The organism is Rhodanobacter sp. Root179, from assembly GCF_001428465.1.
Lineage (GTDB): Bacteria > Pseudomonadota > Gammaproteobacteria > Xanthomonadales > Rhodanobacteraceae > Rhodanobacter.
Map to the genome: position 1 here is coordinate 1 of NZ_LMHR01000080.1, position 56588 is coordinate 56588.

The 56588-nt window shown below is 67.0% G+C and carries 49 protein-coding genes (1 of these 49 running past the window's edge); 25 read left to right on the plus strand and 24 right to left on the minus strand.

The window, feature by feature from the left end; all coding sequences use genetic code 11:
- Nucleotides 1-174: 174 nt before the first annotated feature.
- Both ASD82_RS10600 and proC read right to left on the minus strand, forming a co-directional pair.
- Complete coding sequence (locus ASD82_RS10600; protein ID WP_056717807.1) at nt 175-750, minus strand: YggT family protein; 576 nt, start codon at nt 748-750, stop codon at nt 175-177.
- The gene (proC, locus tag ASD82_RS10605; RefSeq protein WP_056717808.1) at nt 747-1571 is read right to left on the minus strand and encodes a pyrroline-5-carboxylate reductase; all 825 of its coding nucleotides are present in this window, start codon (nt 1569-1571) and stop codon (nt 747-749) included. The genes ASD82_RS10600 and proC overlap by 4 nt, the downstream gene beginning before the upstream one ends.
- Nucleotides 1572-1953: 382 nt before the next feature.
- Here proC and ASD82_RS10610 point away from each other — a divergent pair, with 382 nt between their 5' ends.
- Nucleotides 1954-2991 carry a type IV pilus twitching motility protein PilT gene (locus ASD82_RS10610; protein WP_056717809.1) on the plus strand — a complete coding sequence of 346 codons (1038 nt, stop codon included), beginning with the start codon at nt 1954-1956 and terminating at the stop codon, nt 2989-2991.
- Between the two features lie 118 nt (nt 2992-3109).
- A complete protein-coding gene (locus tag ASD82_RS10615) occupies nt 3110-4279 on the plus strand; it encodes a PilT/PilU family type 4a pilus ATPase (protein ID WP_056717810.1) in 1170 nt (389 codons plus the stop codon).
- A gap of 82 nt (nt 4280-4361) precedes the next feature.
- Here the strand turns inward: ASD82_RS10615 and ASD82_RS10620 are convergent, their stop codons facing one another.
- The 7 genes from ASD82_RS10620 to gshB form a co-directional block, all read right to left on the minus strand.
- Nucleotides 4362-4730, minus strand: a complete 369-nt coding sequence (locus tag ASD82_RS10620) for a BON domain-containing protein (protein WP_056717811.1) — start codon at nt 4728-4730, stop codon at nt 4362-4364.
- Nucleotides 4731-4967: 237 nt separating this feature from the next.
- Nucleotides 4968-6749 (minus strand): hypothetical protein, encoded by a 1782-nt coding sequence (locus ASD82_RS10625; protein ID WP_056717812.1) that lies wholly within the window; start codon nt 6747-6749, stop codon nt 4968-4970.
- An 84-nt stretch (nt 6750-6833) separates the two neighbouring features.
- Nucleotides 6834-7760, minus strand: coding sequence for an aspartate carbamoyltransferase catalytic subunit (locus tag ASD82_RS10630; protein WP_056717813.1), 927 nt, complete (start codon nt 7758-7760; stop codon nt 6834-6836).
- A gap of 28 nt (nt 7761-7788) precedes the next feature.
- A complete protein-coding gene (gene ruvX, locus ASD82_RS10635; protein ID WP_056717814.1) occupies nt 7789-8238 on the minus strand; it encodes a Holliday junction resolvase RuvX in 450 nt (149 codons plus the stop codon).
- Nucleotides 8235-8804, minus strand: a complete 570-nt coding sequence (locus ASD82_RS10640) for a YqgE/AlgH family protein (protein WP_056717815.1) — start codon at nt 8802-8804, stop codon at nt 8235-8237. The genes ruvX and ASD82_RS10640 overlap by 4 nt, the downstream gene beginning before the upstream one ends.
- Before the next feature lie 53 nt (nt 8805-8857).
- Complete coding sequence (locus ASD82_RS10645; protein ID WP_056717816.1) at nt 8858-9727, minus strand: energy transducer TonB; 870 nt, start codon at nt 9725-9727, stop codon at nt 8858-8860.
- Complete coding sequence (gene gshB / locus ASD82_RS10650; RefSeq protein WP_056717817.1) at nt 9724-10701, minus strand: glutathione synthase; 978 nt, start codon at nt 10699-10701, stop codon at nt 9724-9726. Before gshB ends, ASD82_RS10645 begins: the two co-directional genes overlap by 4 nt.
- 355 nt (nt 10702-11056) lie before the next feature.
- Between gshB and ASD82_RS10655 the strand changes: the two genes are divergently transcribed.
- From ASD82_RS10655 to ASD82_RS10685, 7 genes are all read left to right on the plus strand, one after another.
- The gene (locus ASD82_RS10655) at nt 11057-11467 is read left to right on the plus strand and encodes a response regulator (RefSeq protein WP_274378300.1); all 411 of its coding nucleotides are present in this window, start codon (nt 11057-11059) and stop codon (nt 11465-11467) included.
- 22 nt (nt 11468-11489) lie between these two features.
- On the plus strand, nt 11490-11861 hold the full coding sequence (locus ASD82_RS10660) for a response regulator (protein ID WP_056717818.1): 372 nt from the start codon (nt 11490-11492) through the stop codon (nt 11859-11861).
- Complete coding sequence (locus ASD82_RS10665; RefSeq protein ID WP_056717819.1) at nt 11858-12397, plus strand: chemotaxis protein CheW; 540 nt, start codon at nt 11858-11860, stop codon at nt 12395-12397. Before ASD82_RS10660 ends, ASD82_RS10665 begins: the two co-directional genes overlap by 4 nt.
- 127 nt (nt 12398-12524) lie before the next feature.
- Complete coding sequence (locus tag ASD82_RS10670) at nt 12525-14555, plus strand: methyl-accepting chemotaxis protein (protein ID WP_056717820.1); 2031 nt, start codon at nt 12525-12527, stop codon at nt 14553-14555.
- Nucleotides 14556-14658: 103 nt separating this feature from the next.
- The gene (locus ASD82_RS10675; RefSeq protein ID WP_056717821.1) at nt 14659-20790 is read left to right on the plus strand and encodes an Hpt domain-containing protein; all 6132 of its coding nucleotides are present in this window, start codon (nt 14659-14661) and stop codon (nt 20788-20790) included.
- On the plus strand, nt 20783-22537 hold the full coding sequence (locus ASD82_RS10680; RefSeq protein WP_056717822.1) for a chemotaxis protein CheB: 1755 nt from the start codon (nt 20783-20785) through the stop codon (nt 22535-22537). The genes ASD82_RS10675 and ASD82_RS10680 overlap by 8 nt, the downstream gene beginning before the upstream one ends.
- Nucleotides 22534-23058, plus strand: coding sequence for a chemotaxis protein CheW (locus ASD82_RS10685; RefSeq protein WP_056717823.1), 525 nt, complete (start codon nt 22534-22536; stop codon nt 23056-23058). Before ASD82_RS10680 ends, ASD82_RS10685 begins: the two co-directional genes overlap by 4 nt.
- 62 nt (nt 23059-23120) lie before the next feature.
- Here ASD82_RS10685 and ASD82_RS10690 read toward each other — a convergent pair whose 3' ends face one another.
- Both ASD82_RS10690 and ASD82_RS10695 read right to left on the minus strand, forming a co-directional pair.
- On the minus strand, nt 23121-23855 hold the full coding sequence (locus tag ASD82_RS10690; RefSeq protein ID WP_056717824.1) for a 16S rRNA (uracil(1498)-N(3))-methyltransferase: 735 nt from the start codon (nt 23853-23855) through the stop codon (nt 23121-23123).
- 72 nt (nt 23856-23927) lie between these two features.
- Nucleotides 23928-25331: an adenosylmethionine--8-amino-7-oxononanoate transaminase gene (locus tag ASD82_RS10695; RefSeq protein WP_056717825.1), complete on the minus strand. Its 1404-nt coding sequence runs from the start codon at nt 25329-25331 to the stop codon at nt 23928-23930.
- A gap of 67 nt (nt 25332-25398) precedes the next feature.
- On the opposite strand from ASD82_RS10695, the gene ASD82_RS10700 reads away from it, so the two are divergent.
- The 5 genes from ASD82_RS10700 (at nt 25399) to mazG (ending at nt 29264) form a co-directional block, all read left to right on the plus strand.
- Nucleotides 25399-26184, plus strand: coding sequence for a type II secretion system protein N (locus ASD82_RS10700; RefSeq protein ID WP_056717826.1), 786 nt, complete (start codon nt 25399-25401; stop codon nt 26182-26184).
- A 15-nt stretch (nt 26185-26199) separates the two neighbouring features.
- Complete coding sequence (locus ASD82_RS10705; protein WP_056717827.1) at nt 26200-26976, plus strand: inositol monophosphatase family protein; 777 nt, start codon at nt 26200-26202, stop codon at nt 26974-26976.
- A 23-nt stretch (nt 26977-26999) separates the two neighbouring features.
- Nucleotides 27000-27557, plus strand: a complete 558-nt coding sequence (nudE, locus tag ASD82_RS10710) for an ADP compounds hydrolase NudE (RefSeq protein WP_056717828.1) — start codon at nt 27000-27002, stop codon at nt 27555-27557.
- The gene (cysQ, locus tag ASD82_RS10715; RefSeq protein WP_056717829.1) at nt 27554-28375 is read left to right on the plus strand and encodes a 3'(2'),5'-bisphosphate nucleotidase CysQ; all 822 of its coding nucleotides are present in this window, start codon (nt 27554-27556) and stop codon (nt 28373-28375) included. Before nudE ends, cysQ begins: the two co-directional genes overlap by 4 nt.
- Before the next feature lie 85 nt (nt 28376-28460).
- Nucleotides 28461-29264 carry a nucleoside triphosphate pyrophosphohydrolase gene (mazG, locus tag ASD82_RS10720; RefSeq protein WP_082585311.1) on the plus strand — a complete coding sequence of 268 codons (804 nt, stop codon included), beginning with the start codon at nt 28461-28463 and terminating at the stop codon, nt 29262-29264.
- Nucleotides 29265-29317: 53 nt separating this feature from the next.
- Here the strand turns inward: mazG and ASD82_RS10725 are convergent, their stop codons facing one another.
- On the minus strand, nt 29318-29821 hold the full coding sequence (locus ASD82_RS10725) for a hypothetical protein (protein ID WP_056717830.1): 504 nt from the start codon (nt 29819-29821) through the stop codon (nt 29318-29320).
- Between the two features lie 150 nt (nt 29822-29971).
- Between ASD82_RS10725 and ASD82_RS10730 the strand changes: the two genes are divergently transcribed.
- Nucleotides 29972-30757, plus strand: coding sequence for a DUF4097 family beta strand repeat-containing protein (locus ASD82_RS10730; protein ID WP_056717831.1), 786 nt, complete (start codon nt 29972-29974; stop codon nt 30755-30757).
- Nucleotides 30758-30766: 9 nt separating this feature from the next.
- Here the strand turns inward: ASD82_RS10730 and ASD82_RS10735 are convergent, their stop codons facing one another.
- The 3 genes from ASD82_RS10735 to ASD82_RS10745 all read right to left on the minus strand — a co-directional run bounded on the left by ASD82_RS10735 (nt 30767) and on the right by ASD82_RS10745 (nt 35207).
- Nucleotides 30767-31906, minus strand: coding sequence for an SLC13 family permease (locus tag ASD82_RS10735; protein WP_056717832.1), 1140 nt, complete (start codon nt 31904-31906; stop codon nt 30767-30769).
- Between the two features lie 128 nt (nt 31907-32034).
- Entirely contained in the window at nt 32035-34512 is a 2478-nt protein-coding gene (locus ASD82_RS10740; RefSeq protein ID WP_056717833.1) for an FtsX-like permease family protein, read from the minus strand.
- Nucleotides 34509-35207: an ATP-binding cassette domain-containing protein gene (locus tag ASD82_RS10745; RefSeq protein WP_056717834.1), complete on the minus strand. Its 699-nt coding sequence runs from the start codon at nt 35205-35207 to the stop codon at nt 34509-34511. Before ASD82_RS10745 ends, ASD82_RS10740 begins: the two co-directional genes overlap by 4 nt.
- Between ASD82_RS10745 and ASD82_RS10750 the strand changes: the two genes are divergently transcribed.
- From ASD82_RS10750 to ASD82_RS10760, 3 genes are all read left to right on the plus strand, one after another.
- A complete protein-coding gene (locus ASD82_RS10750) occupies nt 35206-35853 on the plus strand; it encodes an arylesterase (RefSeq protein WP_056717835.1) in 648 nt (215 codons plus the stop codon). The two genes, ASD82_RS10745 and ASD82_RS10750, sit on opposite strands and share 2 nt — an antisense overlap.
- An 84-nt stretch (nt 35854-35937) precedes the next feature.
- Nucleotides 35938-36669, plus strand: coding sequence for a response regulator transcription factor (locus tag ASD82_RS10755; RefSeq protein WP_056717836.1), 732 nt, complete (start codon nt 35938-35940; stop codon nt 36667-36669).
- 112 nt (nt 36670-36781) lie between these two features.
- Nucleotides 36782-37735, plus strand: coding sequence for a HAMP domain-containing sensor histidine kinase (locus tag ASD82_RS10760; protein WP_235577719.1), 954 nt, complete (start codon nt 36782-36784; stop codon nt 37733-37735).
- Between the two features lie 67 nt (nt 37736-37802).
- Here ASD82_RS10760 and ASD82_RS18195 read toward each other — a convergent pair whose 3' ends face one another.
- Nucleotides 37803-39158, minus strand: coding sequence for a 3-oxoacid CoA-transferase (locus ASD82_RS18195; RefSeq protein ID WP_056717838.1), 1356 nt, complete (start codon nt 39156-39158; stop codon nt 37803-37805).
- A gap of 234 nt (nt 39159-39392) precedes the next feature.
- Here ASD82_RS18195 and ASD82_RS10770 point away from each other — a divergent pair, with 234 nt between their 5' ends.
- The 3 genes from ASD82_RS10770 (at nt 39393) to ASD82_RS10780 (ending at nt 42436) form a co-directional block, all read left to right on the plus strand.
- Nucleotides 39393-39761 (plus strand): BlaI/MecI/CopY family transcriptional regulator, encoded by a 369-nt coding sequence (locus ASD82_RS10770; RefSeq protein ID WP_056717839.1) that lies wholly within the window; start codon nt 39393-39395, stop codon nt 39759-39761.
- Entirely contained in the window at nt 39751-41340 is a 1590-nt protein-coding gene (locus ASD82_RS10775; protein ID WP_056717840.1) for a M56 family metallopeptidase, read from the plus strand. The genes ASD82_RS10770 and ASD82_RS10775 overlap by 11 nt, the downstream gene beginning before the upstream one ends.
- A 94-nt stretch (nt 41341-41434) precedes the next feature.
- Entirely contained in the window at nt 41435-42436 is a 1002-nt protein-coding gene (locus ASD82_RS10780) for an isoaspartyl peptidase/L-asparaginase (protein ID WP_056717841.1), read from the plus strand.
- A gap of 12 nt (nt 42437-42448) precedes the next feature.
- Here ASD82_RS10780 and ASD82_RS10785 read toward each other — a convergent pair whose 3' ends face one another.
- The 6 genes from ASD82_RS10785 to ASD82_RS10810 form a co-directional block, all read right to left on the minus strand.
- A complete protein-coding gene (locus ASD82_RS10785; protein WP_056717842.1) occupies nt 42449-42907 on the minus strand; it encodes a hypothetical protein in 459 nt (152 codons plus the stop codon).
- Complete coding sequence (locus ASD82_RS10790) at nt 42904-44070, minus strand: sialidase family protein (protein WP_056717843.1); 1167 nt, start codon at nt 44068-44070, stop codon at nt 42904-42906. Before ASD82_RS10790 ends, ASD82_RS10785 begins: the two co-directional genes overlap by 4 nt.
- 151 nt (nt 44071-44221) lie before the next feature.
- On the minus strand, nt 44222-46435 hold the full coding sequence (locus ASD82_RS10795; protein WP_235580689.1) for a TonB-dependent receptor: 2214 nt from the start codon (nt 46433-46435) through the stop codon (nt 44222-44224).
- Between the two features lie 240 nt (nt 46436-46675).
- The gene (locus ASD82_RS10800) at nt 46676-47260 is read right to left on the minus strand and encodes a response regulator transcription factor (protein WP_056717845.1); all 585 of its coding nucleotides are present in this window, start codon (nt 47258-47260) and stop codon (nt 46676-46678) included.
- A gap of 69 nt (nt 47261-47329) precedes the next feature.
- Nucleotides 47330-48604 (minus strand): ATP-binding protein, encoded by a 1275-nt coding sequence (locus ASD82_RS10805; protein WP_056717846.1) that lies wholly within the window; start codon nt 48602-48604, stop codon nt 47330-47332.
- A gap of 69 nt (nt 48605-48673) precedes the next feature.
- Nucleotides 48674-50224 (minus strand): oligopeptide:H+ symporter, encoded by a 1551-nt coding sequence (locus tag ASD82_RS10810; protein WP_056717847.1) that lies wholly within the window; start codon nt 50222-50224, stop codon nt 48674-48676.
- Nucleotides 50225-50523: 299 nt separating this feature from the next.
- Between ASD82_RS10810 and ASD82_RS10815 the strand changes: the two genes are divergently transcribed.
- The 4 genes from ASD82_RS10815 to ASD82_RS10830 all read left to right on the plus strand — a co-directional run bounded on the left by ASD82_RS10815 (nt 50524) and on the right by ASD82_RS10830 (nt 52986).
- The gene (locus ASD82_RS10815) at nt 50524-50898 is read left to right on the plus strand and encodes a diacylglycerol kinase (RefSeq protein WP_056717848.1); all 375 of its coding nucleotides are present in this window, start codon (nt 50524-50526) and stop codon (nt 50896-50898) included.
- 83 nt (nt 50899-50981) lie between these two features.
- The gene (locus ASD82_RS10820) at nt 50982-51599 is read left to right on the plus strand and encodes a LemA family protein (protein WP_056717849.1); all 618 of its coding nucleotides are present in this window, start codon (nt 50982-50984) and stop codon (nt 51597-51599) included.
- Nucleotides 51599-52483: a TPM domain-containing protein gene (locus tag ASD82_RS10825; RefSeq protein ID WP_056717850.1), complete on the plus strand. Its 885-nt coding sequence runs from the start codon at nt 51599-51601 to the stop codon at nt 52481-52483. The genes ASD82_RS10820 and ASD82_RS10825 overlap by 1 nt, the downstream gene beginning before the upstream one ends.
- On the plus strand, nt 52483-52986 hold the full coding sequence (locus ASD82_RS10830) for a TPM domain-containing protein (RefSeq protein ID WP_056717851.1): 504 nt from the start codon (nt 52483-52485) through the stop codon (nt 52984-52986). Before ASD82_RS10825 ends, ASD82_RS10830 begins: the two co-directional genes overlap by 1 nt.
- Nucleotides 52987-53122: 136 nt before the next feature.
- Here the strand turns inward: ASD82_RS10830 and ASD82_RS10835 are convergent, their stop codons facing one another.
- Complete coding sequence (locus ASD82_RS10835; protein ID WP_056717852.1) at nt 53123-55981, minus strand: TonB-dependent receptor; 2859 nt, start codon at nt 55979-55981, stop codon at nt 53123-53125.
- A 545-nt stretch (nt 55982-56526) separates the two neighbouring features.
- Nucleotides 56527-56588: the final stretch of a S9 family peptidase gene (locus ASD82_RS10840; protein WP_235577721.1), read on the minus strand. Its footprint extends 2104 nt past the window's final position; only the last 62 of its 2166 coding nucleotides appear in the window; the start codon falls outside the window, past its right edge — the gene reads right to left on this strand; its stop codon occupies nt 56527-56529.

A 56588-nucleotide genomic window follows, 5' to 3' on the forward strand; every position in this document is an offset into this window, starting at 1 on the left:
CTCTTGGCCACGCAAGAGAAAAGTGACTCGGTCGCCGAAGGCGATCGACCGCTCTGCACTTGAAGCTTTTGCTTCTAGGCACATCGAAACAAGAGGCAGAAAGTGACTCTCCCTCCGGGGGAGGGCGAAAGCCCTTGCTTCAAGAGACCAGAGCCGCCGCGTACAAGAGAAATCTCAGGCGCCCAGTGCCAACCGCACCCCCAGATCCAGCAGCGGTGCGGCGATCAGCAGGCGCGCCAGCAGCAACACGATCATCACCACCATCGGCGCGAAGTCGATCTGCCCGGCGACCAGCCTGCCGCGCAGCGGGCGCAGCAGCGGGGCCACCAGGGCGCCGGCCAGCTTGAGCAGGGGATGGCGCTGGTCCACCGAGAACATGCTCAGCAGGGACCAGCCGAAGATCAGCACCAGATAGAACAGCAGGGCGAAGTCGAGCAGTTCGGCCAGTGCCAGCACGATCAGGCCCAGCGGATTCGGCATCACCCCGAGCAGGGCGAACAGCAGCACGCGCTTGAGCAGCATCGCCAGCCAGGCCAGCAGCAGGGCGGCCAGGTTGATCCGGCGCCAGTTCGGCAGCACGCGGCGGATCGGCGCCAGCACCGGGTTGGTGTAGCGGTAGATGAACTGGCTCAGCGGGTTGTGGAAGTCGGCGCGGCAGGCCTCGGCGGCCACGCGCAGCAGCAGCAGGGTGACGGCCGCCTCGAAGACCAGCTCGATCAGCATGGAGAGGGCGTTCAGCAGGTAGCTCACGACAGCTTGTCCAGTTCGTTGGCCAGTTCCGCGCCGCGACGGGTGGCGGCGTGGACGGCGTGGGCCACGATGTGCGGCAGCCCGTCGGCGGCAAGACTTTCCAGCGCGGCCTGGGTGGTGCCGTTGGGCGAGGTGACGCGCTGGCGCAGCAGCGCGGGGTCTTCGCCGCCTTCGACCAGCATGCGGCCGGCGCCGAGGCAGGTCTGCGCGGCCAGCGCGCGAGCGGTGTCGCGGGGCAGGCCCTGGGCCACGGCGGCTGCTTCCAGCGCCTCGACCAGGGCGAAGAAGTAGGCCGGGCCGGAACCGGACAAGGCGGTGACCGTATCCATCAGCGCCTCGTCGTCGATCCAGCGGGTGATCCCGGCGGCGTCCAGGATGTGCTGGGCCTGGGCCTTCTGCGCCGGGCTGACCCGGCTGTTGGCGCACAGGCCGGTGGCGCCGGCGCCGATCAGGGCCGGCGTGTTGGGCATGCAGCGCACTATCGGCAGGCCGCTGCCGAACCAGCGTTCCAGCTGGTCCAGCCGCACGCCGGCGGCGATCGAGATCAGCAGCGGGCGATTACGTTGCAGGGTGTCGCGCAGTTCGGCGTGGATCGCCGGCATGATCTGCGGCTTGACCGCCAGCACGATGACCTCGGCTTCCGCCGCGGCAAGCCGGTTCTCGGCATAGCAGGCGATGCCGAATTCGCGGCCCAGCGCCTGGCGCGCTTCGGCCAGCGGCTCGGCCACGCTCACCGTGGCCGGCGCCACGCCGGTCTTCAGCAGGCCGCCGATCAGGCTGCGCGCCATGTTGCCGCCGCCGATGAAGGCAAGTCGTGTCATGCAGGGTTCCTCGGATGGGTCAGGTGGATCGTCCAGACCGCGTACCTTACCGGAGCCGTCGCACTGCGGGCCGATTCCGTGGTGGGTGCGTCCGGCGACGGTCGCCATCGATCCGCCGGCGAAGGTCGGATCGCGGTTTTACGACAGACCGCGCAAACCGGGTCGACACTTTGCGCGCTGGCGGCTGGAAAGACTGGCCGCACAGCCGCTTGCGCGAGTAGTATCGACCCGGCTGCAAGGGGATTGGAACGGCTCGTCCGGGCTGCGAGGTGGCGCCAGGCAACATGCGTTGCGGCGCACCACGCCTGCGGACGATCGACGGTCCCGATTGCAGCGCCCGAATTCATGCCATCCAGACGCTCGGTTTAGGGGAAACGACTTCATGGACATTGCCGAACTGCTTGCCTTCTCGGTAAAGAACAAGGCCTCGGACTTGCATCTGTCCGCCGGGCTGCCGCCGATGATCCGCGTTGATGGCGATGTCCGCCGCATCAACATCCCTGCGCTGGAACACAAGCAGGTGCACTCGCTGATCTACGACATCATGTCGGACAAGCAGCGGCGCGACTACGAAGAGTTCTACGAGACCGACTTCTCGTTCGAGATTCCCGGGCTGGCCCGTTTCCGCGTCAACGCGTTCAACCAGAATCGCGGCGCTGGCGCGGTGTTCCGTACCATTCCGTCCGAAGTGCTGACCCTGGAAGACCTGGGTTGTCCCCGGGTGTTCAAGGAACTGATCGAACAGCCGCAGGGCCTGATCCTGGTGACCGGCCCGACCGGCTCGGGCAAGTCGACCACGCTGGCGGCGATGGTCGACCACATCAACAAGAACGAATACGGTCACATGCTCTCGGTCGAGGACCCGATCGAGTTCGTGCATACCTCGCAGAAGTGCCTGATCAACCAGCGCGAAGTGCATCGCGACACGCACGGCTTCAACGAGGCGTTGCGCTCGGCGTTGCGCGAGGATCCGGACTACATCCTGGTCGGCGAGTTGCGCGACCTGGAAACCATCCGCCTGGCGCTGACCGCCGCGGAAACCGGCCACCTGGTGTTCGCCACCGTGCACACCAGCTCGGCGGCGAAGACCATTGACCGCATCATCGACGTGTTCCCCGCCGGCGAGAAGCCGATGGTGCGCTCGATGCTGTCCGAGTCGCTGCGCGCGGTCATCTCGCAGTCGCTGCTGAAGAAGGTCGGCGGGGGCCGCATCGCGGCGCACGAGATCATGGTCGGCATCCCGGCGATCCGCAACCTGATCCGCGAGGACAAGGTCGCGCAGATGTATTCGTCGATCCAGACCGGCCAGCAGTTCGGCATGCAGACGCTTGACCAGTGCCTGCAGGACCTGGTCAAGCGTGGCCTGGTGACCCGTCAGGAGGCCTCGATGTACGCCAAGAACAAGGACAGCTTCAAGTGAAGCGGGGATTTGGGATTCGGAAATCGGGATTGGCACGAGCCAACGCCCGGCCCGATTCCCGGCGTCGGCTTTTCTGACGAATCCCGAATCCCGAATCTCGAATCCCTGAGGTAGAGCCATGAGCGATTTTGATTTCACCTCCTTCCTGAAGCTGATGGTGCACAAGAAGGCGTCCGACCTGTTCATCACCGCGGGCGTGGCGCCGTCGATGAAGGTGCAGGGCCGCATCGTGCCGATCACGCAGAGCCCGCTCAGCGTGCAGCAGTCGCGTGACATGGTGCTCAACGTGATGACGCCGGGCCAGCGCGAGGAGTTCGAGAAGACCCACGAATGCCAGTTCGCGATCTCCGCCCAGGGCGTGGGTCGGTTCCGCGTCTCGTGCTTCTACCAGCGCAACTGCGTCGGCATGGTGCTGCGCCGTATCGAGTCGAAGATTCCGTCGATCGAGGAGCTGACCCTGCCGCCGGTACTCAAGCAGCTGGCGATGACCAAGCGCGGCATCATCGTCTTCGTGGGCGCCACCGGCTCGGGCAAATCGACCTCGCTGGCGGCGATGATCGGCTACCGCAACCAGAATTCGACCGGCCACATCATCACCATCGAGGACCCGATCGAATACGTGCACAAGCACGAGGGCTGCATCATCACCCAGCGCGAAGTCGGCATCGACACCGACACCTGGGACAACGCCCTGAAGAACACCCTGCGCCAGGCGCCGGACGTGATCATGATCGGCGAGGTGCGCACCCGCGAGGGCATGGACCACGCGATTGCCTTCGCCGAAACCGGCCACTTGGTGCTGTGCACCCTGCACGCGAACAACGCGAACCAGGCCATGGATCGCATCCTGCACTTCTTTCCGGAAGACCGTCGCCAGCAGCTGCTGATGGACCTTTCGCTGAACCTGAAGGGCATCGTGGCGCAGATGCTGATCCCCACCCCGGACGGCAAGGCACGCCGCGTGGCGGTGGAAGTGCTGCTGGGCACGCCGCTGGTGCAGGACTACATCCGCCAGGGCGAGATCCACAAGCTGAAGGAAGTGATGAAGGAATCCACCCTCTTGGGCATGAAGACGTTCGACCAGGCCCTGGTCGAGCTCTATCACGCCGGCGAGATCAGCTACGAGGACGCGTTGCGTTACGCCGACAGCTCCAACGAGGTGCGCCTGCGCATCAAGCTGGCGCAGGGCGGCGATGCGCATACCCTGTCGCAGGGTCTGGACGGCGTGGAACTGGAAGAGACGCGCGACGGGAACAATCTTGGTGGTGCGAATTTCCTCAATCGCTGAGGCGCCTGCCGGATGAAGAAAAAGGCGCCCTGGGGCGCCTTTTTCGTTTCAGCAAGGTGGCATCGCCACCGTCATGCCGTGATCATTTTTCGGCCACGCCGACGGTGAGGCCGCTGGTGTCGACACTCTTGACGCCCTTGACGCTCCGGGCCACGCGCTCGGCGCTGTCTTTCTCCGCGGCGCTGGAAACGGTACCGCTGAGGGTCACCACGCCATCGTTGGTCGACACCGAGATGTCGGTGGCGGAAACGCCCTTGGTGGTGCCGAACTCGGACTTCACCTTGGTGGTGATCCAGGCATCGGCGGCCTTGTCGGGAACGGTCTGGTTGTCCGACGCCTTCTGCATCTGGCCGGCGTTGTCCTGGGCCATCACCTGGCCGAACGGAATGGCCGCGAAGCCGAACATCATGGCGGTGGCATAAAGGCTGGTGCGGATCTTGGAATTGCGCATATCGATCTCCCTGACTGGCGGTGAGGGCCTGCCGGTGGCAGGCGGGATGCCATGCAGCGGCTTCCTTGGGACATGGCACCAGCCGGAGGGTGAAATGCATGTCGCCGCGACACGCCCCGTTCAGTCCCCGATCACGGATGCGAACGGGATGTCATCGGCATGTTCGACATCTGTTCGTTGCGGGCACAAAAAAGCCGGGACGCGACGGCGCCCCGGCTTCTGGTCCAGACGATCGGGTTACTTCAGCACGGTCTGGCTGGTGATCACCATGCCGCTCTTGTCGACGTGCATCTCGGCATCGATGCTGTCGACCCGTTCGGCCTGGGCCTTCATCGCGGCGAACTGCGCCCTGGAACGGGCCAGTTCGTCGGCGGCGCTGGTGGCGTCGCTGCCGTCGTCGATCGACGGCTCGTCACTCTTGCCCAGCGTCGCGGTGGCAGCAGCCAGCGCGTCCAGTTTCTGTTCCATCAATTGCAGCCAGCTGACGTACATGGCGCCGCTGATGTGCATCCGCGTCATCTGGCCGGCGTCGCCGCCGGGTTCCTTGAGCGTGTCGGCCAGGTGGCTGTCTTCGCCGGCACCGACGCCGAGCGCGAGCGCCTTTTCACTCATCGCCACCCATGCAGGCTGGCCCAGCATGCTGACCATGTCCTTGGGCAGCGCCTGCGGCGTGCCGTCGTGGCCCAGCTTCAGCTGGGACAGCGCGGGCACCATCATCTGGCCCATCGCCAGCAGTCCTTCGGGATTGCTGGTGCCGAGCACCAGGCGCCCGGTGAACGAAGGCATCGCGGAATCCTTGCCGGCGCTCAGCGAATCCAGCGCGAGGCGCACTCCCAACATGTCGCCGAACGGCGGAATCGCCGCCTTCTGCATGGCCGGGCCCAGCTTGGCGAAGCTGTCGTTGAGGTCGGTCAGCGAGGCACAGGTGAACGGCTTGGCGGCGACCGCGTCAGCCTGCGCCATCCAGAAGCCGCGCATGCTGGCGATCGGCAGCGCGATGCTGAGGTCGAACGGCGCGCTGCCGGCCTTGCCCAGCCCGGGCAAGGCCACCTTCAGGCCGGCGAAGGCCTGGCTGATGTCGTCCGCCAGGGCGATGTCGACGCGGGCGTCCTGGTGCTTCGCATCAAGCTGCGTGTAGCCGAAGCTGATGGTGGGCACGCGGGCGGCGATGCGCGCCGCGTCCGCACTGCAGCTGGGCGAGGTCTGCAATTGGGTGGCCACCGGCTCGCCGGTCTTGGCCGACACCGCCTGGGCGCGGGCCTTCTGGATCGCATTCACCAGCGGGTCCTTGCCGCTCACCGCCAGCGGCAGCGCGCGGGTGAGGTCGAACTGGCCGACCAGCCACTTCTGGTAACCCTTGGCCTTGGCCAGGGTGGCCAGGCGACCGTCGTCCTGCAGGCTCTTCTGCGGACGGTCCAGTCCCAGTGCCTGGCGCAACAGCGCCGGCGAAGCATCGCCGGGCAGCAGCGCAGCGACCGCCTGCTTGCCGACGGTGGCCAGGATCATCTGCGTGCCCGAGGCGGCGGAAGTGAAGCGGCGATAGGACTGCTTGTCGAGGCTGGTCACTTCCAGCTTCTTGCCGTAAGCGGTTTCCAGCCGGCCGACGAAGGCGTCGAACGCGGCGGGGTCACTCAGGTCGAAGCGGGCGACCGGGGCCAGGCCCAGGCCATAGAACGCGGAATAGCCCTTGAGATTGATGCCTGCGCCTTCGGCGAAGGTTTCGATGGTCTTGCCCTTGAACTCGGCGTGCAGCGCGCGCAGCAGGCGCGCACCCTCCGGGTCCTTCGCGGCCAGCCGGTCGGCGGCGGCATCCAGTTGTGCCAGCTGGGATGGCAGTTGCGCATCGGCTTGCGCGAGCAGGGCGCCACGGGTGCTGTCGTCCATGGTGTCGAGATTGGCCATCACGTACGGCGTGTCCGCCGGAACGTAAGCCAGTGGTGCATCCTTGTCCTTGTGCCCGCAGGCCGCCAGCATGATGCCGGCGAAGCCCAGCGCGATGTATCGCGTCGTCGATCGCATGATGATCCCCAGTGTGGTGAATGCTGCGCGGGACATTATGCCCGCTTGCCCGGGGCCGTGCTGCGGTGCCGTAATCGCTGCGCTTCAGCGTGCCAGCACTTCGTTCAGCACGGCCATGCGCACGAACACGCCATTGCCCACCTGTTCCAGGATGCGCGACTGCGCGCCGTCGGCGACGTCGGAGGCGATTTCGATGCCGCGGTTGATCGGTCCCGGGTGCATCACCAGGCAGCCGGGGGCGGCCCGCGCCAGGCGCCGCCGGTCCAGGCCGTAGTGGGCGAAGTAGGCGGCCTCGTCGGGCAGCTCGATGCTGGCCATGCGCTCTTTTTGCAGGCGCAGCATGATCACCGCGTCGGCGCCTTCGATGGCCTCGTCGAAATCCTCATGGCGCGAGCCTTTGGGCACCTCGTTGGCATCAGGCATCAGCTCGGCGGGTCCGCACAGGCGGATCTCCTTCACGCCGAGCGCGTTCAAGGCGCTGATGTCCGAGCGCGCCACGCGCGAGTGCTTGATGTCGCCGCAGATCACGACGCGCAGGTTCTCCAGGTCTGGCCGATGCTGGCGGATGGTCAGTGCGTCCAGCAGGCCCTGGGTGGGATGGGCCCGGTTGCCGTCACCCGCATTGATCACCGACACCCCGCTCATGGCGTGGCGAACCAGCTCGTCCGGCGTGCCGGACTGCTTGTGCCGCACGATGATGGCGTCCAGGTGCATCGCTTCCAGCGTATGCAGCGTGTCGAACAGTTCCTCGCCCTTGCTGGTCGAGGACAGCCCGATGTCGAAGTTGATCACGTCGGCGCCCAGCCGCCTCGCCGCCAGCTCGAACGAGGTGCGGGTGCGCGTGGAGGGTTCGAAGAACAGGTTCAGCACTGTGCGTCCGGCCAGCACGTCGAGCTTGCGGGTGCCGTGGGCGCAGGCGTCGCGCAGGGCCTCGGCGCGGTCGAGCAGGCGCTCGATGGTCTCGCGCGGCAGGTTTTCCAGGGTGGTGAGGTGGCGCAGGCGAGGACTCATGGCGGGCGGTCTGGAGGTGGGAGGGGTTCTAGTGATCGGCGTCTGGCGCGCTGCTCGTCGTGGCCATGCCGAGCCAGCGCTCCAGCACGACCGCGGCGGCTTCGGCGTCGATGGCTGCCGCGTCGCGGCGTCGCTTCAGGCCCAGCGCGCGGGCGCCGGCAAAACGCTGGGCGGCTTCCTGCGAGCTGTGTCGCTCGTCGACCAGCACCACGGGCAGCCCGTAGCGCTCCTGCAATTGCGCGGCGAAACGGCGGGCACGACGGCTGGCCGGCTGCTCGGCACCATCCAGGGTCAGCGGCAGGCCGACCACGAGAGTGTCCGGTTGCCATTCGCGGCGCAGCGTATCGAGCCGGTTCCAGTCCGGTGTGTCGTCATGCACGGCCAGCGTGGCCAGTGCGCGGGCGCTGGCGGTGAAGCTGTTGCCGATCGCCACGCCGGTGATCTTGCTGCCGACATCGAAGCCGAACGCGCAACTCATGCGTGGCCCGCGTAACCGGACAACTGGCGCGGATCGACGCCGACCAGTCCGGCCGCGGCGCTCCAGCGCTCTTCCAGCGGCGTGTCGAACACCACCCGGTCGCTGGCTTCGGCGGTCAGCCAGGCATTGGCCATCAGTTCCTGTTCCAGCTGGCCGGCGTCCCAACCCGCGTAGCCGAGCACCATGATCGCCTGGCGCGGGCCTTCACCGGCGGCCATGGCGACGAGGATGTCGCGCGAGGTGGTGACCGACCAGTGGTCGTTGATGCGGTAGCTGGAATCCCAGGGGCCGGGCTCGCGATGCAGCACGAAGCCGCGCTCCTGTTGCACCGGGCCACCGATCAGGACCGGTGCGTCGGCCAGTTCGCTGTCCGCGCACTCCAGCTTCATCTGGGCCAGCACGTCGCCGAAGCTGTACTCGGAAAGCTGGTTGACCAGCAGGCCGACCGCGCCATCCTCGTCGTGCTGGCACAGCAGGGCGACGCCGCGCGAGAACGGCGGATCGGCCAGGTTGGGCATGGCGATCAGGAAGTGCCCGGTGAGTGTCGATGGCTGCACGGCGGTCATGTGCGCATTGTAAGCGCAGTGCGGGTCGTTCGCCGAACCGCGAGCCGCGAGGTTCAGCGAGTCTGCAGCACGTTGTTCGGCTGGAAGCGCCAGGTGCGGGTGATGTTGAGCTGGTCGATGCGTTCGGCGCTTTTCGGGGCCGGCGGGAACGGGGCCGCCAGGCGCACGATGCGCTCGGCGGCGGCATCGAGCACTTTCTGGCCGGAGCTCTGGATGACTTCGATGGTCTTGATGCTGCCATCGAGGTTGAGCACCACGGTGAGCAGCACGTCGCCGTGCAAGCCCTGGCGGCGCGCCTCTTCGGGGTAGTTGAGGTTGCCCACCCGCTCCACCCGGTCGGACCAGCCCCGCATGTAGGCGGCGTAGGCGTATTCGCGGGTACTGGCGGTGAGGTACTTCACCTTGGGCCGCTTGGCGTAGTCGACCTTCTTCTTGCGCAGTTCGGCGGCCAGTTGCGCGATGGCCTCGCGGCGCTTCAGTTCTTCCGCCGTCGGGGTCAGCTGCTGGGGGTCCACCTGATCCCGGGCGGTGTCGCTGGTCACCTGGAAGTCGCTGGCGCTGCTGGTGGTGACCATGCGGGTCGGGGTGGCCTCGCGTGGCTGCGGCGTGGTGGCGTCGACGGGTTGCGCCGCAATCCCGGGGTCGGGCTTGGGGATGGCGCCGGAAAACGGCGCCGACGGGCGCGCGGCACGATCGCTCTGGCCGCCGCCGGTGTTGTTGGCCTGGGCCAGGAAGTCCGCCTTGTCCGGCGCCTGCCGGTTGGCCACGTTGACCAGGGTGACGTCCAGCGTGGGCAGGCTGGGCGAGGGCTTCACGAAGTGGAAGGTGATGCCCAGCAGCAACACGCCATGCAGAAGCAGCGAAAACAGGAAAGTGGCGCCAATCGGATCGGGCGGGGAGTTGACGCTTGCAGTGTGGCTCACGCGGCGCGGTTTCCGGAAACGTGCTGCTCGATGACGTCGAACAGCTGACCGGCAATGTTAAGCCCGAACTGGGCGTCGAGTTCACGTACACAGGTCGGGGATGTGATGTTGATCTCGGTCAGGTAATCGCCGATCACGTCGAGGCCGACGAACAGCAGGCCGCGCCGGCGCAGTTCGGGCGCCACCTGTTCGACGATCCAGCGGTCGCGATCGGACAGCGGAACCCCTTCGCCGCGCCCGCCGGCAGCGAGGTTGCCGCGGAACTCGTTGCCCTGGGGGATTCGCGCCAGGGCGTAGGGGACCGGTTCGCCATCGATCACCAGGATGCGCTTGTCGCCCGCGGTGATTTCCGGGATGTACTTCTGGGCGATCGCGAACTGGCGCCCTTCGCCGTGGGCGTCACCACCCAGCAGCGTCTCCAGCATCGAGTTGAGGTTGCTGTCGCCCGCCCGCGCCCGGAAGATGCCGCGGCCACCCATGCCATCCAGCGGCTTCAGCACCACTTCGCCGTGCTCGGCGGCGAATCGGCGCAGTTCGCCGGCATCGCGCGCCACCAGGGTCGGCGCGATGCATTGCCCGAATTGCAGGGCAAACAGCTTTTCATTGCAGTCGCGCAGCGAGCGCGGGTCGTTGACCACGGCCACGCCGCCGTGCTGGGCGACTTCCAGCACCATGGTGTCGTAGATGAACTGCGCATCGACCGGCGGGTCCTTGCGCATCAGCACCACGTCGAGCTGGCGCAGGTCACGCCATTGCGGCGTGCCCAGGGTATGCCAGTGGCCCGGATCATCACGGACCTCGAGCGTGGCCATGCGCCCCCACGGATCGCCGTTGCGCAGCGCCAGGTCGCCCTGTTCGAGGTAGTGCAGCGAATGGCCGCGGCGCTGCGCTTCCAGCAGCATCGCGAAGCTGCTGTCCTTTGCCACCTTGATTGCGCCGATGGGGTCCATCAGCACGCCGATCGCGAGGCTCATCGTGATTCTCCGGAATGGGCCGCCACGCGGAGGGGAGCGGGACAGCAGGCCGCTATATTAAGATGGAAGACCGCGGAGGCCATCACGTCACGACGCGGACGGCAGCGGTCGAGGCTGTCGTCGGTGGCCAGATGGTGCCACTATGGGTCACCTTGTGCAGTCCTCAGACAACACGGGTGATTATTGCTTGACAGTCTCGGCGGGCAGGCAGTAAACAGCAAAGCCATCGGAATCACCGTCCCAGAGCGGTTGCCGATGGCTCGTCAAGAATAAACTTTGCATGCGCACCGTCCGGCATGGACGTTGCATGTCGTGGTGCCTATCCTGAGCTCGGGGCGGGCCGCAGGGGGAGTGAGTGAATTTGAACGTGAGTGCTAACGATTTGGCTGGTCTCAAGGTCATGGTGATCGATGACTCGAAGACCATCCGCCGCACGGCCGAGACCCTTCTGAAGAAAGAGGGCTGCGACGTGCTGACTGCGGTCGACGGGTTCGAGGCTCTGGCCAAGATCTCCGACCAGAAGCCGGCGATCATCTTCGTCGACATCATGATGCCGCGGCTGGACGGCTATCAGACCTGCGCGCTGATCAAGAACAACCCCCAGTTCCGCGCCACGCCGGTGATCATGCTGTCCTCCAAGGACGGCCTCTTCGACAAGGCTCGTGGCCGCATCGTGGGTGCCGAACAGTATCTGACCAAGCCGTTCACGCGTGACGAGCTGCTTGGTGCCATCCATCGCCATGTCAGCACGGTATCGAGCCACTGACTGCAGATTCTGAGGGGGACCTGTGGCCAATATTCTCATCATCGACGACTCGCCGACCGACGTGCGCGTGTTCACCACCCTGCTTGAACGTGCGGGACACCAGGTGGCGGCGGTGAATACCGCCGAAGAGGGCATCGAGCGCGTGCGCAGCGATCTGCCCGACCTCGTCATCATGGACGTCATCATGCCCGGCATGAACGGCTTCCAGGCAACGCGCACGCTTACCCGCGATCCGAAGACCCAGAACGTCCCGATCGTGATGATCACCACCAAGTCGATGGAAACCGATCGCGTGTGGGGATTGCGCCAGGGTGCGCGGGCCTTCATCACCAAGCCGGTGAACGAAAAAGAACTGCTGGCCTGCATCAACGAATTGTTGCCGAGCGAGAAATGAACCAGTCCGTCAACCGCACCCCTTTCGAGATCCTTGCCCAGTACGAGCGGCTGTCGCTGGCTCACGCGTCGGACACGCAGGAAAAGTTCGAGGCGCCCGGACTGTGGCGCGGCATCGGTTTCCGGGTGGGTTCGCGCCTGCTGGTCAGCGGCATCGACGAGATCAACGAGCTGCTGGCCGTGCCCGTGCTCACCGCCGTGCCGGGCACCCAGCCCTGGCTGCTCGGCGTGGCCAATGTGCGCGGCAACCTGGTGCCGGTGATCGACTTCGGCCGATTCCTGTTCGGCGAGCGCACGCAGCACACCGACCGGACCCGCTTGCTGGTGGTGCGTCAGGGTGGCGGCAACGTGGCCCTGCTGGTGGACGAGGTGTTCGGCCAGCGTACGGTCGACGAGGAACAGCGGCGTGATGCCGGGCGCGAAGATGATCCGCGACTGGTGCGTTTCGCCGAAAGCCGGGTGGGCGAGCAACAGATGGCCATTTTCAGCATGAACCGGCTGGTGCGAGCGCCGGATTTCCGCCAGGCCGCCGCCTGAGCACACGCAGGCGGAAGTGGCATGGAGGGCCGGCGCCGGAACGGGCCGGAAACTTGGGACAATATTCCCTGGCCGGTATCCGCTGTGCGGGGCCGGCAATGCAGACAGTTAGACGGATGAGGTGAACATGAGCACTACAGGGGGCGTCAGCAGGGAACGCGGTTACACCGCACTCATTGTCCTGCTGCTGATTGCGATCGGTTTCGCGGCACTGGATTTCTTCCTGCTCAACCAGAAGAACAGTGAAGATCGCCAGGCGATCGCGCTGACCACGCAGATCCAGGTGCTGTCACAGCAGACGGCGAAGTTCGCGCTGGAATCGGCCGATGGCAACACCGACTCCTTCAAGGAGCTCGAGTCCACCCGCAACGCGATTGATTCCGCGGTGCAGCGGCTGAACAAGGGTGATCCCAAGGGCGGCATGCAGCCGTATGCGGACAACAACGTCACCCCCGCGGGTCGTGCCGTCAATGCGCTGGATGCTTCCTGGAGACAGCTCGACGCCGACATCGGCAAGATCCTGTCGAACAAGGCCGTGGTGCTCGACTCCGGGCAGCGCGCCGCCACGCTTTCGCAGCAGATGCCCCTGCTCAACTCGAGCATGGAACAGGTGGTCAACATCCTGCAGCAGCGCAACGGCAGCTCCGAGCAGATGCTGGGCACCTCCCGCCAGATGCTGTCGGCTGACCGAATCATCCGCCGCGTGCAGGAAGTGCTGCAGGGTGGCGACAGCGCCCAGTCCGCTGCCGACGGCCTGTTCCGCGACGCGCAGTTGTACGGCAACGTGCTCAAGGGCCTGATCGAAGGCAACCCCGACAGCGGCGTGAAGCCGATCAACGACTCCAACGCCCGCAAGATCCTGACCGACATGGACGCCAGCTGGAACCAGCTGGCCGACCCGGTTTCCAAGCTGGTCGCCGCCGCCGGCAACATCGCCGACGTGAAGCGCGCCGGCAACCAGGCTTCGCTGGATTCGCAGACCGTGCTGCTGCGTGCAAACGACCTGTCCGAGCAGATCGGCAAGCTGCCGCTGCGCCGGCTGTTCCCGAACGTGTGGTGGGGCCTGCTCGGCGCGATCGCCGCGGTGGCCTTCGCCCTGTTGCTGGTCATCACCCTGGTGCGCGACCAGCGCAAGCGGTTCGCGCAGAGTACCGAGCTGAACCAGCGCAACCAGGAGGCGATCATGCGCCTGCTGGACGAGATGGGCTCGCTGGCGGAAGGCGACCTGACCGTGAAGACCACGGTGTCCGAAGACATCACCGGCGCCATCGCCGACTCGGTGAACTACGCCATCGACGAGCTGCGTTCACTGGTGACCACGATCAACGAGACCTCCGAGCAGGTCTCCTCGTCGGCGCAGGAAACCCAGACCACCGCCCGCCATCTGGCCAACGCGGCGGAACAGCAGGCACAGCAGATCAGCTCGGCCACCTCGGCCATCAACCAGATCGTGACCTCGATGGACACGGTGTCCAGGGATTCGGCCGAATCGGCCGACGTGGCGGAACGATCGGTGAAGATCGCCTCGCACGGCGCCGAAGTGGTGCGCGAGACGATCTCCGGCATGGACTCGATCCGCGACCAGATCCAGGAGACCTCCAAGCGCATCAAGCGGCTGGGCGAATCCTCGCAGGAGATCGGCTCGATCGTCGAACTGATCAACGACATCGCCGAGCAGACCAACATCCTGGCGTTGAACGCGGCGATCCAGGCGGCCTCGGCCGGTGAGGCGGGCCGCGGTTTCGCGGTCGTGGCGGACGAAGTGCAGCGACTGGCCGAACGCTCGACCAGCGCCACCAAGCGTATCGAAACGCTGGTGCAGACGATTCAGTCCGATACCAACGAGGCGGTGAACTCGATGGAACAGACCACCGCCGAGGTGGTCGCCGGTGCACGCCTGGCGGAGGATGCCGGTAGCGCACTGGGTGACATCGAACGCGTTTCGCACGATCTGTCCGCGCTGATTCAGAACATCTCGACCGCAGCACGCGAGCAGTCCGCGGCGGCGACGGATGTCTCCGTCTCGATGAACGCGATTCAGGAAATTACTTCGCAGACCTCGCAAGGTGCCAGCCAGACGGCCGACTCGATCGGTACGCTGGCACAGCTGGCGAGCGATCTGCGGCGTTCGGTGGCTCACTTCAAGCTGCCGGGTTGACATCGGCCGTGCCGCTTTCCGGCGCGATTGAGAAAAGCACAAGACAGGGGGCAGTCTCGATGGTTGCAGGATGCTGGCGTTGTGCAACCATTGAGAGAGGCGCATGAGACTTCAAGACCACATCGATTTCACGACGCTGCAATGGGTCAAGCCGGAGCTCGACGACACCTTGTCGATCGCCCGCGAGGCACTGGAGTCCTACGTCGACAATCCGGGCAAGCGCGATTTCATGCGCACCTGTGCCGACCATCTGCATCAGGTGCAGGGCACCTTGCAGATGGTCGAGCTGTACGGCGCGGCCATGGTCACCGCAGAGATGGAGGCCCTCGCCATCGCCCTGCTGGAGGACCACGTCGCCCAGCGCGAGGAAGCGTATGCCGCGCTGATGCGCGGCCTGATGCAGTTGCCCGACTACCTCGAGCGGCTTTCCAGTGGGCACCGCGACGTGCCGGTGGTGCTGCTGCCGCTGCTCAACGACCTGCGCGCCAGCCGTGGCCAGGAAGCATTGCCCGAATCGGCGATGTTCCACCCCAATCTCGACGCTTTCCTGCCCGAGCAGGCCCCGGCGGCGATGAGCGAGGCCTATGCCGAGGCGCATCGCGCCGAGCTGGTCGACCTGCGCCTGCGCTTCCAGCAGCAACTGCTCGGCTGGTTTCGCGGCCAGAACGCAGCGGTGCAGCTGGTCAACATGCGCAAGACCCTGCTGGCGATCACTGCCCGCTGCTATCACGTGCACGGGCGACGCCTCTGGTGGATCGCCGCCGGTGTTCTCGAGGGCCTCGAACAGGGTGCATTGAAGGGTTTCGCGGGCGAAGTACGCCAGTTGATCGGCAAGGTCGACCGCAACATCCGCCTGCTGATCGAGCAGGGCGAACACAGCCTGCGCGGTGGCGAGGCGGACGATGTCGCCTGCAAACTGCTGTACATCGTGGCCCAGGCCAAGCAGCGCAGCCCGCAGATGGAGCTGCTGCGCAGCACCTATGGTCTGGACGCCCTGTTGCCGGATGCCGGCGAACTCGAGCACGCGCGCGGCTCGATGGCGGGACACAATCGTGCCCTGCTCGATTCCGTTTCCCGTGCGTTGAAGGACGACCTGCTGCGCGTCAAGGAAGCGCTGGACCTGTTCCTGCGCCAGCAGAATGGCGACCCCGCCCAGCTGGCCGTGCAGGGCGAGGTGCTCGAGCGCGTCGGCGATACCCTGGGCATGCTGGCGCTGGCCGTGCCGCGCCGCGTGGTCACCGAACAGCGTCGGGTGCTCGACGAGATTGCCAACCGGCTGCGCGCCGCCGACGAAGAGACCCTGCTCGATGTCGCCGGGGCCCTGCTTTACGTCGAGGCCTCGCTGGACGATCACATCGAAAGCCTCGGTTCCGACAGCGAACCGGGCGCTGGCGATGCCATGCACGCGCTGCCACGCAGCGAGGCACTCGGCGTTGTCACCACGCTGATGCAGGAAGCCATCGCCAACACCGGTCGGGTCAAGGACGCGATCGTCGCGTTCGTCGAATCCGGCTGGGAGCACGATCGACTCGCCGGCGCACCGCTGCAGATGGATGAAGTGGCGGGCGCCATGCGCATGCTGTCTTCGCCCCGTCCGGCGGAACTTGCGCAGGGCGTGGGTCGCTTCGTCGACTACGAACTGCTGCAGGATCGGCGTGTGCCCAGCGGCACCCAGATGGATCATCTGGCCGATGCCCTGGCTGCCCTGGAGTATTACCTCGAGGCGGCCCGCGAGCATCGTGGCGGGCTGGAACACATCCTCGACGTGGCCGAGCACAGCCTCGGCCTGCTGGGTTACTGGCCGGTACCCGCCCAGCGCGAAGTCAGCACCGCCCCTGTCGCAGTGGACGCCATGGCGCCGGCTGCGGGTCTCGCTGGCGTCGATGCGGAACATCCGGAACTGTCCGAATCGGTCAGCCTGCTGCCGGGCGTGGACCTCACCGGCCTGTTCGTCGGCGACAGCGGTGCTGCCGCGGCCCCGGCGCACGATCTCGACGGTCTGCGCCTGGCCCAGACCGAGGCGCCGGCACCGAACATGCTGGTGGGCGGTGACGCCCATGACGAGGATGGCGACTGGGTCGAGGTCGAGGAGGAAGTGGTCGAGCAGGTGCCGGTGCGCGATGCGCTGGCCGACAACACCCACTTCAACATCGACGCCGAAGGCATCGATGACGATATCCGCGACATCTTCCTGGAAGAGATGCAGGAGGAGATCGACAACCTGCTCGGCGCCGAGAAGACCTGGCTGGCTGATCCTGCGCAGACGTCTTCGCTGGTCAGCATTCGTCGTTCGTTCCACACCCTGAAGGGTTCCGGTCGCCTGGTCGGCGCCGGCGTGCTGGGCGAGTTCGCCTGGAAAGTCGAGGACATGCTCAACCGCGTGCTCGACAACAGCATCCAGCCCGATGCCAACGTGCAGGCGCTGGTGCGGCATGCCATCGCCGCGCTGCCCGGATTGCTCGCCGCCCTCAAGGGCGAAGGTCAGCCGAGCGCTCCGCTCAGCGCGATCATGCACACCGCCGAGCAACTGGCGGCGGGCAACCCGGCGCGCCTGGAAGACCATGTGTCGACGGCTACCGAAACGGTCCGTCGCACCGTTCGTCGGCGGGTGCCGCGTCTCGACTCGACCGCGGCTTCGGTGCCGACGGCGGGCCTGGCCGGCATGGCTGGCGCGCTTGTCGAAGACGAGCCTGCGGGCCCGGATCACGCCATCGCGATGCCGGTGATGCCTCCGGTCGATCCGGTGCTGCTGGAAATCCTGCGCAGCGAGGTGGCCCAGTATCTGCAGACCATTCGTGGCGCGATCCAGCGTTGCGAGGGTGAACTGCCGGTCAGCGAGGAACTGTTGCGCGCCGTGCACACGCTGCACGGTGCGATTGCGATGGTCGACATCCCCTTGCTGACGCAGTTGCTGTCGCCGCTGGAGTCGCTGTTCAAGCGCCTGCGTGCCGCCAATCTGCCGCTGACCGCCGAGGGCGTCCGCCTGCTTGGGCAGTCCGTCGAAGTGGTCGACCACGTCATGGGCCAGTTCGATGCCGCCGAGCCGCAACTGCCGAACGCGGACGTGCTCACCGCGCAGATCGTCCACATGCGCGACGATTATCCCGAGTCGCGCGTGGCGCACGTCGTGTTCGAGCCACAGATCGACGAGCTCGAGCCGGTGCAGCCGGCAACCCCGACCGATCATGCGTTTGTGGATCATGCGGGTGTCGACGAGGCGATCATGGCCGCTTCCCTGGAAGCCGGCATGGCCGAGGCCGCCGCTGCACAGGCGGCCGCGGAAGCCGAGGCCCAGTCGGCGGGGAATGATGCGCAGGACGTCCATCCGGATGATGCGCATCACGCCGAGGTGACCGCCGAGCTGGCGGCCGCGCTCGACGCGTTTGCCCCCGAGGAGGTGGCTGCCGAGCGCGCCGCAGCAGAACAGGCTGCCGCCGAGAAGCTGGCTGCCGAGCAGGCTGCCGCGGAACGCGCTGCCGCCGAGAGGCTAGCTGCCGAGCAGGCTACCGCGGAACGCGCTGCCGCCGAGAAGCTGGCTGCCGAGCAGGCTGCCGCGGAACGCGCTGCCGCCGAGAGGCTGGCTGCCGAGCAGGCTGCCGCGGAACGCGCTGCCGCCGAGAAGCTGGCCGCCGAGCAGGCTGCCGCGGAACGTGCTGCCGCCGAGAAGCAGGCCGCCGAGCAGGCTGCCGCAGAACGCGCTGCCGCCGAGAAGCTGGCCGCCGAGCAGGCTGCCGCTGAACGCGCTGCTGTCGAGAAGCTGGCTGCCGAACAGGCTGCCGCGAAGCGGTCCGAATCTGAGGCCGTGGCGAAGGTCGATGCCGCACCGGCGCCGGAAACCGCTCACGCCCTGGCAAGCCTCGGCCACATCGATGCCGACCTGCTGGAAGTCTTCATCGACGAGGCCCGCGAGATTCTGGACCACGCCGATGGCGTACTGGCCCAGTGGCATGCCGATTCGGCCGACCTGTCGCACGTGGCCGAACTGCAGCGCGACCTGCATACCCTCAAGGGTGGCGCGCGCATTGCGGGTCTGATGGCGGTGGGCGATCTCAGCCACGCCATCGAGACCCTGCTCGAGAAGCCGATCCGCGACACGGCCAAGACCGGACCGCTGATTTCCGCGCTGGAAGCGAGCTTTGACCAGTTGCACTCGATGGTGCAACAGGTTTCGCAGGGTCAGGTGTCCGACTATCCGCAGGGCATGATCGACCATCTGCTGGCGCTGGCCGGTGAAACCACGTTCGCCGACGATGCCTCGCTGACCGCTGCGGTCATGGCGACTCCGGCCGTCGCAGCCGTAGCGCCTGCACCGCGTCAGGTCGCCGCCGACTCCGACCTGCCCGAGCTGATGCCCGAGGCCGAGGAAGAGGTGCGGTCGTCGCAGGAACAGATCCGCGTCCGCGCCGACCTGCTCGACAGCCTGGTCAACCATGCCGGCGAAGTGGCGATCTACCGTTCGCGACTGGAACAGCAGGTTGCCGGTTACCGCTTCAACCTGGTCGAGCTGGAACAGACGGTGGCCCGTCTGCGCAGCCAGCTGCGCATGCTGGAAATCGAAACCGAGGCGCAGATCATCGCGCGCTTCCAGCGCGAGCATCGCGAAGCGGGCCTCACCGTGTTCGATCCGCTCGAGCTCGACCGCTACTCGCAGCTGCAGCAGTATTCGCGTGCGCTGGCCGAGTCGGTATCCGACCTGGTGTCCATCCAGAACATGCTGGACGAACTGACGCGTCAGGCCGAGACCCTGCTGATCCAGCAGTCGCGGGTCAGTACCGAACTGCAGGACGGTTTGCTGCGCACCCGCATGCTGCCGTTCGACACGATGGTGCCGAACCTGCGTCGCACCCTGCGTCAGGCGGCGCAGGAAGAGCACAAGCAGGCCCAGCTGTACGTGGACGGTGCCCACGGCGAAATGGACCGCAACCTGCTGGACCGCATCAAGGCCCCGTTCGAGCACATGCTGCGCAACGCGATCGCCCACGGCATCGAGAGCCCGGCGGATCGCCGCAAGGCCGGCAAGCCGGTCGAAGGTTCGGTGCACATCACGGTGGCCCGCGAGGCGACCGAGGTGGTGGTGCGGGTCAGCGACGACGGTCGCGGCCTGAACCGCGAAGCCATCCGCAAGCGCGGCATCGAGCGCGGCCTGCTGCGTGCCGAGACCAAGCCGACCGACAACCAGTTGCTCTCACTGATCACCCAGCCCGGCTTCTCCACCGCAAGCACGGTGACCCAGCTGGCTGGCCGTGGCGTCGGCATGGACGTGGTCGCCAACGAGATCAAGCAGCTCGGCGGTTCACTGTCGATCGAGTCGGAAGAAGGCCAGGGCAGCACCTTCATCCTGCGCCTGCCGTTCACGCTCGCGGTGACCCAGGCCATCCTGGTGCGCATCGGCGAAGCGACCTTCGCGATCCCGATGACCTCGGTGCAGGGCGTGGCCCGGGTCAATCCGGAAGAGCTGACCGCCCTGATGGCTGAGGACGAGCCGTCGTTCAACTACGGTAACGAGGCGTTCGGCATTCATGATCTGGCCGAGTTGCTCGGCCTGCCGCCGGGTCTGCCGGCCGAAGACGAACAGCAGCCGCTGTTGCTGACCCGCGCCGGCGACCTGCGCGCGGCGATCCGCATCGACGCGGTGCTGGGTTCGCGCGAGATCGTGGTGAAGTCGGTGGGCCCGCAGATCAGTTCGGTGCCCGGCCTGCTCGGCGCCACGATCATGGGCGACGGCTCGGTGCTGATCATTCTCGATCTGGCGCCGCTGGTGCGTCACGGCATGATCCGCCGCGACCAGCGCCTGTCCGAAGGCCTCAGCGCGGTGCAGGCGCCGGTGATCGAGGAAGTCCAGGTGCGTCCGCTGGTGATGGTGGTCGACGACTCCATCACCATGCGCAAGGTCACCGGCCGCGTGCTGGAACGCCACGAGTACGAGGTCAGCACGGCAAAGGACGGTGTCGATGCGCTGGAGAAGCTGCACGAGCGCGTGCCCGACCTGATGCTGCTCGACATCGAAATGCCGCGCATGGACGGTTACGAGCTGGCGACCCACATGAAGGCCGACCCGCGACTGCGCGACGTGCCGATCATCATGATCACCTCGCGCAGCGGCGACAAGCATCGCCAGCGAGCGTTCGACATCGGCGTGGACCGTTACCTCGGCAAGCCGTACCAGGAAGCGGAACTGCTGGTGCAGATCGGCGAAGTATTGGAGCAGCGAGCAACGGAGCCTGTTCATGACTGAAATGGCGCCGGCGGTTGCCCTGCTGTTTGACGATACCGAACTGGTTGGCCAGTTGCGCGAGGCGCTGCAGGAACGTGGTGCACGCATCGTGCACGAGGGCGGGGTTTCCAGCCTGAGTCGTGAACTGCTGCGGCAGGTGGGCGCCGACGTGCTGGTCATCAACCTGGACGACAGCGCCGACGATGCGCTCGATCACCTGTACGACGTGATCGACGACGAACGCCCCCGGGTGGTCTTCAATGATGCGCAGGCCAGCCGCTCGCTGGCCGGCTGGGATCGCGACCGCTGGGCGCGGCATCTGGCCGTCAAGGTGCTGGCAGCCGGCGATGTGGACCCGCCGCGCCCGGACGGTCCACACCTCGTCGACACGCCAGCTGCCGTGGCGCCGCCGCGGGCCGTGACCGCGGCTCCCCTCGCTGTTGCCCAGCCCGTCGAACCCGCTGCTGCAGCGCCGGAACCGGTGATCGACGAAGTGGTGGATGCCGCTCCAGCGATGGTGGAAGCGGAACCCGACGCGGACGATTTTCTGCCCGTGCACGACGATGCGGATGGCCAGCACGAACAGATCGCCACTGCCGAATCGGAGAACCTGGCGGCAGAGCTTGAGGCCTTGCTGGCCTCCGGTGATTTGCCCGCCGAAGACGAGGTCAGCTCGGGCCCCGGCCTGCGTTTCGTGGATGACCTCGAGCCGCCGCCCCTCCACGATGGCAATTTCCATAATGCAGGCGCGGCCGGGCCGGCAGCGGACTTTGACGTGGTGGCGACCGTTGACGCGCCGCCAGCGGAAGCAGCGCCGGTGCTGGCCAGCGTGACGCCGCCGACGTTCCAGATCGATCATCTCGAGCTGTCTGCGCTGGTCGATACCGACGTGGCGACGACGCCAGCTTTGGCGCCGCATCCGCTCATGGCCGACAGCGCGCCGGGCGTACGCGCGCCGGATGCATGGAGCCTGGTCGATGAAGACGCGGAACCCGCGCCAGCGGCACCCGAGAAACCCGATGCCGGCATGTTCGGCATCGAGAAGATGAGCGCGGCCGATTTCCTTGCACCCGACGCCGACGCGGTCGCGGCGGACATCGAGCCGGTGATGAGCCTCGAGCTGGTTTCGATGGAAGAGGCCGTCGCGCCGCAGCCGTACGAGCGCGTGCCCGACCACGCGATGGTGCTGGACGAACTGGGCAGCGCGCTGAGCCGGGTGGTGGTGCTTGGTGCCGCCACCGATGGCATCGATTCGGTCTGTGCCTTCCTGGCGGCATTGCCTGTGACCACGCGCCTGACCTTCCTGCATACCCAGCACGTGGGCGAACAGTCCGATGCGGCGCTGGCGGCGAAATTCAAGGCGCATTGCGCGTTGCCCGTGCGACTGGCCGAACAGGGCCGCCGCGCCGGATCGGGTGAAGTGTTGATGGTGCCGGCGGGCCAGCAGGTGCGCCTGCGCCGTGACGGCAGCATCGAGCTTCAGGTCACTGGTGGCGAGTCCGCCGAAGCACCGTCGATCGACGCCAGCCTGACCATGGCGGCGAGCGTGTTTGGCCGTGATGCGCTGGCGATCGTTTTCGCCGGGCGCGGCAACGATGCGGTGGCCGGCGCGCAGGCGGTCCACGATCGTGGCGGCCAGGTCTGGGTAGAGTCGTCGTCCGGGGAACATTTCGCTGACATGGTCAGCGGGATCTTCGCCGAGCGGCTGGTCAGTTTTTCCGGCACGCCGACCGAGTTGGCGGCGCGCCTGATCGAGGTGTTTCCATGAGTGATCCGCTGCCGCGTGAAATCCGCTGCGTCCTGGTGCCGGTAGGCAACCAGCGCCTGCTGTTGCCCAACGCCAACATCGCCGAAGTGATCACCCAGAGCACGCCCGAGCCGCTGCCCGGCGCCCCCGCCTGGATGCTGGGACGGATCCAGTGGCGTGGCTGGCGCGTGCCGCTGGTGTCGTTTGCCGAGCTGGCCGGCACCGAGGCGGGCGACGCCGACCTGAGCGTGCGCGTGGCCGTGTTGAAGGCGCTTGGCGGCAACCCGAAGCTGCCGTTCATCGCGGTCCTGACCCAGGGTTTTCCGCGCCTGACCACGTTGAACGCCGAGCTGATCATTCCCACCCATGATGGCAAGCCCTTGCAGCCGGGCGTGCGCGCCCATGTGCTGGTGCGCGATGACGTGGCGATGATTCCCGACCTGGAATGGATCGAAGCCACCTTGCTCGACCTGTACGACGATTCCGGCGTGATGGACGTCGTCGAGACGGTGGAAGACGGCTCGATCGACGCCGACGACTGAGCTGTCGCGGCTTTTTCAAGTTTCCGGGACGAGTCTCGTGGCGGTGATTTCGCGACGGTGAATCAGCCGTCGCCGTGCAGCGCCTGCAAGGCCGCCATGGCAGCCAGTCCCGCCGTCTCCGTGCGCAGGATGCGCGGGCCCAGTCGCAATCCCTCGAAACCGGCGCGGGTGAGCGCGTTGATGTCGCGCTCGCCCAGGCCGCCTTCCGGGCCGATCACCAGCAGGCCGCCGGCGGCGCCGAAGCGCAGCTCGCGGGCCGAACGGGCGCCCTCCGGCAGCAGGGCAAGACGCAACGCACCGTCATCGGCGAGCCCGGCCAGCCAGCCGGCCAGCGGCTGTGCCGGGGTGATCTCGGGCAATCGCGCGCGTCCGCATTGTTCGCAGGCGCTGGCCGCGACCGCACGCCAGTGGGCCAGTCGCTTTTCGGCACGTGCAGGGTCCAGCTTCACTTCCGAACGTTCGGTGAGCAGCGGCACGATGCGGACGGCGCCAAGCTCGGTGGCCTTCTGCACGATCAAGTCCATCTTCTCGCCCCGCGCCACGCCCTGGGCCAGAGTCAGCGGCAGGGGCGACTCGTTCTGCACGGACAGCTTCGCGTCGATCCGCACTCGCAGGTCGCGTTTGCCCAGCGCCACGATGGTTGCGTCGTAGTCGCTGCCGTCGCCGTTGAACACGGTGAGCGGGTCGCCGGCATTCATGCGCAGCACCCGGCCGACGTGCTCGGCGGCCTGGGCCGGCAAGGCGATTTCCGCCGAGACGCTGAGTGGCTGGTCGAGGTGGATACGGATCGTGCGCATGGGAACCGGATGGCATGGAGCGGTCGCCCAGCATAGCGCGAGCGCGTGCCCTGGACAGGCCTCGCGCCCCGTTCAGTGGCTGACGGCGCGCTCGATTCCGGCGATGGCCGTGTCGACCAGCAGGTCGATTTCCGCCGTGCTGACCACGTAGGGCGGCATGAAATAGATCACGTCGCCCAGCGGTCGCAACAGCACGCCGTGCTCCAGGCCGTGCAGGTAGACGCGCAAGCCCCGCCGCTGTTGCGCCAGGAACGGTCGCCGGCTGGCCTTGTCGGCGACCAGCTCCACCGCCGCGATCATGCCGGTCTGGCGCACGTCGGCGACATGCGGGTGATCGCGCAGGGCCTCCAGCCGGCGACCAAGATGGACGGCCAAATGACGGTTGCGTTCCAGCACCGGTTCGTCGCGGAAGATCGCCAGTGTCTCCAGCGCCACGCGGCAGGCCAGCGGATTGCCGGTGTAGCTGTGCGAGTGCAGGAATGCCTTGCCGGCACTGTGTTCGGCGTAGAACGCCTGGTAGATCGCCTCGCGGGTCAGCACGGCCGACAGGGGCAGGAAGCCGCCGGTCAGTCCCTTCGACAGGCACATGAAATCCGGCGACACGCCGCCGCTGCGCCCGGATGCTGCAGGGGCCTGTTCGCAGGCGAACAGCGTGCCGGTACGGCCGAAGCCGACGGCGATCTCGTCGGCGATGAAGTGCACGGCGAACTCGTCGCATAGCGCGCGCAGGCCGGTGAGATATGCCGGGTGATACATGCGCATGCCGCCGGCGCACTGCACCAGCGGCTCGACGATCACCGCGCAGGTCTCGTGCGCGTGCTGCTCGAGCAGCACGCGCAGGGCGGCGAGGGCACGCGTGGCCGCCTGTTCGGGTGATTCGCCGGGCTCGGCCTGGTAAGTGTCCGCCGACGGCGCCAGGAACGGCGTCAGCAGCAGCGGCGCGTAGGTCTTGCGGTACAGCGCGACATCGCTGACCGACAGCGCGCCCAGGGTCTCGCCGTGATAGCTGCCGGTCAGCGCGATGAAGCGGGTCTTCTCGCCGTGCCCCTGGTTGAGCCAGTAGTGGAAGCTCATTTTCAGCGCCACTTCGATCGCCGCCGAACCATTGTCGGCGTAGAACACCCGATCCAGTCCGGGCGGCGTGATCCTTGCCAGCTCTTCGGCCAGCGCGATGGCCGGTTCGTGGGTGAAACCGGCGAAGATCACGTGTTCGAGCGTGCGTGCCTGCTCGGCCAGGGCCGCGGCGATGCGCGGATTGGCATGGCCGAACAGGTTGGTCCACCACGAACTGATGCCGTCCAGGTAGCGCTTGCCGTCGGCATCGACGAGCCAGGCACCCTCGCCCCGCACGATCGGCAGCATCGGCACGCTGTTCGAGCCCGTGGGGTCGTGGTCGTGCATCTGGGTGCAGGGGTGCCAGACATGGCGCAGGTCGCGCGCTGCGAGCGCACTGTTGCCGTTTGCGAGATTGGTCATCCGGCTATCATCGGTGCAGCGCGACGGTCGCTCAAGCCCGTGCATCGTCCCATCTGGAATTCCACGCTTGAAGTCATTGCGAACTTGCCTGATCGGTTTCGTCCTGTTGCTGGTGCTGGCCGCCGCGCTGCTGTGGTTCCTGCCCGCGCGCTGGGCACTGCCGTGGATCGAGCCGTCGCTGCATGGCATCCGTCTGCAGCAGGTCAGCGGCAGCGTGTGGAACGGCCATGCCGGCGCCGTGGTGACGGCGGAGGGGCGGACCCGCGGCCAGTTGCAATGGCAGCTGTCACGACGCGTCTTGCTGGGGCAGCCGCGTCTGCACCTGGATTTCGATGGGCCGCAGCTGCATCTTTCGGGCGGGCTGGAACGCCTGCCCGGTGATGAAGTGGAAGTGCGCGACGCGAACGTCCGGGCAAGCTCGACGGCGATCGGTGAGGAACTCGCCACGCCTTGGGGGAAACCGCGGGGCGAATTGCAGCTGCAGGTTCCCCACGCGCGGCTGCGCGCAGGCTGGCCGATGCAAATGGACGCGCAGGCGAGCTGGCACGACGCGGTCATGCGGACGCCGCAGGGCGACGTCGCACTGGGCGAATTGCAGGCCAGCGCACGGGCGCGCGGCGGGGTGATCGACGTGCAGTTGCGCGACTCCGGCAGCGGCCCGCTGCAGCTTGCCGGCGAGCTGCAGCTCAGCCCGCTGGGCTGGCGACTGGACGCCACGCTGCACGCCCGACAGACTGATCCGATGCTGCGTCGCTGGCTGGCCACGCTGGCGCCACCGGCGGCGGACGGCAGCACGCACATCCGGCGCCATGGCGGGCTGGCCGCCAATGCGCCGCCAGCACCCTCCCACTGAAGGAACGAGACCCGCATGACTCCCGATATCGCCGCAACAGCCCTGGCAGCCGCCCGCGACGCGGCAGCGGCGGCCGCCGAGGTGATCCGCCACTACTGGCGTCGTGGCGTCGAGGTGGAACTGAAGTCCGACGCCACGCCGGTCACCGTGGCCGATCGCGAGGCCGAACAGGCGATCCGGAAGATCCTGCAGGCCGCGTTGCCGCAGGCGTCGATCTACGGCGAGGAGTTCGGCCTGGACGGCGAGCGTGGCGGCCTGCTGTGGCTGGTTGATCCGCTGGACGGCACCAAGAGCTTCGTGCGCCGCACGCCGTTCTTCTCCACCCAGATCGCCCTGATGGACGGCGACGACCTGGTGCTCGGCGTGTCGAGCGCTCCGGTCTACGGCGAGACGATGTGGGCCAGCGCCGGCGAAGGTGCCTGGCTGGACGGCGAACGTGTACGCGTGGCGGCGACCGGCGAAATGAGCGCGGCCTCGATTTCCACCGGCAACATCCGGACCCTCACCGGCGACTCCCGCTGGGATGCGCTGGGCGCGCTGATCCGCGACAGCAACCGGATCCGCGGCTACGGTGACTTCTGCCACTACCACCTGCTGGCGCGCGGCAGCCTCGATCTGGTGATCGAGTCGGACGTGAACATCCTCGACGTGGCGGCACTGGCGGTGATCGTGCGCGAGGCCGGCGGCGTGTTCACCGACCTGGACGGCGCTGCGCCGGGGCTGGACACGCGCAGCGTGCTGGCCGGTACGCCCGCGATCCACGCGCAGGCGCTGCAGCGCCTGCGGCGCTGAGCCACGCGAGCTAGAATGGCCGGATGCACAAACTACCGATCATCCACGCGACCCGCGACGTCACCGACAGCCATTTCCTGCACGTGGAGCAGGTCGACCTGGAGTTTTCCAACGGCGAGCGCCGCACCTACGAGCGGCTGAAGGGAAGCGGCCTGGGTGCGGTCATCATCGTGCCGATGCTGGATGACGAGACGGTGCTGCTGGTGCGCGAATACGGCGGTGGTGTGGGACGCTACGAGCTCGGCCTGCCCAAGGGGCGGCTGGACCAGGACGAGACCGCCGAACAGGGCGCCGAGCGCGAGCTGAAGGAGGAGATCGGCTACGGCGCGCACAAGCTGAAGATCCTGCACAACCTGTCGCTGTCGCCGTCGTACATGACGCACATGGCGCACGTGGTGCTGGCCCAGGACCTGTATCCCGAGAAACTGGTCGGCGACGAACCGGAGGAACTCGAAGTGGTGCCATGGAAGATGTCCGAACTGCACACCTTGCTCGGCCGTGACGACGTCACCGAGGGGCGCTCGATCGCCGCGCTGTTCATGGCCCGCGAATATCTGGCCGGAAGGTTCCGGAAATCATGAGCATGCCGCCCGAACTGGCAAGGAAGATCGGCGTCATCGCACGCGCAGCGGGGGTGGCCATCCTGGATGTCTACCACGGCGACTTCGCGGTGCAGATGAAGGACGATGCCTCGCCGCTGACCGCCGCCGACCTCGCCGCCCAGCAGGCCATCATGGCGGGCCTGTCTGCGCTCGATGAGCAATGGCCGGTGCTGTCGGAGGAAGCCAGCGCGCGGCCGTGGTCCGAGCGCCAGCAATGGTCGCGCTACTGGCTGGTCGATCCGCTCGACGGCACTCGCGAGTTCGTCAAGCGCAACGGCGAATTCACCGTCAACATCGCCCTGATCGACGACCGCCGCAGCGTGCTCGGCGTCGTGCTGGCGCCGGTGACCGGCGAGCTGTACGTCGCCGCGCAGGGCCAGGGCGCCTGGCTGCAGACACAGGCGAATGGCGTATGGCAGCGCATCCATGCACGGGCGCTGGCGCAGCCGCCGACGGTGGCCGGCAGCCGCTCGCACGGTGGTGCGCAGGGCGAGGTGCTGCAACGCCTGATCGGCGACGACTACCGGATGGTGCCGCTGGGCTCGTCGCTGAAGTTCTGCCTGATCGCGCGCGGTGATGCGGACGTCTATCTGCGCCTGGGCCCCACCAGCGAATGGGACACCGCGGCGGCACAATGCGTGCTCGACGAGGCCGGCGGCGCCGTGCTGGATCTGGCCGGCCAGCCGTTCCGCTACAACCGGGGCGAATCGCTGCTGAATCCGGAGTTCATCGCGGTGGGCGATCGTGCGATCGACTGGGCCGCGCGTTTGGAGCCGGGAGTGAGTGGAGAGGAGTGAGAAGTGAGAGGGGTCACCCTTCGCCCCATTTCGCCCGCGCACGCTCCCTGCTTTCTCTCACTCCTTTCCACTCACTTCTCGCCCCATGACCAAGCACAGCCTCGATGATCTGCTAGCCATCATGGCGCGCCTGCGCGATCCGCAGAACGGTTGTCCGTGGGATGTGCAACAGGACTTTTCCTCGATCGCGGCCTATACCATCGAGGAGGCCTACGAGGTCGCCGATGCGATCGATCGGCAGGACTGGACCGACCTTTGCGACGAACTCGGCGACCTGCTGCTGCAGGTGGTTTTCCACGCCCAGATGGCCTCCGAGCGCGGCCTGTTCGAGTTCGCCGACGTGGCCCACGCGATCAGCGCGAAGATGCTGCGCCGCCACCCGCACGTGTTCGGCGACACGCGCTACGCCGACCTCACCGAGCAGATGCAGGCGTGGGAGCAGATCAAGTCGGCCGAGCGTGCGGCGAAAGGCGCGTCGATGGACGACAGTGCGCTGGCCGGCATCTCGACGGGCCTGCCGGAGTGGAAGCGGGCGTACAAGCTTCAGCAGCGCGCTGCCGCCACCGGCTTCGAATGGCCGGGCCCCGAGCCGGTGCTGGAGAAGCTGGCCGAGGAAGTGGAGGAGGTGCGGGTCGAATTCGCCAACGGCGCCGATCCTGCGCGCCTGCAGGATGAAATCGGCGACGTGCTGTTCGTGATGGTGAACCTGGCACGCCACGCCGGCGTCGACTTCTCGCAGGCGCTGCGGCATGCCAACGCGAAGTTCGAGCGCCGGTTCCGGCAGATGGAACAGCTGGCCGCGGCCGAGGGCACGGCGTTCGCCGAGCGCACGCTCGATGAACAGGAGCAACTGTGGCAGCGCGCCAAGCAGGCCGAGCGGGCATCCTGAAACGGCGCGATGGCCGGAGCCATCGCGTCGCCCGTTCTTCGCCTCGGCGGAACCTACTTGGCCGCGGGGGCAGCCTGGCCGGCACGCTGCTGCCAGGCGGCGCGCATCTTCTCGTGCTCGGCACGCATCTTCGCTTCGTTGGCCAGGTTTTCATCCAGCCCCTTGCGCAGGGTGGCGATCGCCTGATCCACGTTCGCCGGCTGCGCCTGCAGGCGAGCCAGGCGCTGGTAGACGTAGTCACGCACCTGCGGGTCCTGCGACTTGGCCAGCACGTCGTTGTAGACCGCGGCCATCTCCTTGCCGCGGCCGACCTGCGTGTACAGCCGTTCCAGCGCATGCAGGTCGCCGATCACCCCGTCGTGCCCGCGGCTGTGCCCGCGATCGAAGCCGTGCGAGCGCATGCGCATCGCATCGCCATGGTCGCCCGGGAGGATGTGCATGGACTTGCCCGTTTTGGCGGGCGGTGCAGGCGGCGGCGTATTCTGGGCCATCACGAAGGTGGCCGATCCGGCGATCATCAGGGCCAGCGTGGAAGCGAGCAGGGTCTTGCGATGCATGGTCTGTCTCCATGATGGGTACACAGCAGGAACGCGGCGGGGCGGCACGGGTTGACCGGCGCTCTCGTGTCGCCCGCTTGCAACCCTTTGGCGGGCAGCGGCATCCCAACCGGTGTCGACCCACCGCGTCCATCCCTCAAGGAGAGTTCCATGCGCCGTATTCTCACCGCAGCCCTGCTGCTCGCCCCGTTCGCCTGCTTCGCCGCCAGCCCCTGCAAATATGAAGCGCCGCGCAACCTGCAGCTGGACCTGGCCGGCGTGCACGGCGTCCAGATCGACGTGCACAGCCAGGATCTGCACCTGACCGGCAGCGATGGCAGCAAGGGACTGACCCTGACCGGCCGCGCCTGTGCATCGAGCCAGGCGGTGCTGGACAAGTTGCAGGTCACCCAGCGTCGCGACGGCGACCAGCTGCTCATCGACATCGGTGGCGATGGCGGCGGCTTCACCCTCAACCTGTTCGGCGGCGACTCCTACGCCAGCCTCGAAGTCACCATGCAGTTGCCCGCCAACCTGCCGGTGACCTTGCGCGTCGGCTCCGGTGACGCCGACGTGACCGGCGTGCAACAGCTGCAGGCCAGCGTGGGCTCGGGCGACCTGCACGTGCGCCAGCTGTCGGGCAAGCTCGGCGCCAGCGTGGGTTCGGGCGATGTCGACGCCACCGACATCGGCAGCCTCGACCTGGGCTCGGTCGGCTCCGGCGATTTCAAGGCCGAGGGCGTCAAGGGCGATGCCCGCATCGGCAGCATTGGTTCGGGCGACGTCACCCTGCGCCAGGTCGGTGGCAGCGTACGCGCCGACACGCTGGGCTCCGGCGATCTCGACGTCAGCGACGTGGGTGGCGATTTCAACCTGGGCGCCAAGGGCAGTGGCGACGTCAATCACTCGGGCGTGAAGGGCAAGGTCAGCGTGCCGCACGACAACGACGACGACTGATCGGGCCGGTCAGCCCAGCCAGCGCCACGCCAGGTAGGCCAGCGGCGCACAGACCAGCAGAAACGGTATCGAGACCCGGTGCAGCAGCCGCAGCCCCTGCGGCTGCTTCGCCAGGCGCAGGGCGATCAGGTTGGCCAGCGAACCGATCGCCACGCCAAAGCCGCCCACGTTCACCGCGACCGCCAGCGCGATCGGGTCCGCCGTACGCTCCAGCAGCAGCACCGTCGCTGGCACGTTGCTGATCAGCTGGGCGGCGACGATGCCGCTGGCGTACAGGGTCAGCGGATGATCGAGGTCGAGCCGGTCCAGCGCCTGCTGCACCAGCGGCAGGCTGGAAAAATGGCCGAGCCCGACGAAGATCGCGGCGAAGGTGGCCAGCAGCAGCCAGTCGATCCGCGCTAGGCTCGGCCGCGCCAGCAGCGCATACGACAGCAGCAACAGCCCGGCCCCCAGCGGCGCCTGGCCGTATTCCATGGCGATCACCATGCCGACCAGGGCGGCCATCGACCATGCGCCCAGCCGCGCCGACATCACGGCGCCGTCGATCCGGTGCGGGTTCAACGCCACGCGGTCGCGCGGCAGCCACAGCCAGGCGAATCCGGCGACCAGCACCAGCATCACCATCGCCGCCGGCAGCATCGCCGCGGCGAAGTGCAGGAACGGCAGCTTCGAGTGCTGCCACAACAGCAGGTTCTGCGGGTTGCCGATCGGGCTCAGGGTGGAGCCCGCGTTCACCGCCAGGGCTTCCAGCACCACCATGCGCAGCACCGGCAAATTCGAAATGCTGCCGATCGCCAGGGTCAGCGGCACGATCAGGAACAGGCTCACGTCATTGGTCAGCACCATCGACAGCAGCGCCGTCGCCACCACCAGCAACAGGCCCAGGCTGCGCAGCGAATGCGCGCGCGCCACCACGGCGACGGCGGCGTGCTGCACCAGGCCGCTGTCGCGGATGCCCTGGATCGCGATCAGCAGGCCGGTGAGGCCCGCCAGCGTGGGCAGCTGCAGCCAATGCCGATAGCTGCCCGCCGGCTGCGGATCGAAGATCGCCAGCGCGATGGCCAGCACCGCGAACAGGCACAGCAGCCACTCGTCCGCGAGGCGCTGGCGCAGGGTTGCAGTCGTCGGCGGCGTCGGGCGGGAGGGCATCGGCGCAACTCTATCAGCCGCGCCGGGTGTTCCGTTCAGAGCCTGCGAGGAAAACCACTTCCGGTGGTTTTCTTCCATCGAACGCCCGGTACATGCCCGGCGTGAGAGGTTGAAAGACTCACAACCGCTCACCCCTCGCGCAGCAGGCGCATCGGCGGCGTGCGGCTGACCGTGCGGGTGCCGGCCAGCCCCAGCAGCATCACCACGAAGGCCGCGAGCAGCGCCGCCAGTGCCAGTGGTGCGAACGGCGGCACGAAGCCCTCGATATGGAACACTGCCTGGCCCAGCCACAGGCCGGCTCCCGCTGCGCCGAACGCGGCGGTCAGCCCGGCCACCAGGCCGAGCAAGGCGAATTCGCAGGCGGCGGCCACGCGCAATTGCCCCCGACGGGCGCCCAGCGTGCGCAGCAACGCGGCTTCGTGGCGTCTTTCCGCCGCGCTGGAGGCGAGCGCCGCGATCAGCACCAGCGCACCGGCGAGCAGGCTGAAGCCGAGAATCCAGCGCACCGCATTGCCGACCCGCTCGATGATCTCGCGCACCCGATCGAGCAGCGCATCGACGTCGACCAGGCTGAGGTTCGGATAGTCGCGCGACAGCTGCGCCAGCTGCGTGGCATGGCCGCGGGGAAGGTGGAAGCTGGCCAGCCAGCTGTGCGGCAGGTCGCCCGCGTGGGCCGGATCGAGCAGCAGGAAGAAATTGACCCGGAACGAACTCCAGTCCACCTTGCGCACGCTGCTGACGGTGGCATCGATGCGGCCTTCGCCCACGTCAAAACTCATCGTGTCGCCCGGCTTCAGGGCGAACATGTCGCGCCACATGGTGTCGACCGAGACCTCGGCCCGCGCCGGATGCGCGCCCTGCCAATGGCCGGCGACCACCTCGTTCGCGGGCGGCAGCTCGGCCGACCAGGACAGGCGCAGCTGGCGGTCGACCCATTCCTTCGCGCGCGGGTCCTCGAAGTGCAACTGGTCAATCGGCCGTCCGTTGATTGCGGTGAGCTTGCCCACGGCCAGCGGCAGCATGTTCAGCTGGTCGCCGCCCGTCGCGGCCAGCGATTGCGCGAAACCCGGGCGCTGGTCGTCCTGCAGGTTCAGCGCGAACCAGTTCGGCGCGTCCGCCGGCAGCTCCTGACGCCAGCCCTGCAGCAGCGAGGGTGCCACCACGGCCAGCAACAGCAGCGCGCACAGCCCGAGGCTGAGCGCGGTGGCCTGGATCACGCTCAACGCGGGGCGTCGCGCCAGCGCGGCCAGACCCAGGCGCAAGGCCGGATGCGCGCCGGGCGCAATGCGGCGGGCCAGCCACAGCAGCGCGCCGGAAAGCAGCGCCGCGATCAGCGCCACGCCGAGCAGGCTGGCGGCGAGGATGCCGGCCAGCTGCAGCGAGCTGCTCTGGCTCCAGATCAGGCCCAGCGCCACCAGCAGCGGAATCAGGTACAGCGCATCGAAGCGGCGCACCCGTCGCTGCAGGCTCTGGCGGAACACCGCCACCGGCGGCACCTCGGCCAGCCGCGCCAGCGGTGGCAGGGCGAAGCCGACCAGCACGGCGATCCCCATCGCCGCGGCGGCGAATGCCGGCAGCAGCGGCAGCAGGGTCGGCACGTTGCCGAACAGCTGGCTGGCCAGCAGCCAGGCCAGCTGCGACAGCCCCAGCGCCAGCACGATGCCCAACGAAGTTGCCGGCACGGCCAGGGCGGCGAGCGTGCCCAGCAGCAGTGCCAGCACGCGCCGTCGCGGCGTGCCCAGGGCGCGCAGCAGGGCGACTTCGGCGGTCTTGCGACGAGCGTAGCGCTGCGCCGACAGCGCGATCGCGATGCCCGCCAGCAGCGCCGAGAGCAGGGCGGTCAGGCGCAGGAAGGCACCGGCACGGTCGAAGGCGCTGCGCATGCGTTCCTGGGTCTGCTCGGGCGTGATCAGTTGCGCGCCCTGCGGCAGGCCGGTCGACTGCGTCCAGTCACGCCAGCGTTGCACGGCCGTGGGCGTGCCGGCCAGCAACAGGCGATGACGGGCGCGACTGCCGACGCCGAGCAGGCCGGCCTGTTCGGCATCGGCCAGGTTCATCAGGGCGCGTGGCGCCAGCGCCAGCAGCTCGCCGCCATCGGGCTGGCGGATCAGTTCGGCGGCGATGGTCAGTTCACGGCCGCCCAGCTGCAGCGGCTGGCCGACCTTCAGATTCAGTGCGACCAGCGCACGATGGTCGAGATAGACCTCGCCACTGGCCGGTCCGCCGCTGCGGCGCTCCGCGGTGCCGCCCAGTTCCAGCGTGCCTCGCAGCGGATAGGTCGCATCGACCGCCTGCACGTCGAGCAGCTGGGCCTGTTCGTGGGCGAACGCCACGCTGGGAAAACTGGCGGTGCGGGACAGCGACAGGCCGTCTGCACGCGCCTGCTCGGCGTAGGTTGCCGGCAAGGCCTGTGGCGAAGAGATGCCCAGGTCGCCGCCGATCAGTTCGGCCGCGCTGGCCAGCATGCCGCGTTCGATCCGCGTGGCAAGGGTGGCGACCACGCCGAGCGCGACCACGGCCAGCACCAGCGACGCGGCCAGCGTGCGCAGTTCCGGCAGATGCCATTCGCGGCGCAGGCTGCGCAGGGACAGGCGCCACAGGTTCACGCGTGCTCCCCATGCGCCGGCAGCACGCGCCCTTCCTCCAGCTCGATGCGCCGATCGCAGCGTGCGGCCAGGGTGGCGTCATGGGTGACCAGCACCAGGGTGGTGTGGTGGTCGCGGTTCAGGGCGAACAGCAGGTCGCAGATGTGGTGGCCGGTGCGCTGGTCGAGGTTGCCGGTGGGTTCGTCGGCGAACAGCACGCGGGGGCGGTGGACGAAGGCGCGGGCGATCGCCACGCGCTGCTGCTCGCCGCCGGAGAGCTGGGCCGGGTAGTGCCGGCGGCGCGAGCCCAGTCCCACCGCTTCCAGCGCGTCGCGGGCGCGGGCGCGGGCGTCGCTGCTGCCCTCCAGCTCCAGCGGCAGCATCACGTTTTCCTCGGCGGTCAGCGCCGGCAGCAGATGAAACGACTGGAACACGAAGCCGACCAGCCGCCGGCGCAGGTCGGCGCGGGCCTCCTCGTCCAGCGTCTGCAGCGCATGGCCGTCCAGCACGATGCCGCCGCTGTTCGGCGTATCCAGGCCGGCCAGCAGGCCGAGCAGGGTGGTCTTGCCGGAACCGGAGGCGCCCACGATGGCGAAACTTTCGCCGGGGCGGATCTGCAGGCTGACCTTGTCGAGGATGTCCAGCCTTCCCTCGGGGCCATCGACCGACTTGCTAACATCGCGGGCTTCAAGCAGCGGTCGGGAAGAATCACTCATGCGTCGAAGCCTTTGTTGGTGGTTGTGCGGCGGGTTGTTGTTCGGTTGGCTGGGCACGGCGCAGGCCGCCACGCCGAACACCGTGCTGGTCCTGGGTGATTCGCTGTCGGCCGCGCACAACATCCCGGTCGAGTCCGGCTGGGTGCATCTGCTGGATGCGCGTCTGTCCACCATGGTGCCGAAATGGACCGCGGTCAATGCCAGCATCAGCGGCGAGACGTCGTTGAGCGGACGCAACCGCCTGCCGACCCTGCTGAAGAAGTACCACCCCGCCGTGCTGGTGCTGGAGTTGGGCGCCAATGACGGCCTGCGTGGCCTGCCGTTGCCCGCGCTGCGCGCCAATCTCGACGCGATGATCGTGGCGGCACAACAGGCGAAAGTGCCCGTGCTGCTGGTCGGCATCGAGCTGCCGGTGAACTACGGCCCGCAGTATCGCGATGGCCTGCGGGCGATCTATGCCGACCTCGCCCGCAGCCGCGGCACGGCGCTGGTGCCCTTCCTGCTGCAAGGCATCGCGCTCGACCCGGCGAAGATGCAGGCCGACGGCATGCATCCGGTCGCGGCGGCCCAGCCGCAGGTACTCGACACCGTGTGGCAGCAGTTGCAACCCCTGTTGGGCCGGGGAGCCAAACCCAACGGTCTCTGAATCGTCGCTGGTCGTTTCACATTCCCCTCACCTTGGCGCCGCTTTCATCTTCACTTATGTGAAATCACGGATGGGATTGACGACATGACCGTACACGACGAGCAAGCAGGCCTGATTCTGTTGGTGGAAGACAACCGCCAGATCGCCGAGATGGTGGGCGAATTTCTCGAACGCCGTGGCTATTCCGTCGATTACGCGGCCGATGGGGTCAGCGGCCTGCACCTGGCGGTGTCCAACAGCTATGACGTGCTGGTGCTGGACCTGATGCTGCCGGGACTGGACGGACTGGAGGTCTGCCGCAAGCTGCGCAAGGAGGCCAAGAAATCCACCCCGGTGCTGATGCTGACCGCGCGCGACACGCTGGAAGACAAGCTTGCCGGGCTGGAAGCCGGTGCGGACGATTACCTGGTCAAGCCGTTCGAGGTGCGCGAGCTGGAAGCCAGGGTGCGCGCCCTGATCCGCCGCGACCGTCGCCAGGTCTCCACCGAGGTGCTCACGGTGGGCGACATGACGCTGGATACCGCCACCCTGCAACTGACCCGCGAGGGCCAGGAGCTGACCGTCTCGCCGATCGGCCTGAAACTGCTGGCGATCCTGATGCGCGAGTCGCCCCGCGTGGTCAGCCGACGCGACATCGAGCGCGAGATCTGGGGCGACACGCTGCCCGACTCCGACACCTTGCGCTCGCATCTGTACAACCTGCGTCGGGTCATCGACAAACCCTTCGCACGCCCCCTGCTACACACCATCCATTCGGCAGGTTATCGACTCGCGGATCTGGAATCCGAAGTCGCTTCCTCGCCCGAGACGGCGTGACCCGAAGTGACCGTGACAGAGATGGCCATGACCGAGATGACAAGTACAGGAAATGGATAGCCGGGTCACCATAGCCGCATCACCGACGGGTGCGTTCCGTCGACGCATTGCCATGGTTTTCGCGTTGCAGTTCGTGACGGTGGTCTTCGTCTGCGTGCTGGGCATGTATAACGTGATTCCCACGCCCCTGGTGATTGCGGTGATCGTGGTGATCACGGCGCTGGCATGGTTCATCACCCGGCGGGAATGGCGCCCGGTACGGGCGCTGGCACGCGTGGTCAACCGCTGGGACGGCCAGTCGCCGGACCCCGGACTGCTGCGGGTCGAACAGTTGTCGGCGCATACCGATGCGGACGTGGCCTCGCTCACCCGCGGATTGCACGGCTTCGCCGTGCGCCTGGCCAACTACAACCAGCGTGAGCGCAACTTCACCCGTGACGCCAGCCACGAATTGCGCAGCCCGCTCACCGTGATCAAGATGTCGGTCGACATGCTGGCCGAGGAAGACGGGCTCAGCGACTTCGGCAACCGTTCGGTGCGCCGCATCAAGCGCGCCACGCGCGAGATGGAAGTCCTGGTGGAGGCCCTGCTGGTACTGGCGCGCGAAGCGGACAGCCCGATGGACGATCGCCATTTCATCGTCAACGATGTGCTGCAGGAAGAACTGGAGGCCGCCCGCGAGATGCTGTCGGGTCGGCCCATCGAGTTGCTGCTGGAAGAGCCTGCGCGGTTTGCCCTGCAGGGCTCTCCGCAGGCATTGTCGGTGCTGTGCTGGCAGCTGATCCGCAACGCGTCCCAGCAGACCGAGCAGGGACGGGTGGTGATCAGCGTGCTGCCGGGGATGATCAGCGTACGCAATCATGCCGAGGTGCTGGAAACGGGGTCCGCCCATTCCCCGCCGGTGGGAAACGTGGACCGGCACGGTTTCGAGCTGGCGATCGCCCAACGGATCAGCGACCGTTTCGCCTGGTCGCTGGAACTGCAGACCCTGCCCGGCAGGGAGAACGTGGCAAGCATCCACTTTCCGCATCCGCTGCCCGCCGAGGTGGTGGAAGCCGGCTTGTAAAGCGGACATCGTCTGCCGGCACGTCCGCTTCAGAAGCGAGGCGGGCCGTGCCCGCCGCGCTTGAGCGTCACGGGGTCGGCAGTGCCACGTCGAACGCGCAGCCGGTCTTCGCCTTCACGTCGTCCAGGCTCACGCCTTCGTTGAGTTCGAGCAGGGTCAACCCCTTGCCTTTCTCGACCGCGAACACGCACAGGTCGGTGATGATCAGGTCGACCACCTGCTTGCCGGTCAGCGGCAGGTCGCACTGCTCCTTGATCTTCGGCGAACCGTCCTTCGCGCAATGCTCCATCAGCACCACCACGCGCTTGACGCCGCTGACCAGATCCATCGCCCCGCCCGGGCCCTTGACCATCTTGCCTGGCACCATCCAGTTGGCCAGGTCGCCGTGCGCGGAGACTTCCAGGCCGCCCAGGATCGACAGGTCGATGTGGCCGCCGCGGATCATCGCGAACGAATCGGCGCTGGAGAAGAAGCTGGAGCCGGGCAGGGTGGTGATGGTCTGCTTGCCGGCATTGATCAGGTCGGGATCGAGCTGGTCCTCGGTCGGGAACGGGCCGATGCCGAGCAGGCCGTTCTCCGATTGCAGGGTGACGCTGACGCCCTCGGGGATGTAGTTCGCCACCATGGTGGGGATGCCGATGCCCAGGTTCACGTAGAAGCCATCCCGCAGTTCCTGCGCGGCGCGCTTGGCCATCGCCACGCGGATCGGGCTTTCCTTCGCGCCGACCACGCCGGCAAGGGTGCGGAACTCGATGCGCTTCTCGTACTTCGCGCCCTGCACGATGCGGTCGACGTAGATGCCCGGCACGTGGATGTTGTTGGGGTCCAGTTCGCCCACCGGCACCAGCTGCTCGACCTCGGCCACGCAGGCCTTGCCGCAGGTGGCGATCATCGGGTTGAAATTGCGCGCGGTCTCGCGGAACACCAGGTTGCCGTGCGCGTCGCCCTTCCACGCCTTCACGATCGACAGGTCGGCGGTGATCGATTCCTCCAGCACGTATTCCTTGCCGCCGAAGACCTTGGTCTCTTTGCCCTCGGCCAATTTGGTGCCGAAGCCGGTGCGCGTGTAGAAACCGGGGATGCCCGCGCCGCCGGCGCGCAGCTTCTCGGCCAGCGTACCCTGCGGGGTCAGGTGCAGTTCGAGTTCGCCGGCTAGCGTCTGCCGTTCGAATTCCTTGTTCTCGCCGACGTACGATGCGTAGACCCGCTTCACCTGATGCGTCTTCAGCAGCGGACCCATGCCGAAATCGTCCACGCCAGCGTTGTTGCCGACGATGGTCAGATCCTTCGTGCCAGCTTCGAGCAACGCGCCGATCAGGTTCTCGGGGATGCCACACAAGCCGAAACCGCCAGCCGCGATCGTCATGCCATCGGCCAACAGACCATCAAGGGCCTTCGCGGCGCTGGGATAAACCTTGTCCATTGCTGTGCCTTCCTGCAGGGAGAGTCAGCTGACAAGGATACGACGGATTGCACCGGATCGACCTTGTACCAAGGTCCGAGGCCTGCGTGTCCACTTAGGAGTCACGTCGTTCCGACGACCCCTGCATCGGGTTCCGGCGCTGCGGCGAAACGGTTCCTGCCCACGCGAAAGAGGCTTGACGCAGTCAATTACACGTGTAAACATCATTCCACTTACACATGTAAACGGTGCCCCATGGCAATCAGTGAAGCCGAAGCCGTCGTGATGGACGTGTTGTGGCGCGAAGCGCCGCGTACCGCCGAAGAAATCCTCGCCGAGGTCGGCCCGGCGCAAAACTGGCAGGAAGGCACGGTCAAGTCCCTGCTCAACCGCCTGCTGCGCAAGAAGGCCGTGCACGCCGAGCGCGACGGCCGCCGCTACCTCTACACGCCGCTGCTGACCCGCGAGCAGTACGTGCAGCAGGAGAGCAAGGGCCTGCTCGACCGCCTGTTCGGCGGTCGCGTGGCGCCGCTGGTGGCGCACTTCTCCGAGCAGCGCAAACTGTCGAAGAAGGACATCGCCGAGCTGCGCAAGCTGCTGAAGGAGCTCGACGATGAGCAGTGAGGCCGCGATCGACTGGCTCGGACGCGGCTGGCTGCTGGTGCTGGCCTTCACCGTCGCCGTGCTGGTGGCGGCCCTGCTGCGCCGGCCATGCCGCCGGCTGTTCGGCGCCGAGCGGGCGTTCCAGCTGTGGCTGTTGCCGCCATTGGCGATGCTGGCCAGCCAGTTGCCGCATGTGGCTGAAGCGCCGGTCGTGGTGCTGTCGCCGGTGGTGATCGCGATCACCTCGGCCGCCGCTGCATTGCCGGTGCATGCGGCGGAATCAGGTGCCATCGACTGGCGCGTCCTTGCGATGCTGGCCTGGGTCGCCGGCAGTGTGTGCAGTCTGGTGCTGGCCGCGCTGGTGCAGCAGCGCTACCGGCGCTGTCTGCGCGGAGCCACCGCCATGCCCGTCTCTTTGTCGCGCTGGCCGGTGTTGCGTGCCGTCGGCACGGATGTTGGCCCGGCCCTGGTCGGCGCCTGGCGCACGCGCATCGTGCTGCCGGCGGATTTCGAGCAGCGCTACGACGCCAGCGAACGCATGCTGATCCTCGCACATGAGACGGCGCATGCGCGCCGCCACGACGGCTGGTGGTGCCTGTGCGCCCAGCTGACGGTCGCGCTGTTCTGGTTTCACCCGCTGGCCTGGTGGGCGCTTGCCGCACTTCGCCACGACCAGGAACTGGCCTGCGACGCCGCCGTGCTGCGCGAACACGGCGAGCAGCGACGCAGCTATGCGAACGCGATGTTGAAGACCCAGTCGGCCGCATTCGCGCTGCCGGTGGGTTGCACCTGGTCCCCTCGTCATCCACTCACGGAGCGCATTGCCATGTTGAAACTGCAACAGCCCGATATCTCGCGCCAGCGCACTGGCCGTGTTTTCCTCGCCATCTTCGCCCTCGGCATGACTGCAGCCGTCTACGCCGCGACACCCTCGCCGCAGGCAAGGAGCGGCGCCGGTACTGGCGATCGGTACACGTTGAAGATCGACATCGCCATGGGTGGCCACCCGGAGTCGATGCATTTCACCCGTTGCGTGAAACCGGGCGAATACACCGAGTTGAGTGGAACCGACACCAGCCAGTTGTCGTGGCAGGGCCGCTTCTCTGTATCACCTGCTGTGTCACCTGCAGCCGCTGGCCAGCTTGAGATCAGTGCGGAGGTCGACACCCGCTTCGATCGTGGTGGCGGCAAGGTGCGGACCCAGTCGGCCAAACCCATCGTGCGAACCATGCCCGGTCAGCAGGCCAGCATCGTGTTTGGCCAGATCATCGACGGCAAGCAAGTTGAAAACGGGAAACTGGAGGACAATACGATCAAGTTCCGTGTGACGCCGAGCAACGGCTGCAGCGGATCGCTTTCGTCACTCGGCAATCCCACGAAAATCGACCAGCGGACAAAGGGTAGGTCGGCGCGGGCACTGGGCGAATCGGTGGCGGCCAAGGCCGGCTTCGTGCTCGTCAATCCGGAGGCTCTGGACAATCGGCTGGTGGCGTTGAACCTTGAACAAGTGCCAGCTACCTCGGCCTTGCAGCTGATTGCGGACGTTGATGGGATGCGCGCCGTGTTCCATGACAACAAGGTGAATTTCGAACCGAAGTGATCGCCATGGCTATACTCGCCCGGTCACCGTCCGGGAGAGTGTCGTGAAATCGCGTCATCTGTTTGCCGCCCTTGCAGCCATCGGAATCACCGCCATGAGCCATGCCGCCGTGTCACCCGTCCTGGTGATCCACGGCGGTGCTGGCGTGATCAAGCGCGACATGACGCCGGCCAGGGAGCACGCGGTACGCGCGGCGATGACGCAGGCTTTGCAAAGCGGCTACGCCGAGCTCAAGGCGGGCAAGCCGGCGCTGGACGCGGTCGCCGCCGCGCTCGCCGTGCTGGAAGACGATCCGAATTTCAACGCCGGCAAGGGCGCGGTGTTCACCCATGAGGGCCGCAACGAGCTGGATGCGGCGATCATGGACGGCTATACGCTGCGTGCCGGCGCGGTGGCCGGGGTGCGGCGGGTGAAGAATCCTATCCTGCTGGCGCGCGCGGTGATGGAGCATTCGCCCCACGTGATGCTTTCCGGTGACGGTGCCGAGGCGTTTGCGAAGGAGCAGGGCATCACCCTGGTCGATCCCGCGTATTTCCGCACCGAGGAGCGCTGGCAGCAGTTGCAGAAGGCGTTGAAGGAGGACGCGGCGAAGCAGCCCCATGCGGACGTCGAGACGGCCAGACATTTTGGCACCGTGGGCGCGGTGGCGCTGGATGCGCAGGGCCATCTGGCTGCCGGCACGTCCACCGGCGGCATGACCGACAAGCGCTGGGGCCGCATCGGCGACTCGCCGATCATCGGTGCCGGCACTTATGCCAATTCGGGCTGCGCGGTGTCGGGTACGGGCTGGGGCGAGTTCTACATCCGCACCGTGGCCGCGCACGAGATCTGCATGAAGGTGACCCAGATGCGCGTGCCGCTGAAGCGCGCCGCGGCCGAGGTGATCAACCAGGAAATCCCGTCGATGGGCGGCAACGGCGGCGCGATCGCGCTGGATGCGGAAGGCCACATCTCGATCCCGTTCAACACCGATGGCATGTATCGCGGCTGGATCGGCGCCGACGGCGCGCCGCACGTGGCGCTGTACGGCGACGAGGACGATGGCACTACCGAGATCCCCGAGCCGGTGCCGGCCGAGAGCGTCGCCCAGCCGTAAGCGCGCGGTGCCCTACAGGAGCTTGCGCAGCTGCGCGGGCGTCAGCGCGCCGCTGATGCCGAGCCGGCTGCCGTCGGCGCGGATCACCAGCACGCGCGGTGTCTCGCCGCCCCAGTGCGGGTCGAGCAGGAAGTTGATGCGTTCGGGCGACGCTTCGGCGTAGGCGCGGTTCGGATAGCCGTCCATCTTCATACCGCGCAGGCGCGCCTCGATCGTCGCGGCCTGCTCGATGCCGTCGGTGGTCACGAGCACCAGTTCGATCTCGTCGGGATGCTGGCCTTGCAGTCTGGCCAGCGCCTGCAGGTTCGGTTCGCAGTAGGCGCAATCGAGCGCCCACAGCGCGATGATGCGTTCGCCGTGCGCCGGTGGCTTGAGCAGGGCGGCCACGTCATCGGCGGCCAGCGGTTGCAGCGAACCGGCGCAGGCCAGTGCTGGCAGCAGCAGGAACAGCAGCGGCAGCAGGCGCTTCATGGTGCTGTCCCGATCAGGCGAAATCCCTGCGCCGTATTCCAGGCCACGAAGGCCTGGCCCGACTTCGTCAGCAACTGCGGTGAGCCGACCGCGCCGCCGCTGTGCGCGATGGCGCGCTCCGCGTCGAAGTGCGCGCCGTTGTCGGTCGAGCGGCGCAGCATCAGCGTGTAGCCATCCGCGCCAACCTGGTTCCACACCACCCACACGGTGTGGCCGTGCACGGCCACGTCGGCGTGGCTGGCGCCGGCGGCGGCGATCGTCGTCGCGTGCTGCGGCGGGTGACCGGGATCGAGCTGGCCGTAGTGGATCGTGGGCGCGCTCTTCGCCTCGTACCACACCGCGTGGCGGACACCGTCAGCGCCGATCGCCAGGCCGGGGCCGTGGTGCGGGCAGCCGGCGATATGCCATTCGCTGAAGGTGGCGCGCCGGACCGTGCTGTCCTGGCCGTCCGTGCGCAACACGGCATAGGCGTGGTCGCGGATGTTGTCGCCGTAGATGCTGCGGAAGAACGCCGCGACGTGCCCGTCGGTCGTGCGCGCCAGCGCGATGCGGCAGCATTCGCAACTCTGGTCGACCAGCTTGCGCTCGGGCACGAAGCTGGCGCCGCCGTCCTCCGACCAGCTGTAGTAGACCGCGGCGCCGAGGTAGGGCTTGTTCGCGCCGTCGGCAGCGACCAGGTCGCGCTTGTCGATCCAGGCGATCACGATGCGGCCCTTGCCGTCCACGGCCAGCGCGTCGAAGCGATGGGTGATCTCGGCATGGTCATGATGCACGGTGAGCGGTTCGCTGAAGTGCTCGCCGCGATCCGTCGAACGGGCGAAGCGCACGAAGCCGGTCCACGGTGCGGTGCGCGGCTGCGACCAGCTCACGTAGATCTCGTCGTGGGGACCGAAGGCGAGCTTCGGCCGGTTCTCGCCTTCGGCGTAGATGCGTTCCGCCACGGCGTTCACTTCGACCGGCGCGCTCAGCGTGCGGCCGTCGTCATCGGAGTGGCGCAGCCGCACGTGACCGTCCGCCGCGTCCACCACGTACAGCCGGCCGTGACTGTCGAACGCAGCGCTGGCGCCAAGCTCGGGACCCTTGGGCATGTCCATGTGCATGCCGTCGTGGGCGAACAGGGCGGGCGAGAGCAGGCAGAGCAGGATGATCAGCAGGTGGCGCATGAATGCTCCTCGGGTTTTGCTCCTCCCCCTGCTTTCAGGGGGAGGTTGGGAGGGGGTGCTTTTGACTTCAACCCAAGATCAGGAGCGACCCCACCCCACCCCTCCCCTGCGAGCAGGGGAGGGAGTATCGCGCGCGGGGGCCGGCAGCTCTTCACAACTCCCAGCGCAGCTCGCCGAACCAGGTGCGGCCAGCGTAGGGATGGTAGACCCAGTAACGTTCGTTGGTGAGGTTGTCGACGCCGAGCGCGGCGGTCCAGCCGGGCGCGAAGGACCAGCGCAGCCGGGCGTCGGCCACGGTGAAGCGGCTTACCGCGCCGTAGCTGTCGACGTGGTCGCTGTTGTCCAGCGTGCCGTACTGGCGGCCGGAATGGCGGATGCCCAGCGAGGCGTCCCATTGCGGCGCGAAGCGGTAATCGGCGAACACGCTGGCGCGGATTTTCGGGATGCGCGGGAACAGCTTGCCGTTGGCCAGCGGATACTGGCTGTCGTCCAGGGTGCGGGCGTTGTTGAAGGCCACGCTGGCCTGCATGTCGAGTCCATCCAGCCACAGGTTGGTGAGGATGATCTCGCCCTCGAGCCCGCGGCTGCGCATGCGGTCGATGTTCTGCACGCTGGTGACGGTGGGGGTGACGGTGATGTCGGTCTGCGAGTACAGCGAATCGGCGATGCGGTCCTGGTACAGCGAAATGCGCCAGTGGCCGTTTTCCAGGTGGCGGTTCAGCGTGAGGTCGGTGGATTCGTCGATCTCGGGCCGAAGGTTCGGATTGTTGTTGACGATCGCATTGGCCGACAGGCTGCCCTGGAACAGTTCGTTCACGGTCGGGTAGCGCACTGCCTTGCCATGGGCCAGGCGCAGTTCCCAGTCTTCGGCGAAGTCCCAGCTCAGCGCGGCCTTGGGCGAGAAGTCGGTGCGTTGCCGGTCGGCGTAGCGCAGCGTGGTGTTGCCGTTGCCGCGCAGGCCGTCGTAGGCCCGCCATTGTTCCAGCCGGCCGCCCAGGGTCAGCGCCCATGCGTCGGCGAAACTCCATACATCCTGCAGGTACAGCGCGCGGGTCTGGCTGCGGCCACCGAACGCGCTGACCAGCGCGCCGTCGGCATCGCCCAGCCAGTGGCTGGCGTTGCGCAGCTGGCTGTCCAGCACGTAGCGATCGGCATGGATGCCGGCGTACAGCATGTGACGATCACCGATGGGACCGGAACTGCGCAGGTCGAGAGTGTCCCAGCCCGAGCCGGCCTTGTCGGCGACTGTGCCCGGGCCGTTGACGGGCCGGCCCGGTTCGGCGTTGTTCGCGCTGCCGGCCAGCGAGCGCAGGAAGTCGTAGTGGCTGGCCACCGCGGTCCAGCGCCAGCCGTTGTCGAGATGGCCGTTCAACTCGATGCCGTACAGCATGTGCGTGTCGCTGGCCGAGGAAGGCGCCAGGCCGCTGGCCGGCAGCGTCCAGGTCTGCCCGTCTGCGCTGATGACGCCGCCATTGACCGGGTTGCCGTCGCCATCGCGGATCAGGCTGCGGGTGAAGTCCTCGGCGCGGTTGTGCCACCAGCCCACGGTGAACAGCGCGGCGACGTGCTCGCCCAGGTCGACGCCCACTTTCAGCTTGGCCTGGTCCTGCACGGTGTGTTCGATGCTGTTGGCGCCGTAGACCAGCCGCGCGCTGCCGTTCGGGTTGCGGTCGGCGGTGGCGCCGGTCACCGGCACGGCCAGGCCGGGGTCGCCACCGGCCCGGGCCGTGGCGTACTGCATCGGCTGGCCGCGGTTGTCGAGTCGGCTGTATTCGAGCAACCAGCTCCAGCGGCCCTGCTTGTTGCCCAGCGTGGCGGCGGCCTGGTGACCGTTGTAGTGGCCGCCGGCGCCGTACGCGCCACGGTAGTCCTGGCTGAAGAACTGGGTGCTCACGCTGGCGGTCAGCCGCTGCGGCAGCACGGTGTGGATCAGCACGGTGCTGCCCAGCGAATTGCCCGGATACAGCGCGGAATAGGGGCCGTACAGGATGTCGACGGCGCCGATTTCCTGCGGCGCCACCATGCCCCAGCGCGGTGCGCCGTCCCAGCCGTTGGTCATCAGGTTGGACAGCAGCAGGCCGTCGGCATAGACCAGGCTGCGCGCGCTTTGCAGGGTGCCGGCGTTGCGACCGCTGATCACCGCGTTCGGATCGCCGATGTAGCGCTTGCGCACCATCATGTTCGGCGCGTACTTCAGCGCATCGGCGCTCTCGGTGACGTTCTGCTGCTGCAGTTGCGCCCGCTTTACCCGCACCTGCACGCTGGGTGTCTCCATCACCATGGTGTCGCTGGCGTGCACCGAGACCGGTGTGAGGGTGGTGGTCTGCAAGGCGGTATCGGCGGCCGGCAGCGGGTTGGAAGACACCGCGAGTGCAACAGCGCAAAGGCCGAGCGGGAGGGCGTTCAAGCGATACTCTGGATGGGGATCTAGGGTTGCAAGGATAGTCCGCTGCCATGCGCACGACAGATGGCGTGTTGTCGCAGCGGGGGACGGCCATGGGATGCACGGGCGCGGCGAAAGGTGCCGACGGCACGTAGGGCGGGCAATGCCCGCCGACTCTTGCGGTTCCGGGAGAAGCGGCGGGCAGTGCCCGCCCTACGCGGATCAGTCTTCGCGTTCGGGACGTTCGCGCACCGGGTGCTTGCTCAGCTTGCGCTGCAGGGTGCGGCGGTGCATGCCGAGGCGGCGGGCGGTTTCGGAGATGTTGCCGTCGCATTCGGTCAGTACGCGCTGGATGTGTTCCCACTCCAGTCGGCGCAGGGCAAGCGGCTGTTCCGGTGTGTCGGGCAGGTCAGCGTCATCGGTTTCGCTGTCGCCATCGAGCAGGGCGCGTACCACGGCGTCGGCGTCGACCGGCTTGGCCAGGTAGTCGTGTGCACCGCGCTTGATCGCCTCCACCGCAGTGGCGATCGAGGCGTAGCCGGTCAGCAGCAGCACGCGCAGGTCGGGCACCAGGGTGTGCAGTTCGGGGATCAGGCGCAGGCCGTTTTCTTCGCCCAGCTTGAGGTCGAGCACGCAGTAGCGCGGATGGTGCCGGCGCGTCAGTGCGCGGGCCTCGTCGAAATTGCTGGCGGTGATCACCTCGAAGCCGCGCGAGCCCAGCGCACGCGCCAGTACGCGCAGGAAGGTGGCATCGTCGTCGACCAGCAGCAGCGGGCGCGCCGTGGCAGCTTGGGGCAACTCGGTCATCGCGGGGGTCCTGATGGTGATCCAGCGTCCATTCTTGCCGGAAGCGGCGCGACTTGCACGCGCGCCGGGCTATTTTTCGGCGATCACCGCCAGCGGCAGGCGCAGGCAGACCCTGGCGCCGCGTCCGGTATTGCCGGCAACCAGCTCGCCATTGAGTCGCTCCGCCGTGGCTTCGGCCAACGCCAGGCCGATGCCCAGGCCGGCCTGCTTGTGCGAATGGCCCAGCGCGGTGATCTCCGGGTCATCGTCGAAGCCCGGACCGTGATCGCGCACGCACAACTGCAGCCACGGCCCGTCGCGCGAAACCTCCAGGGCGATGGCGTCGGATTGATTGGCGGCCGAAGCGTCGACCGCGTTGTTGAGCAGGTTGATCAGTGCATGGCGAAGCCCCGGCGGCGTGCGCAGGACAGTGCCCGCCAGCTCCGGATCGAGCGTCACCGTCAGCTCGGCTTCCGGCCGCAGCAGCTGGAAGCGCTCCAGGCAGCCGTGGATGAACTGGTCCAGCCGCAGTCGCTCCGGTTCCTGCGACAGCTGCGCCTTGCCGAACGCGACCATCTCGCGAAGTATCGTGCGGCAGCGATCGACCTGGCTTTCGAGCAGCTCCAGGTCTTCGGACAGCGTGGCCTCGCCGGCGTGTTCGCGGCGCAGCTCCGGCAGCAGGGTGCGCATCGTCGACAGCGGCGTGTTGAGTTCGTGCGCCGCACCGGCGGCCTGGGTGGCGATGGCCAGGATGCCTTCGTCGCGCAATGCGCGTTCGCGTATCCGCTGCACCTCGAGTTGCTGCAGGCGCAGGACGCGGGCCAGCCGGCTGATGAAAAACCCCAGCAGCACCGCGCTGATCACGAAGTTCACGCCCATCCCCGCGACGTGCAACGAGAAGCGGTTCGGTGAATCCCCGTGCATCGACATCGGCAGAGGTACATGCTGGTAAAGCAGGAGCACGTAGGCGATGCCCGCCAGTGCTGCCACGGCCAGGACCGCCCGCGCCGACAGCGCCGCGGCGCTCAAGGCGATCGGCACCAGCAGCAGGGTGATGAACGGGTTGCTGGCGCCGCCGCTGAAATACAGCAAGTAGCCGAGTACCAGGGTATCGAAGGCGATGTGTCCCACCGCCTCCCACTCGCCGAGCGGCCACGGCTGGGTCAGCCGCCAGGCGGCGAATACCGAAAACACCGCCAGCACGCCGATGCCGATCAGCAGGGGCAGCAGCGGCACGTTCAGTCGCATCCACCAGGCGCAGACCAGTACCGCCGTGCTCTGTCCGGCGATGGCGCAGATCCGCAGCCAGGCCAGCGTCCGCGTCAGTGCAAACGGACCGATGCGTTGGGCGGATCGGTGAGGCATGGTGATCTTCCTGGCTTGCTGGACGGGCGAAGCCCGCCGCGACATGCACGGCGGGCTTCGGTGGACCACTTACGGCGTGTTGAATTCCTCGCTGCGCACCGGCGGCAGGGGCTTGTTGTTGGTCGCCGCATCGGAGTGGCTGGCCGACAGCTTGCTCATCAGCGGCAGCATCGCAATGGCGATCACCGTGCAACCCACGCCGGCGAGGCCGAGCTTGTTGAACAGCGCGGTATAGATCGGCAGCGACACCAGGGGGTCCTTGATGTCGGTGGGGATGCTGGCGAAGTTCGCCACCACGCTGCCCAGGTATTGCGAGATGCCCGAGGCCACGTAGTAGGCGCCCATCATGAATCCGCCCATGCGCGCCGGCACGTAGCGGGCGATCATCGCCAGGCCCAGGCCGCTGACCAGCAGCTCGCCCAGCGAGTACAGGCCGTAGCCCCACACCATGATCCACGACGACACCTGGCCGTTCACCGCGAAGCGGGCGCCCACGCCGTAGATGAAGAAGCCGATCGCCACCGCGGCGAAACCCCAGGCGAACTTCGCGGCCACCGAAGGATTCTTGCCGACCTTGCCCATGCTGTTGTAGATGAAGACCAGCACCGGGCTCAGCAGCACGATCCAGATCGCGTTGAGCGACTGGAACTGCTCGGGAATCCAGTTGAACAGGTGCCAGCCGAACAGGTCGAACGAGAGGTCGACGTTGCGCTGCGCGAACAGGTTCAGCGAGGTCGACATCTGCTGGTAGAAGATGAAGAAGAAGATCGTCTGCGCGACCAGTACCAGGGCGGCGACCAGGCCGGCCCGCTCATGGTGTTCGCTGCTGCGGATCAGGTGGATGAAGATGCCCAGGATCACCACGCCGGCGGCATACACGCAGATCCGCGCCACCATTTCATTCTGCAGGATGAAGGCCGACACGAAGACCATGCCGATGGCCGCCAGCGCCAGCAGCCCCAGCTTCCTCAAGTCGACCCGCTCGTCGTCGGCCGGCGAGCCGATGTGCTGCAGCGTGCGGTACATCAGCGAGTAGTTGATCAGGCCCAGCACCAGGCCGATCGCGCAGACGCCGAAGGCGGTGTGCCAGCCCCAGGCGTCGCCGTACTTCGCGCCAACGTAATCGCGGATCCACGGCGTCAGCAGCATCGAGATGGTCGAGCCGATGTTCACCGCCATGTAGTAGATGGTGAAGGCGCTGTCGATCTTGGTGTCGTCACCCTCGTAGATCTTGCGCACGAGGTTGCCGGCGTTCGGCTTGAAGAAGCCGTTGCCGACGATGATCACGCCCAGCGCCACGTACAGGAAGTAGGCGTTGTTGGTCGGGATCCACAACATCGCGTAGCCCAGCGCAAGCACGACGGCACCGATCAGCATCGTGCGGCGCGTGCCGATCAGCTTGTCGCCCACCCAGCCACCGATGGCCGGCGTCGCATAGATCAGCGCCGCGGCGGCGCCCCAGATCAGGTTGGCCTTGCTGTCGACGAAGCCGAGCTTCTTCACCATGTAGGTGACCATCAACACCTGCATGCCGTAGAAGCCGAAGCGCTCCCACATTTCGATCAGGAAGACGGTACTGAAGGACTTCGTCTGCGAGACGGGCGGGTTCTGGGTTGCCATAGATTTTCCGTGCGGGTTTCAGACCATGGCGGCGTGCTGGCACGCGCCTTCGGCATGTGATCCTGAACGGACCACAACCGACGAAGCCTAACCCATCCGCCGGCAGGGTGTAGCTGCACTGCGACATGACAGGTATGCGCCGCAGGTGCTTGGAAAGGTGGCGCGAGCCGTGTGCGGACGGCTGCTTGTGGCATCATCAGGCGCCTGCCATCACCGCTTCCCGGAGCCCGGCCCACCATGCCCCAACCCGATTCCACCCTGTCACCACAGCGACCACCGGCCGGACGGCGGGGCCGCTGATGGCCGCCGAAGGTTTTCGTGGTCCGAAGCAGGTCTGGAACGCATTCCGTTGGTCGATGAAGGGCTTGCGCGCTGGCTGGAAGCACGAGGCATCCTTTCGCCTGGAAGCCTGCCTGGCCATCGTGATGGTGCCGCTGGGCCTGTGGCTGGGCCATGGCGGGCTGGAAAAGTTCGCGCTGATCCTGGCCCCGTTGCTGGTGCTGTCGGCCGAGCTGTTGAACTCGGCGATCGAGGCGGTGGTCGACAAGGTCAGCCCCGAATTCAACGAACTGGCCGGGCGCGCCAAGGACATGGGCTCGGCCGCGGTGTTCGTGCTGCTGATGCTGGTGGTGCTGAGCTGGACGCTGATCCTGGGGCCACGCCTGCTCGGCTAGCTGTCCCTTCACTCCGTGCCGACACGATGGCGGTGTCACGCATGGGATGATCGAATGAATCCTGCAACGGACCGGAGCCATCCATGAAGACCCTGCGCCATCTCGTATTGCTGTTGCTCGTGGTCATGCTGTCGGGCTGCGGCTACAACGCCATCCAGAAGCAGGACGAGGCGGTCAAGGCCGCCTGGTCCGAAGTGCTCAATCAGTACCAGCGGCGTGCCGACCTGGTGCCGAACCTGGTCAACACGGTCAAGGGCTATGCCCAGCACGAGGAGAAGGTCTTCGTCGAGGTGACCGAGGCCCGTGCCAAGGTGGGCAGCCTGCAGGTCAACGCCGACTCGCTCAACGACCCGCAGAAGCTGCAGCAGTTCCAGGCCGCCCAGGGCGAGCTGGGCAATGCGCTGTCGCGGCTGATGGTGGTCAGCGAGAACTACCCGCAGCTGAAGGCCGACGGCCTGTTCCAGAACCTGCAGGCGCAGCTGGAAGGTACCGAGAACCGGGTTGCCGTGGCACGCAACCGCTACGTGCAGTCGGTGCAGGAATACAACAGCATGATCCGCACCTTTCCCAACAACATGACCGCGAAGATCTTCGGCTACCAGGTCAAGCCGAACTTCAGCGTGCAGAACGAACAGGCCATCTCCACGGCACCGAAGGTCGACTTCGGCACCACCGCACCGGCGCCAGCGGCGACGCACTGATGACGGCCGGGCGCCGGTCGCGCCACTGGCTGCTGGCGCTGCTCCTGCTGCTGCAGACCGGGCTGTACGCGGCGGATGCCGTGCCGAAACTGGCGCGGCATGTCACGGACCTCACCGGCACGCTGACCGCCGGGCAGGTCGACCAGCTCGACGCGCAGCTGCAGGCGCTGGAGAAAGCCAAGGGCGCCCAGCTGGTGGTGCTGATGGTCGGCAGCACCGGCGACCAGGACATCGAGGGCTACTCGCTGGCCGTGGCCGAGGCCAACAGGATCGGCCGCAAGGGCACCGATGACGGCGTGCTGCTGCTGATCGCCAAGCACGATCGCAGCGTGCGCATCGAAGTGGGCTACGGCCTCGAGGGCGCGATCCCGGACGCGGCCACGGCGCGGATCATCCGCGAATACATCGCGCCGAAATTTCGCGGCAACGATTATTTCGGCGGCATCAGCGACGCGGTCGGCGCGCTGACCCAGCTGATCGACGGCGAACCGCTGCCGCCGCCGGTCCGCGGTTCGCCCGCGGGCGAACATGGCGGCCTCGACCTGCAGACCGGCTTGATGATCGCCGTGTTCGCGGCACTGTTCCTGCGCGGGATCTTCGGACACGCGCCGGCATGGCTGCGTGCGTCGCTGGGTGCGCTGGCGATCGGCGGCCTGCTGTGGCTGCTGATCTCGATGGGGGCCGGCCTGATCGGCGCGCTGATCGGTGGCGTCCTGATGCTGCTACCCGCCGGCGCCGGCCGTTCGATCGGCGGTGGCGGTTGGGGCGGCCTTGGTGGCGGCGGAGGCTGGGGCGGGGGACGCTCCGGTGGCGGTTTTGGCGGCGGCGGCTTCAGCGGTGGCGGCGGCAGCTTCGGCGGCGGCGGTTCTTCGGGGAGCTGGTGATGGAGCGCATGCGACGGCTGTGGGTGAATCTGTTCGGCGACTGGTTTCGCCTGTCGCGCCGCTTTTCGCCAGCCTTGCTGGACGAGATGGCCGCGGCGATCGCGGCGGGCGAACGCACCCATCTGGGCGAGATCCGTTTTGCGGTCGAGTCGCGGCTGGCGCCGGCGGACGTGCTGGGCGGGCTCGACGCGCCGACCCGCGCGCGGCAGCTGTTCACGCAACTGCGTGTATGGGACACCGAACACAATTCCGGCGTGCTGCTCTACGTGCTGATGGCCGAGCATCGCATCGAGGTCGTCGCCGATCGCGGCATCGCGGCGAAGGTCCCGGCCGAAGCGTGGAGCGCGATCTGCTCGCGCATGCGCGAGTGCTATGCCGGTGGCGAGTGGCGTGCGGGCAGCCTGGCCGGCATCGCTGCGGCGAGTGCATTGCTGGAACGTCATTTCCCCGGCGACGGACGTGCCAACCCCGACGAATTGCCGGATCGCCCCGTGCTGTTGTGACGGGTGCGCGCGGCGGGTGTCTGCGTGGTCCACTTGTTTCGTTGACAGGCGGTGGCCTGATCTTCGGTTGCGAACGGTGCACAAAAAAACGCAGCCCTTTCGGGCTGCGTTTTCATTGCTTCACACCGTTGCCGGCTTAGAACTTCTGGTTGTAGCGCAAGTAGAAGAAACGACCGATGTCATAGGCCGGATTGTACGAGTACTGGCTGTCAGACAAGTTGGCCGGGCCGCTGTAGAACGCAGCGCCCTCGCGGTTGAACACGTTGTTCGCGCCCACCGAGAAGGTGCCCTTCCACGGAGCCGTCCAGCGTACCTGCAGGTCGTTGTACACGATGCCGCCGACGGTACGCATCGGAGTCACGCCCACGCCCGGGGTGTAATGGTTCGGCAGGTCGCAAAGCGGACCGCCAGCCTTGTCGTAAGCGCAGGCTTCCTTCAGGTTGGAATAGGCGCGAACGCCCCAGTTCACGCCGAAGTTGCCCAGGCTCCAGTCCAGGTTGGCATTGGTGCGGTTGCGCCAGATGGAGTAGTTGCCCGCATTGAACTCGGTCGGCGCACCGGAACCGGCATTCGAGTTGTATTTGACCAGGTAGTTCGAATCCAGATGGACCACGAACTGGCCGATGCTGAACTTCGGCAGGCGGTAGTTCAACGTGAAGTCGTAGCCTTCCGTTTCCAGCCAGCCCTTGTTGGCCAGCGTGTGCGAAAGGTTGACGACCTGGCCGTCGGCGTCGCGCTGGAACAGGCCGCAGGAGGCCGCGACGCCACGCAGGTAGCAGTCATCCAGCACGTTGTCGGAGCTGACGCCGCTGATCAGGTTCTTGATGCGGATGTTGTACCAGTCCAGCGACAGGTCCAGGCCCTGCACGAAGTGCGGGCTGTAGACCAGGCCCAGCGACTTGCTGGCCGAGGTTTCCGGCTGCAGATTCACGTTGGAGCCCGACAGGAACGGCGTGGTCGACTGCGCACCCGGACCATCGACCGGCTTGCCGGCGGCGTCGGTCTGGTGGAAGTTCGCACCCAGGCCAGCAGCGGCACAGTTGGCTGCCACGGCGGGGTTGGTGCTGGCCGAGCCGAAGGTGACGTCGCACGGATCGGTGTAGTTGTCGAACGTCTGGGACTGGCCGCCGTACAGATCGTTGATCGTCGGTGCGCGGAAGCCTTCGGCGTAGCTGCCGCGAACCAGCAGGTCGTTGACGGGTTTCCAGGTCAGGCCGAACTTGCTGTTGGTGGTGCTGCCGAAGTTGCTGTAACGCGAGTAACGGCTGGCGATGTCGACCGACAACTGCCTGGCGAACGCCATGTCGGCCAGCAGCGGGATGTTCAACTCCGCGTAGATTTCCTTGGTGTTGTAGCTGCCCGACGACGGGTCAGCGGCCAGGTCGGTGGAGTTGCCAGTCTGGGAATAGCCGTCCGGCCTCTGGTAACCCGACTCGTGGCGATATTCCGCACCGGCAGCGAACTGCATCGTGCCGGCCGGCAGCTGCACCAGGTCACCGCTGATGTTGGCGGTGAAGCCGGTGGTCTTGGAGCCATAGGTGCCGTTGGTCGGGCGACCGATGTAGTCCAGCATGTCACGGGTCCAGCCACCGTCGCCGGCGAGGGCGTTCAGCGGCGTGCAGCCGGTGATGACGGCGCCCGGGGTGCCGCACTTGACCACGCCGTCGGTGTCCTTGAACGACGGTCCCAGTGCCTGCTGCATCTTCACCAGGTCGTAGTTGCCGGTGCCGAAGATATGGCCGGTGTTCTTGTTGATGAAGGCACTGACGTCCCAGGTGAAATAGTGCTCGCCTGCGCTGAATGCACCGTCGATGCCGCCACCCAGTCGATAGGTCTTGACCGTGTTCTTGGTGAGGCGCGGGTTCTCCGTGCCGCGACGCAGGAACTCGACGTCCTGCGGAGTCGCATAACCGCTCTGCACGCCCAGCGGGTTGTAGTAGCTGTTCTTGTCCAGCACCAGGCCGGTGGTGGCGGTGCCGACCGGGTAGCCGGCAACCTGGATGTTCGCCGTGCGCTCGTTGTAGAGCGCGTCGCCATGCAGGTTCAGGTTGTCGCCGAACTTGTAGGCGGCCTTGGCGAAGATCGACTTACGCTTGCTGCCGCTGGCCAGCATCATCTGCTGGTCGGCGTTGTAGTTGTCGGCGGCGCCAAGGTAGCTGTGATAGTCGCTGAACTTGGTGGGGTCGCCGCCTTCGTTGAGCTTGTAGGCGTCGCCGCCGGGACCGTTGCTGATCAGGCCGCCCGGGCCGAAGGACGAAAGACCTTCGGTGGGGTGCAGCACGCCCTTCGGATACAGCGCGTAGTCGCGATCGCGCGCCCACACCGGATCGGTCTCGGCATAGGTGCCGCCAACCATGAACGAGGCATTGCCCACCGACTTGCCGGCAGTGAAATCGTATTGCTGGTTGGTGCCGTCACCCTGGCCGTTCTTGCCGAAGTAGACGTTCGCTTCGGCACCGTTGTAGTCGGTACGGGTGATGATGTTGACCACGCCGGCGATCGCGTCGGAGCCGTAGATGGCCGAGGCGCCGTCCTTCAGGACTTCGATGCGCTCGATGATCGAGGACGGAATCGTGTCCAGATCGGTGAAGCCATCGGTGTTGGTGCCCCAGCGACGACCGTCCACCAGCACCAGCGTGCGGGACAAGCCCAGGCTGCGCAGATCGACATAGGAACCGCCGGCGTAATCGTTGGAGACCAGCACGGTGGACTTGTTGACGCCAGCCGAGCCGGCATTGGTCATGTGCGACAGGATGTCGCCGACCGTCACGTAGCCCTGCTTCTGGATTTCGGCGCGGTCGAGGGTGAACAACGGCTGGGCGGTTTCCATGTCCACGCTGCGAATGCGCGAACCGGTAACCGTGACCGTCTCAAGCTGCTTGGCCTGATCGGTGTTGCCCTGGGTGGTGGTGGAGGTGTCCTGCGCGAAAACTGTCCACGTAGGCAGAGTCAGGGCTGTCGCAATGGCGACAGCCAACAAGGTCTTCTGTTTCATTTTTAGGGTAAAACTCCGAACAAAAACGACCGGTGACCAGCTGCAAGGCTGGTCATTCGGGGTACTCGAGACAGCGCGTCTCACCTGGGGAAGGGTTACGCGCCACGGCATCGTCGTGCGTGGGGAAGGACGATGTAATGTCGACGTTAAGTCAAAACGCAGCCAAACTGCAAGAACATGTGGCGTGAAGCCATGGCATGGCTTTTCGGCTCATGAAAGTGCGGGCGATGCAAGAAGAAATTGCGTCGCCGCGACATTGTTCGCCGCCACGGCGGGTTTGCCGTGTCGCAAGAAATTGAAGGGGCGGGCGTTAGCGGCCGGCGCATCAACGCCGCGGCCCTTTGCCTGATCAGCGTGGGTTTGCACTTGAACGCATTGCATGCTCGAAAGCGGCGAAACGGATGTGGCGCGATCGCGGGTCGCGCGCGAAGTGAGCGTCGGCTCCGCACGATCGCCCACTTCATCTGTTCGCTCGAATCCGCAGAATCATGCTGCCGAAGGTCCGTCACCGGATGCTTCGGCAGGTGGCCCTGTCCTGGCCCGACTTATCGTCCGGATGGCGCTCCGGGACCGATGTTCTTTTCCAGGAAGGCCTGCAACGTGTTGT

What these genes read in the sequence shown, in the direction of transcription:
- ASD82_RS10730 (WP_056717831.1), top strand. Translation starts at nt 29,972, where the DNA reads ATGCGCCGTATTCTCACCGCAGCCCTGCTGCTCGCCCCGTTCGCCTGC.
- ASD82_RS10615 (WP_056717810.1), top strand. Translation starts at nt 3,110, where the DNA reads ATGAGCGATTTTGATTTCACCTCCTTCCTGAAGCTGATGGTGCACAAG.
- ASD82_RS10770 (WP_056717839.1), top strand. Translation starts at nt 39,393, where the DNA reads ATGGCAATCAGTGAAGCCGAAGCCGTCGTGATGGACGTGTTGTGGCGC.
- ruvX (WP_056717814.1), bottom strand. Translation starts at nt 8,238, where the DNA reads ATGAGTTGCGCGTTCGGCTTCGATGTCGGCAGCAAGATCACCGGCGTG.
- ASD82_RS10610 (WP_056717809.1), top strand. Translation starts at nt 1,954, where the DNA reads ATGGACATTGCCGAACTGCTTGCCTTCTCGGTAAAGAACAAGGCCTCG.
- ASD82_RS10640 (WP_056717815.1), bottom strand. Translation starts at nt 8,804, where the DNA reads ATGACCGCCGTGCAGCCATCGACACTCACCGGGCACTTCCTGATCGCC.
- ASD82_RS10785 (WP_056717842.1), bottom strand. Translation starts at nt 42,907, where the DNA reads ATGAAGCGCCTGCTGCCGCTGCTGTTCCTGCTGCTGCCAGCACTGGCC.
- ASD82_RS18195 (WP_056717838.1), bottom strand. Translation starts at nt 39,158, where the DNA reads ATGGACAAGGTTTATCCCAGCGCCGCGAAGGCCCTTGATGGTCTGTTG.
- ASD82_RS10745 (WP_056717834.1), bottom strand. Translation starts at nt 35,207, where the DNA reads ATGAGTGATTCTTCCCGACCGCTGCTTGAAGCCCGCGATGTTAGCAAG.
- ASD82_RS10800 (WP_056717845.1), bottom strand. Translation starts at nt 47,260, where the DNA reads ATGACCGAGTTGCCCCAAGCTGCCACGGCGCGCCCGCTGCTGCTGGTC.
- gshB (WP_056717817.1), bottom strand. Translation starts at nt 10,701, where the DNA reads ATGAGCCTCGCGATCGGCGTGCTGATGGACCCCATCGGCGCAATCAAG.
- ASD82_RS10755 (WP_056717836.1), top strand. Translation starts at nt 35,938, where the DNA reads ATGACCGTACACGACGAGCAAGCAGGCCTGATTCTGTTGGTGGAAGAC.
- ASD82_RS10780 (WP_056717841.1), top strand. Translation starts at nt 41,435, where the DNA reads ATGAGCCATGCCGCCGTGTCACCCGTCCTGGTGATCCACGGCGGTGCT.
- ASD82_RS10760 (WP_235577719.1), top strand. Translation starts at nt 36,782, where the DNA reads ATGGTTTTCGCGTTGCAGTTCGTGACGGTGGTCTTCGTCTGCGTGCTG.
- ASD82_RS10815 (WP_056717848.1), top strand. Translation starts at nt 50,524, where the DNA reads ATGGCCGCCGAAGGTTTTCGTGGTCCGAAGCAGGTCTGGAACGCATTC.
- ASD82_RS10620 (WP_056717811.1), bottom strand. Translation starts at nt 4,730, where the DNA reads ATGCGCAATTCCAAGATCCGCACCAGCCTTTATGCCACCGCCATGATG.
- proC (WP_056717808.1), bottom strand. Translation starts at nt 1,571, where the DNA reads ATGACACGACTTGCCTTCATCGGCGGCGGCAACATGGCGCGCAGCCTG.
- ASD82_RS10820 (WP_056717849.1), top strand. Translation starts at nt 50,982, where the DNA reads ATGAAGACCCTGCGCCATCTCGTATTGCTGTTGCTCGTGGTCATGCTG.
- ASD82_RS10690 (WP_056717824.1), bottom strand. Translation starts at nt 23,855, where the DNA reads ATGCGCACGATCCGTATCCACCTCGACCAGCCACTCAGCGTCTCGGCG.
- ASD82_RS10825 (WP_056717850.1), top strand. Translation starts at nt 51,599, where the DNA reads ATGACGGCCGGGCGCCGGTCGCGCCACTGGCTGCTGGCGCTGCTCCTG.
- ASD82_RS10810 (WP_056717847.1), bottom strand. Translation starts at nt 50,224, where the DNA reads ATGGCAACCCAGAACCCGCCCGTCTCGCAGACGAAGTCCTTCAGTACC.
- ASD82_RS10675 (WP_056717821.1), top strand. Translation starts at nt 14,659, where the DNA reads ATGAGACTTCAAGACCACATCGATTTCACGACGCTGCAATGGGTCAAG.
- ASD82_RS10725 (WP_056717830.1), bottom strand. Translation starts at nt 29,821, where the DNA reads ATGCATCGCAAGACCCTGCTCGCTTCCACGCTGGCCCTGATGATCGCC.
- ASD82_RS10705 (WP_056717827.1), top strand. Translation starts at nt 26,200, where the DNA reads ATGACTCCCGATATCGCCGCAACAGCCCTGGCAGCCGCCCGCGACGCG.
- ASD82_RS10695 (WP_056717825.1), bottom strand. Translation starts at nt 25,331, where the DNA reads ATGACCAATCTCGCAAACGGCAACAGTGCGCTCGCAGCGCGCGACCTG.
- ASD82_RS10830 (WP_056717851.1), top strand. Translation starts at nt 52,483, where the DNA reads ATGGAGCGCATGCGACGGCTGTGGGTGAATCTGTTCGGCGACTGGTTT.
- ASD82_RS10775 (WP_056717840.1), top strand. Translation starts at nt 39,751, where the DNA reads ATGAGCAGTGAGGCCGCGATCGACTGGCTCGGACGCGGCTGGCTGCTG.
- nudE (WP_056717828.1), top strand. Translation starts at nt 27,000, where the DNA reads ATGCACAAACTACCGATCATCCACGCGACCCGCGACGTCACCGACAGC.
- mazG (WP_082585311.1), top strand. Translation starts at nt 28,461, where the DNA reads ATGACCAAGCACAGCCTCGATGATCTGCTAGCCATCATGGCGCGCCTG.
- cysQ (WP_056717829.1), top strand. Translation starts at nt 27,554, where the DNA reads ATGAGCATGCCGCCCGAACTGGCAAGGAAGATCGGCGTCATCGCACGC.
- ASD82_RS10790 (WP_056717843.1), bottom strand. Translation starts at nt 44,070, where the DNA reads ATGCGCCACCTGCTGATCATCCTGCTCTGCCTGCTCTCGCCCGCCCTG.
- ASD82_RS10685 (WP_056717823.1), top strand. Translation starts at nt 22,534, where the DNA reads ATGAGTGATCCGCTGCCGCGTGAAATCCGCTGCGTCCTGGTGCCGGTA.
- ASD82_RS10665 (WP_056717819.1), top strand. Translation starts at nt 11,858, where the DNA reads ATGAACCAGTCCGTCAACCGCACCCCTTTCGAGATCCTTGCCCAGTAC.
- ASD82_RS10630 (WP_056717813.1), bottom strand. Translation starts at nt 7,760, where the DNA reads ATGAGTCCTCGCCTGCGCCACCTCACCACCCTGGAAAACCTGCCGCGC.
- ASD82_RS10670 (WP_056717820.1), top strand. Translation starts at nt 12,525, where the DNA reads ATGAGCACTACAGGGGGCGTCAGCAGGGAACGCGGTTACACCGCACTC.
- ASD82_RS10625 (WP_056717812.1), bottom strand. Translation starts at nt 6,749, where the DNA reads ATGCGATCGACGACGCGATACATCGCGCTGGGCTTCGCCGGCATCATG.
- ASD82_RS10750 (WP_056717835.1), top strand. Translation starts at nt 35,206, where the DNA reads ATGCGTCGAAGCCTTTGTTGGTGGTTGTGCGGCGGGTTGTTGTTCGGT.
- ASD82_RS10805 (WP_056717846.1), bottom strand. Translation starts at nt 48,604, where the DNA reads ATGCCTCACCGATCCGCCCAACGCATCGGTCCGTTTGCACTGACGCGG.
- ASD82_RS10835 (WP_056717852.1), bottom strand. Translation starts at nt 55,981, where the DNA reads ATGAAACAGAAGACCTTGTTGGCTGTCGCCATTGCGACAGCCCTGACT.
- ASD82_RS10680 (WP_056717822.1), top strand. Translation starts at nt 20,783, where the DNA reads ATGACTGAAATGGCGCCGGCGGTTGCCCTGCTGTTTGACGATACCGAA.
- ASD82_RS10735 (WP_056717832.1), bottom strand. Translation starts at nt 31,906, where the DNA reads ATGCCCTCCCGCCCGACGCCGCCGACGACTGCAACCCTGCGCCAGCGC.